This is a genomic window from Lysinibacillus sp. OL1 (genome assembly GCF_004332175.1).
Taxonomy (GTDB): domain Bacteria; phylum Bacillota; class Bacilli; order Bacillales_A; family Planococcaceae; genus Lysinibacillus; species Lysinibacillus capsici.
In genome coordinates this window covers 115343-173013 of record NZ_SJDS01000007.1, presented here as the reverse complement: position 1 = coordinate 173013, position 57671 = coordinate 115343, and the positions used below count along the sequence as shown (strand labels likewise).

The 57671-nt window shown below is 37.7% G+C and carries 50 protein-coding genes, 1 riboswitch and 1 other annotated feature (1 of these 52 cut by a window edge); of the genes, 14 read left to right on the top strand and 36 right to left on the bottom strand.

The features are described 5' to 3' along the window. Nucleotides 1-317: 317 nt before the first annotated feature. The 6 genes from pnpS to citZ all read right to left on the bottom strand — a co-directional run bounded on the left by pnpS (nucleotide 318) and on the right by citZ (nucleotide 6792). Complete coding sequence (gene pnpS, locus EW028_RS14230; RefSeq protein ID WP_131521347.1) at nucleotides 318-1853, bottom strand: two-component system histidine kinase PnpS; 1536 nt, start codon at nucleotides 1851-1853, stop codon at nucleotides 318-320. Further along, the gene (locus tag EW028_RS14225; RefSeq protein ID WP_131521346.1) at nucleotides 1850-2566 is read right to left on the bottom strand and encodes a response regulator transcription factor; all 717 of its coding nucleotides are present in this window, start codon (nucleotides 2564-2566) and stop codon (nucleotides 1850-1852) included. The genes pnpS and EW028_RS14225 overlap by 4 nt, the downstream gene beginning before the upstream one ends. Before the next feature lie 52 nt (nucleotides 2567-2618). After that, nucleotides 2619-3059, bottom strand: a complete 441-nt coding sequence (locus EW028_RS14220) for a MaoC/PaaZ C-terminal domain-containing protein (protein ID WP_004226245.1) — start codon at nucleotides 3057-3059, stop codon at nucleotides 2619-2621. Nucleotides 3060-3217: 158 nt separating this feature from the next. Continuing rightward, nucleotides 3218-4156: a malate dehydrogenase gene (gene mdh / locus EW028_RS14215; protein ID WP_004226243.1), complete on the bottom strand. Its 939-nt coding sequence runs from the start codon at nucleotides 4154-4156 to the stop codon at nucleotides 3218-3220. Between the two features lie 178 nt (nucleotides 4157-4334). After that, on the bottom strand, nucleotides 4335-5597 hold the full coding sequence (gene icd, locus EW028_RS14210) for an NADP-dependent isocitrate dehydrogenase (protein ID WP_048393581.1): 1263 nt from the start codon (nucleotides 5595-5597) through the stop codon (nucleotides 4335-4337). Between the two features lie 79 nt (nucleotides 5598-5676). After that, complete coding sequence (citZ, locus tag EW028_RS14205; RefSeq protein ID WP_004226238.1) at nucleotides 5677-6792, bottom strand: citrate synthase; 1116 nt, start codon at nucleotides 6790-6792, stop codon at nucleotides 5677-5679. A 250-nt stretch (nucleotides 6793-7042) separates the two neighbouring features. On the opposite strand from citZ, the gene EW028_RS14200 reads away from it, so the two are divergent. Then, nucleotides 7043-8008, top strand: coding sequence for an AI-2E family transporter (locus EW028_RS14200; RefSeq protein ID WP_048393721.1), 966 nt, complete (start codon nucleotides 7043-7045; stop codon nucleotides 8006-8008). On the opposite strand, the gene EW028_RS14195 is transcribed toward EW028_RS14200, so the two are convergent. The 8 genes from EW028_RS14195 to EW028_RS14160 all read right to left on the bottom strand — a co-directional run bounded on the left by EW028_RS14195 (nucleotide 7992) and on the right by EW028_RS14160 (nucleotide 18307). Continuing rightward, nucleotides 7992-8381: an FxsA family protein gene (locus EW028_RS14195; protein WP_131521345.1), complete on the bottom strand. Its 390-nt coding sequence runs from the start codon at nucleotides 8379-8381 to the stop codon at nucleotides 7992-7994. The two genes, EW028_RS14200 and EW028_RS14195, sit on opposite strands and share 17 nt — an antisense overlap. A 202-nt stretch (nucleotides 8382-8583) precedes the next feature. Next, nucleotides 8584-10344 (bottom strand): pyruvate kinase, encoded by a 1761-nt coding sequence (pyk, locus tag EW028_RS14190; RefSeq protein WP_048393575.1) that lies wholly within the window; start codon nucleotides 10342-10344, stop codon nucleotides 8584-8586. A gap of 26 nt (nucleotides 10345-10370) precedes the next feature. After that, a complete protein-coding gene (gene pfkA / locus EW028_RS14185) occupies nucleotides 10371-11330 on the bottom strand; it encodes a 6-phosphofructokinase (RefSeq protein WP_036078344.1) in 960 nt (319 codons plus the stop codon). Nucleotides 11331-11651: 321 nt separating this feature from the next. Continuing rightward, entirely contained in the window at nucleotides 11652-12608 is a 957-nt protein-coding gene (locus tag EW028_RS14180; protein ID WP_131521344.1) for an acetyl-CoA carboxylase carboxyltransferase subunit alpha, read from the bottom strand. Next, nucleotides 12601-13458 (bottom strand): acetyl-CoA carboxylase, carboxyltransferase subunit beta, encoded by an 858-nt coding sequence (gene accD, locus EW028_RS14175; protein WP_048393568.1) that lies wholly within the window; start codon nucleotides 13456-13458, stop codon nucleotides 12601-12603. Before accD ends, EW028_RS14180 begins: the two co-directional genes overlap by 8 nt. A 24-nt stretch (nucleotides 13459-13482) precedes the next feature. Beyond that, nucleotides 13483-14124: a FadR/GntR family transcriptional regulator gene (locus EW028_RS14170; protein WP_048393566.1), complete on the bottom strand. Its 642-nt coding sequence runs from the start codon at nucleotides 14122-14124 to the stop codon at nucleotides 13483-13485. A gap of 132 nt (nucleotides 14125-14256) precedes the next feature. Then, nucleotides 14257-17340: a DNA polymerase III subunit alpha gene (dnaE, locus tag EW028_RS14165; RefSeq protein WP_131521343.1), complete on the bottom strand. Its 3084-nt coding sequence runs from the start codon at nucleotides 17338-17340 to the stop codon at nucleotides 14257-14259. A gap of 22 nt (nucleotides 17341-17362) precedes the next feature. Beyond that, the gene (locus EW028_RS14160) at nucleotides 17363-18307 is read right to left on the bottom strand and encodes a DHH family phosphoesterase (RefSeq protein ID WP_131521342.1); all 945 of its coding nucleotides are present in this window, start codon (nucleotides 18305-18307) and stop codon (nucleotides 17363-17365) included. 90 nt (nucleotides 18308-18397) lie between these two features. Between EW028_RS14160 and EW028_RS14155 the strand changes: the two genes are divergently transcribed. Continuing rightward, complete coding sequence (locus EW028_RS14155) at nucleotides 18398-18703, top strand: YtpI family protein (protein WP_048393558.1); 306 nt, start codon at nucleotides 18398-18400, stop codon at nucleotides 18701-18703. 55 nt (nucleotides 18704-18758) lie between these two features. On the opposite strand, the gene EW028_RS14150 is transcribed toward EW028_RS14155, so the two are convergent. Together EW028_RS14150 and EW028_RS14145 are read right to left on the bottom strand one after the other, a co-directional pair. Beyond that, the gene (locus EW028_RS14150; protein WP_004226205.1) at nucleotides 18759-20066 is read right to left on the bottom strand and encodes a DRTGG domain-containing protein; all 1308 of its coding nucleotides are present in this window, start codon (nucleotides 20064-20066) and stop codon (nucleotides 18759-18761) included. Nucleotides 20067-20218: 152 nt separating this feature from the next. Further along, nucleotides 20219-20902, bottom strand: coding sequence for a metal-dependent hydrolase (locus EW028_RS14145; protein ID WP_131521341.1), 684 nt, complete (start codon nucleotides 20900-20902; stop codon nucleotides 20219-20221). Between the two features lie 233 nt (nucleotides 20903-21135). Between EW028_RS14145 and EW028_RS14140 the strand changes: the two genes are divergently transcribed. Further along, on the top strand, nucleotides 21136-22224 hold the full coding sequence (locus EW028_RS14140; RefSeq protein WP_131521340.1) for a M24 family metallopeptidase: 1089 nt from the start codon (nucleotides 21136-21138) through the stop codon (nucleotides 22222-22224). A gap of 52 nt (nucleotides 22225-22276) precedes the next feature. Here EW028_RS14140 and ald read toward each other — a convergent pair whose 3' ends face one another. Then, nucleotides 22277-23392: an alanine dehydrogenase gene (gene ald, locus EW028_RS14135; RefSeq protein WP_004226195.1), complete on the bottom strand. Its 1116-nt coding sequence runs from the start codon at nucleotides 23390-23392 to the stop codon at nucleotides 22277-22279. A gap of 421 nt (nucleotides 23393-23813) precedes the next feature. Here ald and EW028_RS14130 point away from each other — a divergent pair, with 421 nt between their 5' ends. Next, nucleotides 23814-24263 carry a universal stress protein gene (locus EW028_RS14130; RefSeq protein WP_004226191.1) on the top strand — a complete coding sequence of 150 codons (450 nt, stop codon included), beginning with the start codon at nucleotides 23814-23816 and terminating at the stop codon, nucleotides 24261-24263. Nucleotides 24264-24324: 61 nt separating this feature from the next. Here EW028_RS14130 and EW028_RS14125 read toward each other — a convergent pair whose 3' ends face one another. From EW028_RS14125 to mbcS, 5 genes are all read right to left on the bottom strand, one after another. Then, nucleotides 24325-25254: a class I SAM-dependent methyltransferase gene (locus EW028_RS14125; RefSeq protein ID WP_131521339.1), complete on the bottom strand. Its 930-nt coding sequence runs from the start codon at nucleotides 25252-25254 to the stop codon at nucleotides 24325-24327. Nucleotides 25255-25343: 89 nt separating this feature from the next. Continuing rightward, entirely contained in the window at nucleotides 25344-25847 is a 504-nt protein-coding gene (tpx, locus tag EW028_RS14120) for a thiol peroxidase (protein ID WP_131521338.1), read from the bottom strand. A gap of 124 nt (nucleotides 25848-25971) precedes the next feature. Continuing rightward, nucleotides 25972-26598, bottom strand: a complete 627-nt coding sequence (locus EW028_RS14115; protein ID WP_131521337.1) for an RDD family protein — start codon at nucleotides 26596-26598, stop codon at nucleotides 25972-25974. A gap of 11 nt (nucleotides 26599-26609) precedes the next feature. Continuing rightward, a complete protein-coding gene (gene sppA, locus EW028_RS14110) occupies nucleotides 26610-27623 on the bottom strand; it encodes a signal peptide peptidase SppA (protein ID WP_131521336.1) in 1014 nt (337 codons plus the stop codon). A 187-nt stretch (nucleotides 27624-27810) separates the two neighbouring features. Beyond that, a complete protein-coding gene (gene mbcS / locus EW028_RS14105) occupies nucleotides 27811-29394 on the bottom strand; it encodes an acyl-CoA synthetase MbcS (protein WP_131521335.1) in 1584 nt (527 codons plus the stop codon). A gap of 190 nt (nucleotides 29395-29584) precedes the next feature. Continuing rightward, a riboswitch (TPP riboswitch) is annotated at nucleotides 29585-29682 on the top strand. Nucleotides 29683-29765: 83 nt separating this feature from the next. Here mbcS and thiM point away from each other — a divergent pair. Genes thiM through thiE form a run of 3 tightly spaced genes read left to right on the top strand, consistent with a single transcriptional unit; the run spans nucleotide 29766 to nucleotide 31979 of the window. Further along, nucleotides 29766-30533, top strand: coding sequence for a hydroxyethylthiazole kinase (thiM, locus tag EW028_RS14100; RefSeq protein ID WP_131521334.1), 768 nt, complete (start codon nucleotides 29766-29768; stop codon nucleotides 30531-30533). After that, complete coding sequence (gene thiD / locus EW028_RS14095; RefSeq protein WP_131521333.1) at nucleotides 30521-31345, top strand: bifunctional hydroxymethylpyrimidine kinase/phosphomethylpyrimidine kinase; 825 nt, start codon at nucleotides 30521-30523, stop codon at nucleotides 31343-31345. Before thiM ends, thiD begins: the two co-directional genes overlap by 13 nt. Next, the gene (gene thiE / locus EW028_RS14090) at nucleotides 31335-31979 is read left to right on the top strand and encodes a thiamine phosphate synthase (protein WP_131521332.1); all 645 of its coding nucleotides are present in this window, start codon (nucleotides 31335-31337) and stop codon (nucleotides 31977-31979) included. Before thiD ends, thiE begins: the two co-directional genes overlap by 11 nt. A 70-nt stretch (nucleotides 31980-32049) precedes the next feature. On the opposite strand, the gene EW028_RS14085 is transcribed toward thiE, so the two are convergent. The 5 genes from EW028_RS14085 to ezrA form a co-directional block, all read right to left on the bottom strand. Continuing rightward, nucleotides 32050-32268 (bottom strand): alpha/beta-type small acid-soluble spore protein, encoded by a 219-nt coding sequence (locus tag EW028_RS14085; RefSeq protein ID WP_004226165.1) that lies wholly within the window; start codon nucleotides 32266-32268, stop codon nucleotides 32050-32052. A 145-nt stretch (nucleotides 32269-32413) separates the two neighbouring features. Further along, nucleotides 32414-33622, bottom strand: a complete 1209-nt coding sequence (thiI, locus tag EW028_RS14080) for a tRNA uracil 4-sulfurtransferase ThiI (RefSeq protein WP_131521331.1) — start codon at nucleotides 33620-33622, stop codon at nucleotides 32414-32416. Next, nucleotides 33623-34774, bottom strand: a complete 1152-nt coding sequence (locus tag EW028_RS14075) for a cysteine desulfurase family protein (protein ID WP_131521330.1) — start codon at nucleotides 34772-34774, stop codon at nucleotides 33623-33625. Nucleotides 34775-34879: 105 nt separating this feature from the next. After that, complete coding sequence (locus EW028_RS14070; protein ID WP_131521329.1) at nucleotides 34880-35347, bottom strand: GNAT family N-acetyltransferase; 468 nt, start codon at nucleotides 35345-35347, stop codon at nucleotides 34880-34882. Between the two features lie 90 nt (nucleotides 35348-35437). Continuing rightward, nucleotides 35438-37138, bottom strand: a complete 1701-nt coding sequence (gene ezrA, locus EW028_RS14065; RefSeq protein WP_131521328.1) for a septation ring formation regulator EzrA — start codon at nucleotides 37136-37138, stop codon at nucleotides 35438-35440. Between the two features lie 163 nt (nucleotides 37139-37301). On the opposite strand from ezrA, the gene hisJ reads away from it, so the two are divergent. Further along, nucleotides 37302-38096, top strand: coding sequence for a histidinol-phosphatase HisJ (gene hisJ / locus EW028_RS14060; RefSeq protein ID WP_131521327.1), 795 nt, complete (start codon nucleotides 37302-37304; stop codon nucleotides 38094-38096). Nucleotides 38097-38121: 25 nt separating this feature from the next. After that, nucleotides 38122-38601, top strand: a complete 480-nt coding sequence (locus EW028_RS14055; protein WP_131521326.1) for a GAF domain-containing protein — start codon at nucleotides 38122-38124, stop codon at nucleotides 38599-38601. Between the two features lie 89 nt (nucleotides 38602-38690). Here the strand turns inward: EW028_RS14055 and EW028_RS14050 are convergent, their stop codons facing one another. Further along, complete coding sequence (locus tag EW028_RS14050) at nucleotides 38691-40469, bottom strand: GGDEF domain-containing protein (protein WP_227744954.1); 1779 nt, start codon at nucleotides 40467-40469, stop codon at nucleotides 38691-38693. Nucleotides 40470-41042: 573 nt separating this feature from the next. On the opposite strand from EW028_RS14050, the gene rpsD reads away from it, so the two are divergent. Beyond that, complete coding sequence (rpsD, locus tag EW028_RS14045) at nucleotides 41043-41645, top strand: 30S ribosomal protein S4 (protein ID WP_016991579.1); 603 nt, start codon at nucleotides 41043-41045, stop codon at nucleotides 41643-41645. Between the two features lie 700 nt (nucleotides 41646-42345). Here rpsD and EW028_RS14040 read toward each other — a convergent pair. Both EW028_RS14040 and EW028_RS14035 read right to left on the bottom strand, forming a co-directional pair. Beyond that, nucleotides 42346-43206, bottom strand: coding sequence for a CPBP family intramembrane glutamic endopeptidase (locus EW028_RS14040; RefSeq protein WP_131521324.1), 861 nt, complete (start codon nucleotides 43204-43206; stop codon nucleotides 42346-42348). Nucleotides 43207-43208: 2 nt separating this feature from the next. Beyond that, nucleotides 43209-43673 carry a TetR/AcrR family transcriptional regulator gene (locus tag EW028_RS14035; protein ID WP_193767385.1) on the bottom strand — a complete coding sequence of 155 codons (465 nt, stop codon included), beginning with the start codon at nucleotides 43671-43673 and terminating at the stop codon, nucleotides 43209-43211. Nucleotides 43674-44555: 882 nt separating this feature from the next. Here EW028_RS14035 and EW028_RS14030 point away from each other — a divergent pair. Both EW028_RS14030 and EW028_RS14025 read left to right on the top strand, forming a co-directional pair. Next, nucleotides 44556-45761 (top strand): iron-containing alcohol dehydrogenase, encoded by a 1206-nt coding sequence (locus tag EW028_RS14030; RefSeq protein ID WP_004226138.1) that lies wholly within the window; start codon nucleotides 44556-44558, stop codon nucleotides 45759-45761. 139 nt (nucleotides 45762-45900) lie between these two features. Then, entirely contained in the window at nucleotides 45901-46704 is an 804-nt protein-coding gene (locus tag EW028_RS14025) for a cobalamin-binding protein (protein WP_131521322.1), read from the top strand. A 47-nt stretch (nucleotides 46705-46751) separates the two neighbouring features. Here EW028_RS14025 and tyrS read toward each other — a convergent pair whose 3' ends face one another. Continuing rightward, complete coding sequence (gene tyrS, locus EW028_RS14020) at nucleotides 46752-48020, bottom strand: tyrosine--tRNA ligase (protein WP_131521321.1); 1269 nt, start codon at nucleotides 48018-48020, stop codon at nucleotides 46752-46754. A gap of 83 nt (nucleotides 48021-48103) precedes the next feature. Next, nucleotides 48104-48312: a binding site (T-box leader), on the bottom strand. 102 nt (nucleotides 48313-48414) lie between these two features. Between tyrS and EW028_RS14015 the strand changes: the two genes are divergently transcribed. Both EW028_RS14015 and EW028_RS14010 read left to right on the top strand, forming a co-directional pair. After that, on the top strand, nucleotides 48415-51447 hold the full coding sequence (locus tag EW028_RS14015; protein ID WP_131521320.1) for a transglycosylase domain-containing protein: 3033 nt from the start codon (nucleotides 48415-48417) through the stop codon (nucleotides 51445-51447). A 135-nt stretch (nucleotides 51448-51582) separates the two neighbouring features. After that, nucleotides 51583-52464 carry an NAD-dependent epimerase/dehydratase family protein gene (locus EW028_RS14010; protein ID WP_066037564.1) on the top strand — a complete coding sequence of 294 codons (882 nt, stop codon included), beginning with the start codon at nucleotides 51583-51585 and terminating at the stop codon, nucleotides 52462-52464. A 109-nt stretch (nucleotides 52465-52573) separates the two neighbouring features. Here the strand turns inward: EW028_RS14010 and EW028_RS14005 are convergent, their stop codons facing one another. The 5 genes from EW028_RS14005 to acsA form a co-directional block, all read right to left on the bottom strand. Further along, on the bottom strand, nucleotides 52574-53704 hold the full coding sequence (locus tag EW028_RS14005) for an acetylornithine transaminase (protein WP_131521319.1): 1131 nt from the start codon (nucleotides 53702-53704) through the stop codon (nucleotides 52574-52576). A gap of 72 nt (nucleotides 53705-53776) precedes the next feature. Continuing rightward, nucleotides 53777-54562, bottom strand: coding sequence for an acetylglutamate kinase (gene argB / locus EW028_RS14000; protein WP_131521318.1), 786 nt, complete (start codon nucleotides 54560-54562; stop codon nucleotides 53777-53779). Further along, the gene (argJ, locus tag EW028_RS13995; RefSeq protein WP_131521317.1) at nucleotides 54525-55757 is read right to left on the bottom strand and encodes a bifunctional glutamate N-acetyltransferase/amino-acid acetyltransferase ArgJ; all 1233 of its coding nucleotides are present in this window, start codon (nucleotides 55755-55757) and stop codon (nucleotides 54525-54527) included. Before argJ ends, argB begins: the two co-directional genes overlap by 38 nt. Nucleotides 55758-55813: 56 nt before the next feature. Continuing rightward, nucleotides 55814-56848, bottom strand: coding sequence for an N-acetyl-gamma-glutamyl-phosphate reductase (gene argC / locus EW028_RS13990; protein WP_193767384.1), 1035 nt, complete (start codon nucleotides 56846-56848; stop codon nucleotides 55814-55816). A 237-nt stretch (nucleotides 56849-57085) separates the two neighbouring features. Then, nucleotides 57086-57671: the 3' end of an acetate--CoA ligase gene (gene acsA / locus EW028_RS13985; protein WP_371824157.1), read on the bottom strand. Its footprint extends 1142 nt past the window's final position; 586 of the gene's 1728 nt are visible here — the last part of the coding sequence; its start codon lies beyond the right edge, outside the window; its stop codon occupies nucleotides 57086-57088.

Genomic DNA, 57671 nt, shown 5'->3' with positions numbered 1-57671 from the left:
ACAGTCAGGAAAACACGATTCGAATGATAAGAAGGTTGATTCACTGACTGTCAAAGTGTTCGTCTAACAGACAATCGCGGGTAAGATGGTTGTTAAACGTTATGCTACTATACTTTACACCTATTTACCTTCCCTGTAAAACAGAAAAAGAACCTAGTGTTTAAAAAACACTAAATTCTTTCTGGGCGAATATAAAGCATTTAAAAATCTTCTATTAGATTTTTATGGTCATCGTCTTAACAATCATATTGGGGGTTTCTAGAGATAAGTATAGTGCCCAAATATGAATGTAACGTGTTGTTCATGTAAAGGATTTGTTAATTTTTCGGAATCATGACAATCATTTTAGTTCCTATGCCGACTTCACTCTCTACTTGAATTCGGCCATGATGCGCCTCGACTAAATGCTTAACAATCGCTAACCCTAAGCCTGTTCCACCAGAATTACGACTTCTCGCTCGATCCACTCGATAAAATCTTTCAAAAACGCGGGCGATTTCATGCTTTTCAATTCCAATCCCTTGATCCTCTATTTCGATAATGCCATGTGTTTCATTTTCCTTTAATCGAATAGAAACAGTTGTGTTTTCAGGTGAATATGTAATCGCATTGGTAATTAAATTCGTCACAATCTGAATGATACGATTGGCATCCCCCATAACCTGGACATCTCGTTCGATATCCACCTGGAAGCTCATATTTTTTTCATCCAAACGCGGAGCTGTCAATTCTGCTCCACGAATTAGAACATCCTGTAAGCCCATCGGCATAATATTGACAGTAAAACCATGCTGCTCGATCTTTGAGAGCTCTAGTAAATCTTGAATCAGCATTTGAAGTCGATTACTTTCTTTATATATAATCTCCAAAAAGGAAATCAGCATTTTTTCGTCTTTATAGGCCCCATCCAATAAAGTTTCTGAAAAGCCTTTAATAGATGTAATAGGTGTGCGTAATTCATGTGATACATTCGCAACAAAGTCTTTCCGAATTTGTTCTAATCGAACTAGTTCCGTTATATCATGCATAACGATAACAACGCCAAGCCATCGCCCATGATCCCCGATGACTGGTGCCCCATAAACTTCTTTGTTATAAAGCTCTTGCTGGACTTCCATTTTAATTTGTTGTCGATAAGGCATTTCTGTCAGAAAGACATGATCGATAAATTGTTCTAATGATTTAGGTAAGCCTATTGTACGAAAAACCTTTCCTTGGACATCATCAAGCTGCATTCCAAAGCGTTCTAGAAATACTCGATTTACAATGGAAATATTCCCCTCACGACCAATCATCATTAGGGAGCTTCCCATATTTTCAATTAAGGTTTTCAGTCTTTCTTCCTCTACTTCACGTATCGTTGTAATATCTTGCAAATTCCGTGCCAATATATTTATGGAATGACTCAGTGGGATCATCCGCTCATGTTCATTTTCTTGAGCACGCGCACGATAGTTACCCTTTGCAAGCTCAAGGGCCGTGTCGGTCACATTATCAATCGGTGCTGTAAAGTTACGTATCATATAACGACTTATAATTGCTATTAATATCAACGTGATGGTAAAGAGAATAGCCAGTACTCCGTAAAGGCGAGCACGGACATAGTTCAATAAGGATTCGTCTCGTTCCATAGCCTGAGCTGCGTACAAGGCTTCCTGATCTTCCTTTGTTAAATCCATTTTGCGTTCATCGATTACTTGGTCCATTGATGTCCTTATCTCAGTGGATGCTTGCTCGTTATATTGCTTTATATAAACAGGAAAAAGCTGACCTATAACAATCATTAGGACAGCTAGTATCGTTCCAAGTAAAAGCATGAATGTCAAGAATAAGCGGTTGCTCATCGATTTCATGTCGTTTTCGGCTCCTCAAATTTATAACCAAGACCTCTAATTGTTTTTATAAACATCGGCTTACGGCTATTTTCTTCAATTTTATCGCGAAGGTGGCTAATGTGTACATCCACAATTCGAGTATCGCCAGCAAAATCATATTTCCATACAGCACTTAATAGCTGATCACGTGTTAATACACGATTTTTATTTTCAAGTAAATAGATGAGTAGCTCAAACTCTTTTGGTGTAAATTCCAGTGCCTCATCCTGTAAAAATACTTCAAATCGCTCTGGGTACACGCGCAGTTGTCCAAACTCATACATTTTTTCCTGCGCCTCATCCTTATCATCTGCGACAACGTTTTGCGTGAAACGTCTTAATACAGCCTTGACACGCGCTAAAACTTCACGAGGACTAAAAGGCTTTGTCATGTAATCATCTGCTCCCAACTCAAGACCAAGAACTTTATCAAATTCGTCATCTTTCGCAGTTAGCATAATAATTGGCGTATTCATACGTTGCTGTCGTATTTGTTTACAGACCTCCATGCCATCTAGTTTTGGAAGCATCAAATCTAAAAGAATTAAATTTGGCTGTAAAGCGATTGCTTTTTCAAGCCCTTCCTGACCATCAGCAGCCGTCTCTACTTCATAGCCTGCCTGCTCTAAATTATATTTCAATAATGTTGCAATCGAAAATTCATCTTCAATTACTAAAATCGTTTTTGTCATGTCTAATGCCTCCGTTAGTGATTTGAAACCCCCATTTCAAATCTCAAGACGTCTATAGCGCAAGTGGTGGAGTCACAAGCAATAAACCTTCAATTACAAGCTGTTTCTGCTCATTATAGGAGTGGACAGAGACAGTGATGGTATTGTCATATTTATTGATTGCTGTAACCTCTAATAGCGTATCGAACAATTCATAATGATAGAGAGGTCCTAAATATTTCAAATGTTGCTCAATAATTCGTGCACCTGGTCCTGGAATATACTTTGACACAGCTGATGTAATAATACCATTTAACATAATTGTCGGCACAATTGGCTTTTGAAAAGGTGTCATAGCCGCATAATCATGTTGAATATAAAGCGGGTTACTATCGTTTGTAAGGCCTAAATAAAGCAATAGATCCCTATCTTCAATTTTTTCAGTGATATGGATTTTCTCGCCAACTGTAATTTCATCGATTGTGAGACCAAGTTTACTATTTTTTTGAAGCAAAGATACGCCAACCCCTTTTCTATCATACTACATTCATAGTATCAATTTTATGCTAAAAGTACAATGAAAAGCAGAAGAACCTTACCTTTCTCAACCCTGGGAACATAAAAAAACGAGCAGGAACATTCCCTACTCGCTTTAAGATTTAGACTGATATTCTACACTAAAATTTTCATCACATTACGAACTGCTTCTGCCGATTGATCTAAAGCTGCTTTTTCTTTGTCCGTTAATTCTAGCTCAAAGATTTTTTCAATACCGTTTTCGCCAAGTAATGTAGGAACACCTAAGTATAAATCATGATAGCCGTACTCGCCTTCTAAATAAGCAATAGATGGTAAAATACGTTTTTGGTCTTTTACAATAGCTTCAGCCATCTCTATTAGTGCCGCAGCAGGCGCATAATAGGCAGAGCCGTTACCAAGTAAGTTGACAATTTCTGCTCCACCATTACGCGTTCGGTCAACAATTTCTTCTAAACGTTCAGCAGAAATAAGAGTTTCTAACGGAATACCACCAGCAAATGAATAACGTGTTAACGGTACCATTGTGTCACCGTGACCACCTAATACAAAACCAGTAATATCCTTCACTGAAATTTTAAGTTCTTCTGCCACAAATGCACAGAAACGAGCCGTATCAAGAACACCTGATTGACCAATTACACGGTTTTTAGGGAAGCCAGTTTCTTTGTATACTGTGTATGTCATGGCATCAACTGGATTTGTCAGTACAAGGATTGTAGCATTTGGTGAATGCGTAGCAATCTCTTTTGAAACAGTTTTCATAACACTCTGATTGATTTGAACAAGGTCATCACGGCTCATACCTGGTTTACGTGCAACACCAGCGGTAATGATCACTACGTCAGAATTCGCCGTATCTGCATAATTGGAAGTACCTTGCACATAAGAGTCAAACCCTTGTATTGGTGCTGCCTCCCACATATCTAGCGCCTTACCCTTTGTTGGGTTTTCTGCTTGTGGAATATCCACTAATACGACGTCACCAAGTTCTTTCTGAGCTGCTAAAAATGCTGCAGTAGCGCCTGTAAAACCGCCACCGATAACTGAGATTTTTTTTCGTTTCAGAGACATTTGAATACGCTCCTTTAAAATTAGGTTATATATTTTAAAAGAGGGAGGAGACTTCCATCTCACTCCCTCAATTAAACAAGTTTATCGTAAATATTCAATTAAAATTTACTGTCACCCTAATTATATCGGCAGAAAAAAGCATCCGCTTTAGCGATAAATTCTATTGTAGAATAGAAAATTATAGGTTTTTGATTAACTCATTAGCGAATTCTGAACATTTCACTTCTGTAGCGCCGTCCATTAAACGTGCGAAGTCATAAGTAACAACTTTAGAAGAAATTGTTTTCTCAACAGATTGAGTGATCATGTCAGCAGCTTCTTGCCATCCTAAGTGTTCAAGCATTAATACACCTGAAAGTAATACTGAAGATGGGTTTACTTTATCTAAACCAGCATATTTTGGAGCTGTACCGTGAGTAGCTTCGAAGATCGCATGGCCAGTAACATAGTTAATGTTCGCGCCTGGAGCGATACCGATACCACCAACTTGTGCAGCTAAAGCATCAGAAATATAGTCACCATTTAAGTTCATTGTAGCTACTACATCGAACTCAGTTGGACGAGTTAAGATTTGTTGTAAGAAGATATCAGCGATAGAATCTTTCACTAAGATTTTGCCAGCTGCTAAAGCATCAGATTGAGCTTTGTTTGCTGCTTCTTCACCTTGTTCAGCTTTGATAGCATCGTATTGGTTCCAAGTGAAAGTTTGATCAGCAAATTCTTTTTCTGCTAATTCATAACCCCATTTTTTGAATCCACCTTCAGTGAATTTCATGATGTTACCTTTATGAACTAAAGTAACAGATGGGCGTTTATGTTTAATTGCGTATTCGATAGCAGAACGTACTAAACGCTCAGTACCTTCTTTAGATACAGGTTTAACACCGATACCAGAAGTTTCTGGGAAGCGGATTTGATTTACACCAAATTCAGATTGTAGGAAGTTGATGATTTTTTGAGCTTGTTCTGAACCAGATTCGAATTCAATACCAGCGTAGATGTCTTCAGTGTTCTCACGGAAGATAACCATATCAACGTCTTCTGGGCGTTTAACTGGAGAAGGCACTCCATCAAAGTGACGTACTGGGCGTAAGCATACATATAAGTCAAGTTGTTGACGTAATGCTACGTTAAGAGAGCGGATACCACCACCGATTGGTGTAGTAAGAGGACCTTTGATTGCAATTAAGTATTCATTAATTTTGTCTAAAGTTTCTTGTGGTAACCATTCACCAGTTTGGTTAAATGCTTTTTCACCAGCTAAAACTTCTAACCATTCAATTTTCTTTTCACCGTTATAAGCTTTTTCTACTGCTGCGTCAATTACGCGTGATGCTGCTGCCCAGATATCTGGACCAATTCCATCACCTTCGATGAAAGGAATTACTGGATTGTTTGGTACATTAAGTACGCCATTTTCAACTACAATTTTGTTTGACATTCTGTTGCCTCCTAAATTCATAATCATAGGACTGTGTTAGTGATAACACAGTCCCAAACATTCTAGCATATTTTCCAAATTAGCGCTCGCTGATTGGAACATATTTTTGCATGCCTGGTCCAACATACTCAGCACGTGGACGGATTAGGCGGTTATTAGCATATTGCTCAAGGATATGTGCCACCCAACCTGAAGTACGTGATACTGCGAAAATTGGTGTGAACAGGTCATGATCAATACCTAAAGAATCATACACTGACGCAGAGAAGAAATCTACGTTTGCAGGTAATTTCTTTTGTTCTACGATCATGTCATGGATTTTAACTGACATTTCGTAAAGCTCTGGTTTACCAGTTAGCTCAGTTAATTTTTTAGACATTACGCGTAAATGCGGAGCACGAGGGTCGCCTTTACGATATACACGGTGACCGAAGCCCATGATTTTTTCTTTGTTGTCTAATTTATTTTGAATATAAGATTCAACATTTTCAAGTGAGCCAATTTCAGTTAACATTTTCATAACTTGCTCATTCGCTCCACCATGAAGTGGTCCTTTTAATGCACCGATCGCTGCAGTTACACCTGAATAAACGTCAGATAATGTAGCTACACATACACGTGCTGTAAAGGTAGATGCATTCAATTCATGGTCAGCGTGTAACACTAATGCTTTGTCAAATGCTTCAATTTCAATAGCTTCTGGCTCTTCACCTTTTAGCATGTATAAGAAGTTTGCCGCATATCCTAATTCTGGTTTTGGCGCAACTGGCTCTAAACCTTTACGAACACGTGCAAATGCAGTTACTACTGTAGCAATTTTAGCTTGTAGACGAATTGCTTTACGGTAGTTTGCTTCTGGATCCATAACATCCGCTTCTTCATCGAATACACCAAGTAAAGATACTGCAGTACGCAATGCAGCCATTGGATGTACAGTTGAAAGTGGGTATGTTTTAAATTGGTCGACAATCGCTTGCGGAATTGACATGTTGTCTGCCAATTGTTGTTTTAATTCAGCTAGCTCGTCCTCTTTTGGTAAACGAGTATGCCATAACAGGTAAATTACCTCTTCGAATGACGCATTTTCTGCTAAATCATCAATGTTGTAACCAACATATGTAAGTGTGTCATCGATAATTGAACTGATTTTAGATTCCGCTGCTACGATACCTTCTAAACCTTTAGTTGCTGACATAAATTATCGCTCCCTCATACTTATTTTTTTGTTGCAAATGCGTTTTTTATGTTGCATTTACGAATTTTGCTCATATGAACCATTAAGTAAATCGCTTACATTGCTATTATAATCATTTTTGACAGCTTTGTGAATGAAAATCCTCCAAATAAAGAAAAAGACGTCCGAACGACTATATAATTGTCCTAAAGAGATTTTTTTGTATATTTTGACATTAATTTATCAATTGGTTTGGGGTGAATTTGTAAAAATGAGGAATTTAAAGTATTTTTCATACGAAAGAACTACGAGCGTTTTGCTATTTATTTTTTATTTAGTCATACTTTGGTTTGTATTACCTGTGTCACTCGCAATTTTTTTATCATTTTCGACGTATCCTATCATAAATTTTTTACACAAATATTGTAGGATTGCGTATTGGATTGCAGCAATTATTGTGGAGGTATTAATATTAACCTGTATTTTCCTACTTGTTGTCATATCTATTAACAGTATTATCGTCATTTTCCCAGAAATTCGAGAGACATTACAAAATTTCCCGCTTTTCAGTGAATATGAATCCATGTTTGTACAAGTTTTAAAAGAAAAATCACTGTCCATTTTCGATTCCATCATCGTATATACAGCAGATCTTTTTCAATTATTAATGAAGCATGTCATTGAGGTTTTCATCTTTTTGGTCGCTTATTACTTTGCGCTTTTAGAAACACGTAAATCACGCTATTGGTTCTTTCAATATGTGCCTAAAAAATATCGTCAAGAGTGGCAATCTCATTTTGCAAAAATCATGCAACTTTTTCATTATTTCTTATTTGTAGAGTTTCAATTATTTACGATTACCCTACTTATTCTTTGTGCTGGCTTTATGATCCTTCAATTTGAACAAGCCATTATTAAAGCATTTATTGTAGCATTTGCAGATGTACTACCGTTTTTCGGGATTGGCGTTTTTCTTGTGCCAATGAGCATTTATTTTTATTTTAATGGCAATACCTTTTTATGTGTGGCCATTTTACTACTGTATTTATTTGTACAATTAACAAGGCAGCTAGCCGATTCGATGCTTTGGTCTAATACGCTTCAGCTACGCACATTCCATACATTCTTTATCAGCGCTGCCTCTATTCTATTATTTGGCTTTTATGGTATATTACTGAGCCCTATCTTTTTATTTCTAGCTGTAAAACTGAAAGAAAACTCTATCTTTGAACGATGATGAATTGACCTTTTTTCATTTTTTTACGCATCCAGTAATAGACAATGGGTTGGAACATTTTTCGAGAAAATGGCATGAGTAGGAATAACCCTATGACATCTGTTAAAAATCCAGGTAACGCTAAAAGCAAACCACCACCAAAAGTTAAGAAAGTATCCACTAATGCAGCTCCTGGCGCTTCTCCGCGTGCCAATGTATTTTTCACATTTTGAACAGAGTTCATACCTTTATTTTTCATGACATAAATCCCAATTACACTCGTAGCAATAATGAGCAATAATGTACTTAAAACACCAATATTTTGTCCAATGACTATTAATAACGTCAATTCGGCTAATGTGTAGACAATGAAACCAAGAAAAATTTTTCGCATATTTTTCTCCTTTCTACTTGAAAAGCTATACCTTTTATACGTTATTATAGCCCGTTTAGTTTCATAAAAAAATGAATAGACCTATTCTATGAGAAAGCAACTTCTGTTAAAGGAAGGAATTAATAGTTTCCATAAAGTGTGTGTACAACCTTTATGGAAAAGCTCTAGTACAACAAACCGCACTAGAGCTTTTTGTTAATTATTAAAGAACGCTTGCATGTCCTTTGTAAATCACACCTGTTTCAGCGTCCATTGTAATTTCTTGACCATGACGGATTAATGTAGTTGCTTCTTTTACACCAACGATTACTGGAATACCTAGGCTTAACCCTACAACTGCTGCATGGCTAGTAAGTCCACCTTCTTCCGTAATTAGGCCAATACAATTTTCTAGAGCAGGCATCATATCACGATCTGAACCGACTGTAACAAGGATGCATCCATCTGTATCGTAGGCAAGTGCCTCAGCAGCATTTTTAGCAACTACTGTTTTACCAACAACTGATGCTTTTCCGATCCCTTGTCCACGTGCAAGTAAATCTCCAATAATGTGAACTTTCATTAAGTTTGTTGTACCCGCTTCACCTACAGGTACACCTGCTGTAATGACAACTGCGTCTCCATGTGTAACAAAACCATGCTTCAAGCTTTCATCCACAGCTAGTTCTAAAATTTCATCTGTTGTTGTCACGCGTTGACACACAATTGGGTATACGCCCCATACTAGTGTTAATGTATGAGCTGTATTTGTAGAGCCTGTTACGGCAACAATTGGCACTCCTGGTCGATATTTTGCAATCATTCTCGCTGTATTACCACTTTCTGTTGGAGCTAATACGGCTTTCACCCCTAAATTGATAGAAGTATAAGCTACAGCTTGTGAAATTGCCTCTGTCATATTTGCTTCTTTCTCACGACTACGTGTAGAAACAATTGATCGATAATCTAATGAATTTTCAGTGCGTTGTGCAATTTTATTCATCGTTTGTACCGATTCAACTGGATAAAGACCTGCGGCAGTTTCACCAGATAACATGATAGCATCTGTTCCATCAATAATTGCGTTGGCTACATCACTTGCTTCTGCACGTGTTGGTCGTGGGTTACGCTGCATGGAATCTAACATTTGAGTTGCCGTAATTACCGGTTTACCAACTTGATTACATTTTAAAATTAATTTCTTTTGTACAAGTGGTACTTCTTCTGCAGGAATTTCAACACCAAGATCTCCACGAGCAACCATTAAACCGTCAGATACTAGGATGATTTCATCGATGTTATCGACACCCTCTTGGTTTTCAATTTTTGGGATGATTTGAATATGACTACCACCATTTTGTTCAAGTAATTCACGAATTTCAAGAACATCTTTTGCACGACGAACAAATGAAGCAGCAATAAAATCAACACCTTGTTCGATACCAAATAAAATATCTTGTGCGTCTTTTTCTGTGATACCTGGTAGTTGTACAGAAACACCTGGTACGTTAACACCCTTTTTATTTTTTAGCACGCCAGCATTTTCAACAATTGTATGAATTAATCCTTTTTCCATATCCGTTGCTAATACACGTAGTTGAATTAGTCCATCATCAAGTAAAATAATTGAATTTTGCTCAACGTCTTCAATTAAGCGCTCATATGTGACAGAAAAGCTCGTCTCAGTACCTTCTACTTCTGTCATTGAAATATCAATTACTTGACCTGCTGACAAATGAAGCTCGCCATTTTTCATGTTATGTGTACGAATTTCCGGTCCCTTTGTATCAAGTAAAATTCCCACTGGTTTATTTAATTTTTGTGCCACTTCACGAATTAAATGGATACGCCCTGCATGTTCCTCATGTGATCCGTGTGAAAAATTCAAGCGGGCTACATTCATACCTGCTTCGATTAATTTTTCTAAAATTTCTGGTGACTCACTTGCAGGTCCAATTGTACATACGATTTTTGTTTTTCTCATTTTTGCCCACTCCGTTTTATAACAAATTATATTGATAGTTCTTTCATTAGTGTATATAGGCTTACATCAGCCTCATGATTCTTTTCAAAAGCCTCTGGCATATCATAATCAATGACTTGATGATTGCGAATACCTACTGCTCGACCAGCCTTGCCTTCCATAAGTAATTCAACTGCATGTGCGCCAAACTGACTCGCTAATACGCGATCTCTTGCTGTAGGTGATCCACCACGTTGGATATGACCTAATACTGAAACACGTGTTTCTTTTCCTGTTTTTTCTTTTAACAGTTTTGCCAGCTCACTTCCTGACATAACACCCTCTGCCACAATAATAATACTATGCTTTTTACCACGTGCAGCACCACGATCTAAGCGTGCGACAATATCATCTAAATTATAATCTTCTTCTGGAATTAAAACTGTTTCAGCACCAGCGGCAAGACCTGCCCATAAAGCGATATCTCCTGCATCACGTCCCATTACCTCTACAATGAAAGAATTTTCATGAGATGTAGCAGTATCTCGGATTTTATCAATGGATTCTACTACTGTATTTAGGGCTGTATCAAAGCCAATCGTATATTCCGTTCCTGGAATATCATTGTCAATTGTCCCAGGTACCCCTACAACAGGGAAGCCTTTTTTTACTAAATCCATGGCACCTCGATAAGACCCATCTCCACCAATGACAACAAGTCCTTCAATACCAGCAGCTCGTAAATTCTCAATACCGCGTTGCTGAACAGCATCCTCTTTAAATTCTGGGCATCTTGCCGAATTCAAATGCGTTCCACCGCGTTGGATAATACCACCAACTGCACCTAAATCAAGTTCTTCCATATATCCTTTTACTAAGCCTTCATAACCATGCTTAATTCCGACAACATCAATTCCATGAAATGCTGCCTTACGAACGACCGCTCGAATAGCAGCGTTCATTCCAGGCGCATCTCCACCACTAGTTAATACAGCAATTTTTTTCATTGTCGAACCTCCTGCAGTTACTATTATTATTCACATTAACATGAAAAAACAAACTATGTAAGGGTTCTGGGGATACAAAAACATAACTTTTACATAAAAAATGAAAAGAATGCGCTTTCACACACTCTTTCCACCTAAAAACATCCTAAATCTAACATTTTTTCAAGAAGTCTGGCGTTTATTATGCGCTATTATCTTCTTTCATTTTTATAGCTTTTTAATATGTTAAGAAACAAATTTTGTCTCTTAACGAGCAAATATATAGCTTTTAAATTTTATATCCTATTAAAGTAAACAACATTCATCTTTTTACAAACAGATTTACACTTCTGTATACTGTCCAATTTTTTTAAATTTTTCATAGCGATCTTCAACTAATTGTGCTCCATTTAAAGAATTTAATGCATGAAGTGTGTCACTAATGCATTCTTTAATAGAAAGGGCCTGTTTTGCTACATTGCGATGTGCTCCACCAATAATTTCAGGAATAATGCCATCAATTACACCAAGTTCTTTCAAATCAGGTGCTGTGATACGCATGGCTTCTGCTGCCTGCTTAGCCAGACTACCATCACGCCATAAAATAGATGCCGCTCCTTCTGGCGAAATAACAGAGTAAGTCGAGTTCTCAAGCATAAAGACACGGTTTGCTACACCTAATGCTAATGCACCACCACTTCCTCCTTCACCAATAACAATACTAATTACTGGCACAGTTAAGCCAGCCATTTCTACAAGGTTTCTAGCGATTGCTTCACTTTGACCACGTTCCTCAGCAGCTTTCCCTGGGTAAGCACCTTTTGTATCAATAAAACAAATAATTGGTCGTTTGAATTTTTCAGCTTGCTTCATCAAGCGTAGTGCTTTTCGATACCCCTCTGGATGAGGCATACCAAAATTACGACGGATATTTTCCTTAGTAGACTTACCACGTTGATGTCCAATTATTGTTACTGGTTGCCCTTCGAAAATGGCAATTCCACCAAGAATGGCTGCATCATCACCAAATGTACGATCACCATGTAATTCAATAAAATCTTCACACATTGCTTCAATATATTGAAGCGTTGTAGGTCTTTCTGGATGCCTTGCTACTTGCACACGATCCCACGGCTTCATATTGGCATAAATCGATTGCTCTAATTGTGATAAACGTGTTTCAAGCTTCTCGATTTCACCAGACATATCAACTTCTGCTTCAGCAGCAATTGTTTTTAATTCATCAATTTTCTCACGTAATTGTACGACAGGTTCTTCAAATGCTAAATTTTTAGACATGTTGTACGCCGCCTTTCGTATGCATTTTTACAAGTAAAGAAACTTGTTTACGTAAATCTTTGCGATGGAAAATGGCATCAAGCTGACCATGCTCTAATAAAAATTCTGCTGTTTGGAAATCACTTGGTAGTTTTTCTCGTACAGTTTCTTCAATTACACGTCGCCCTGCAAAGCCAATCAATGCCTGTGGCTCTGCAATATTTATATCACCAACAGAAGCAAAGCTTGCTGAAACTCCGCCTGTTGTTGGATGCGTTAAGATGGAGATGAACAATAAGCCTTGATCACTGTGGCGTTTTAATGCGACACTAGTTTTCGCCATTTGCATTAATGATAATACGCCCTCTTGCATACGAGCACCACCACTAGCGGTAAAGATAATAAATGGTACACCTAGTTCAGTTGCCTTCTCTACTGCTCGCGTAATTTTTTCACCGACTACAGAGCCCATTGACCCCATACGGAAGTGCGAATCCATAATCGCTACGACAATTTCTTCCCCATCTATTGTACCAACGCCTGTTAGGACAGCCTCATTCAAGCCTGTTTTCTCTTGGTCTGCTGCAATTTTTTCAACATACGCTGGGAAATTAAGGGGATTACTTGTTTGTAAATGATCATCCATGGATTCGAATGAGCCTTCATCTAAGAAATAGTCCACACGTTCTTGAGCAGTCATTTTGAAATGATGACTACATTTTGTACATACTTTATGATTTTTTTCTAATTCTTTTGTTAATTGAATGTGACGACATTCAGGACATTTTGTCATTAACCCTTCTGGAAATGCCTTTTCTTGCCCGTCCTCTTTCTTTTTTCGATTACCACTAAATAAGCTACGTATTGCCATGTTCGACTCCCCCTTTGTTGTTGTCTAAATGCTCTGTACAGTACTCATCCACTGCTCATAAGCTTTTAATGCTTCTTTTTCGTAACCCAGCTGCATCGATTTCAACATCGTTTGAATGATTAATTTTTCATCTTCTGTTGAGTTTCGATTTAAACGGTCGCCATCATAAGCTGCTAATTGAAACCAGATTTTTAATGAAAGACGATTACCTGTCGTAATTAATAGTTCTCTTAAAATATCTCGACAATTAATTGTACCTTCTATTTCTAGTTTCACAAAAAAACTATCCCACACAGGTAGTGTGCGAAGAATCTCTGTACAACTTATTACGCGGATTGCTTCCATTTCATGAATTTGTCGCGTTAATTCGACATCTTTTTTTGATTTTTCATCTTCTAATATAAACATCGACAGTATTTCTACGAGCTGATGCTTATGTGTGGACGCAAGAAAAGTACCACCACCATGTCTCGTTTCAATAAGCCCTAGCAACTCTAAGCTTCGCAAAGCCTCTCTCACAGAGGATCGCCCGACACCTAGACGCTCTGATAGAACTCGTTCGGAAGGTAGCTTCTCACCTGCTTGAATTTTTTCCATTTTAATGAGTTGACGTAGTTGTTGGACGATTTCTAAAAACACTTTTTTTTGTTCGGTTTTTTTATCCATACGACTAACTCCCCTTATCAAAAAAGTGGTCTGACCACTTTTTAACGTTGACTCTAGCTTACAAAATAACTGTGCAAAAGTAAAGAAAAAACTGCATAAAATTTAATGCAGTTTCTAATTTCTTGTTTCATTTTATATCTTTTTCGTCGTTTGCGCATGTTTTACTTTGATTTGCGGCTTGCCAAAACGTCTTTCTAAAACACCTTCAATCCATAACATTTCCTCCTCTACCAGCAGGTCTTGGACCAACTGAAAGGTTTGTGGAAAAAATGTAGTGGAAACTGTTCCAAACTCATCCTGTAGCTGAACAAAAGCCATTTGCTCACCTTTTTTCGTACGGATTTTCTTCACTTCTTCAATCAGACCAATCATTTTTATGGAGGTACCATCACGCTTCTGCTTCAACTCTCGACAGGTACTATTGATATCCGCCCAGAAGAGTCTTTCCTGTGCAACTGGATGGGTAGAAATATAAAAGCCCAAGCTCTCTTTTTCATGCATCAATTTTTCCTTCTGGGACATTGCTTCTGCCTGCATATATTTTGGTTTACCAAAACTAAATGCCATTGCTGATGCTAAATCAATATCTTCAGTTGGCCTTAAAAGTTCCGCGTGTTTCAAAGCTGCCTCAACTGTAATGATGAGGACGGCTCTATCTTTTTCTAGATAATCAAGCGCCCCAGCATATATCAATGATTCCAACACTTTTGGCTTAAAATGCTGCGCACTTAAGGCAACAGCTAGATCAAATAGGTTATTTAATACCTCTGGATTTGTTTGACGGAGTCCATGTATTTTTTCTATAAATGTATGAGGCACACCTTTAATTCCTGATAAGCTGTAGCGAATGCCTTCCTTTTCCACCATAAAATATTTCGTACTACTTTTTAATGAAGGTGGATAAAATGGGATGCCCTTATCTTTTGCCTCATGGACAAATTGTTGAATCTTTTCTACATTTCCCGTGGCATTTGATAATAACGCTGCATAAAAGTTTTGAGGGAAATGCGCCTTTAAATAAGCCATTTGATAGGAAATAACACTATAGGCCACAGCATGACTTTTAGGGAAACCATAATCCGCAAAGCGTACAATCAGTTCGTATACTTCTTCAGCTAAACGCTGCTCAAAGCCTTGGCGTAGCGCCCCCTGAACAAATGCTGTGCGTTGCTCCTCTAAAACTTGTCGATTTTTTTTACTCACTGCTCGGCGAAGCAAATCTGCCTGTCCCATTGTAAAGCCGGCCAGTACTGATGCAATTTTAATAATTTGTTCTTGATAAACGATCACACCAAAGGTCTCTTGTAAAATAGGCTCTAGCACTGGATGTGGCATCGTTACCATTTCTCTGCCAGCCTTCCGTTTTGCATAGACAGGAATAAAATCCATTGGACCTGGGCGATAAAGTGCATTTACAGCCACAATATCTAAAAAGGTTGTAGGGCAGATATCACGCAAGGCTTGCTTCATACCGTCTGATTCTAATTGAAAAATCCCCAGCGTATCCCCTCTTTGTAATAGTTGAAACGTCTTGTCATCATGCAGTGGGATTCGCTCAAATTCTATCCAAGGACCACCAGCTTTATAAATTGACCAACGTATTTGCTCTAAAATAGTAAGATTGCGCAAGCCTAAAAAATCCATTTTGACGAGACCACATGCTTCAATATCTCCCATTGGCCATTGGGTACTATAAATACCATCATGCCCTTCTTCAATCGGTACAGTATTCACTAAAGGCGATGGAGCGATGACAATACCAGCTGCATGTATAGACGAGTTTCTTGGTAGGCCCTCCAATTTTAACGCCACTTCGTACCAACGCAAATGCTTATCATTCTCCGCTAACCAGCCTTGAAAGTCCTGTGACTCTGCTACAGCTCTTTGTAATGTAATTCCCGGCTTATTTGGAATCATCTTCGAAATTTTTTCTAGTATTTCCGCATCAAAGCCAAATACTCGTGCAACATCCCTGGCAACTGCTTTTGCAGACAATGTACCAAATGTAATAATTTGTGCGACATTTGCTTTGCCATACTTTTGGGCAACATACTGAATGACTTGATGCCTTTTACTATCAACAAAATCGATATCAATATCAGGTAAGGTAATTCTTTCAGGATTTAAAAAACGTTCGAATAATAAACCATAGGCAAGTGGATCTACTTGGGTAATCGAAAGACTATATGCCACAAGCGAACCTGCTGAGGAACCACGTCCAGGTCCCGTCAAAATTCGATTTTCTTTTGCATATCGCATAAAATCCGCCACAACCAAAAAATAGTCAGCAAAGCCCATAGAGCAAATAATTTCTAGTTCATACTGTAATCGTTCATGGTAAGCACCGGGTATTGCCAGTTGCTTGAATCGCTCTTCTAATCCAGTAAATGCTTCTTTAACAAGCAAGCTTTCAGCTGTTTCACCTTCAGGTACAGGAAATTTAGGCATTTGCACAGGCATTTTTGGTAAATCAGCTTTACAGCAAGCAAGCATTTTCGTACTGGCATCAAGCCAATCTGGACGATCCGCAAACCAATTTTGCCATTCGAATGCTGTTGGGGCAAAATAGCCCTGTACATCAGCTGTTTGCATAGTATTACCAAGCTTTTCTCCTGTATCAATTGCTCTTGCTACTTCATAAGCAAAATGATCTTCTGGACGCAAGAAATAACAGCTTTGAGATGCTACAAGTGCAATAGCATGTTCTTCACACCAAGAAACGAAATCATCTTCTTGTTCAGCTTTTATCCCTCCAGGTCTAGCAATCCCCATATAGAGGTGATGGTTAAACAGTTGGACCAAAGCAGAAACCATTGCCTGCCAGTCATCTACATCTGTTAAATCGTCTGAAGAAAGTAGCGCTATACAACCTGCTGAATATCCCTCAAGCCATTTCCAAGGCAGCATATCATCTTGTCTAATTGAAATCGCACTACTAATCTTTAATAAATGTTGATAGCCCTCCTGTGTCTGCGCATACAGGACGAGGGGCAGCGTTTTATCATGCCACTGAACGTTAACCGAAAGCCCTATAACCGCATGGATATTTACTTGCTGCAATGCTTTACAAAAAGGCAAAAGCCCGTACAATTTCGTATTAACGATTGCACAGGCTTGTGTCTTTTGTTCTTGTAAAAAAGGAATCAATTGCTCAAGCCGAATTGTGCTTTTCAATAAATCCGCGCTCGTATGCATCTTTGTATATACATGTGTCAAATGAATCCCTTCCTTTTCTCTGTTAATGATACGCTTTACAAATCTCTTTTAATCTTGCAATTACGTGGTCTGCTTCTTCCCATGAATAGGCAGTAGCACCAGATGCAAGCGGATGTCCGCCACCGTTAAATTCTTTTGCTAATGTATTGATAACGGGACCCTTCGAACGTAATCGTACACGGATCTGATCCCCTTCTTCAATGAAAACAACCCATGAGCATATATCTTTAACACTGCCTAGGCAGCCTACTAATAAAGAAGCCTCAGATGGCACTGTGTCATGCTCTGCCAGTAATTCTTTTGTTAGCTTCACATACGCAGCTCCATGCTCATCCATTGTAAAGTTTTGATAAATATATCCCTGTAAATTAAGTAATTTTTGCTCCATTTCGTACATGCCATCAAATAGTTGGTTTCGATCAAAATCATATGTAATCAGATCCGCAGCAACTTTAAATGTTTTAGCTGTTGTACTTGGGAATTGGAATCTGCCTGTATCGCCCACTATTCCTGCAAATAATAAGCGTGCAGCAGCATCTGAAAGTTTCCAGTTTGCTACTTCCTTGCCTTCTTCATATAATTCATAGATCATTTCACTACAAGAGCTTGCTGTCGTGTCCACCCATAAAAGATCACCATAAGCATCATCATTTGGATGATGATCAATTTTTATCACCATTTTTCCTTTTGTGTAGCGTTGGTCGTCAACACGCTCTGTATTAGCCGTGTCAGTGACAATAACTAAAGCATTTTCATACACTTCATCCGCTATTTCATCAGGCTGTGCCATAAAAGATAAAGAAGCATCATGTTCCCCTACAGCAAAAACCTTTTTCTCAGGATAATTGGCTAAAATAATCTCTTTTAAGCCTTGCTGTGAGCCATAAGCATCAGGATCAGGACGTACATGACGATGGATAATAATGGTTTCATTGGCCTCAATTGTGTCGATGATTTGTCTTTTCACAATAATTTCCCCCAAAATGATAGTAAGAACCGTTAGCATTTTTACATAATTATCGTTACAATAATGTCTAGTTATGCTAGGAGGTTTACTATGCTCAATTTAATATTTGTGTTTGCGATTATCATATCTTTTGTTTTTTATTTTTATTTTAAAACAAAACAATTCCGTTCTCCATTACCTATTGCTAAAAACTGGTATAAAAGCAAAGCGAACATCGGCTTAGGTTCCTTAATATTGTCATTTGCTTTAAATCAAGCTTATTTATTCCCGAGCTTATTTACATTTATTATTGTAGCAATTCTTGCCGCGCTCGGCATCTTAGTTATTGTAGAAAATATAAAAAAAGCACGTCATTATGGACAATTTGTTGAGGAAGAATTCCGCATTAATCAATAATATATGTAACAAAGGGATGACCAAGCAATTGCGCTAGGCCATCCCTTTTCAATACTTAACGTTCTAATAGTTGGAACATCATCATTGCCTTACCAACAAGCATTTGTTGATTATACACTTCAAAATCCATCTTCACAAACTTACGACTCATATCTAAAATCCGAGGCTTAACAGTTAGCGTACTTTCCATTTGGACTGGTTTAATAAAGTAAATAGTCATATTCTCTGCCACTGCATCTCCACGTTTACGTCGTTTTAATGCGAATGAACCGACCTCAGCTAGTAAAGTTGTAAAAGCACCGTATGAAATTGCTCCATATTGATTAGTCATTTGTGGTGTGACTTTAAATTCAACGATGAGTTCTTCATCACCTAATACCTTCATTTCATTTTTCACTAAATCATCAATCGTTTCACCATGCTGTGGCTGTCTTTGTGCTAATTGCAACGCCTTCAGTACATCTTGACGGCTAATCACACCCTGTAAAATATTGTCGTCATCTACAATTGGTAAGAGATCAATCCCCTCCCAAATCATTCGATGCCCTGCCGAAGCGACACTCATTTTCATGGAGCCAGCAATTGGGTTTTTCGTCATTACTTTTTCAATAAGCTCGTTTTCTTCACGACCAATGACGTCTTTTACGGTAATCATACCGACCAATTTATTTTGGTGGGTAACTACAGGAAATGCACCATGGGTTGTACGTTCATTCAGCTTCTGGAAATGATGAATTGTTTCATCATTTTTTAATGCTGCAGTGTCAGTCATCGGTACATAAATGTCTTCGATAAAAAGAATATCTTTTTTAATCAATTGGTCATAGATTGCCCGGTTAATCATTGTTGCTACTGTAAACGTATCGTAGCTTGTTGAAATAATTGGTAAATCTAATGAATCTGCAAGCAACTTATTATCTTCCGTAGTATCAAAACCGCCGGTGATTAAAACAGCTGCCCCCGCTCGAAGGGCATTCTCATGTGCTTTAATACGGTTACCAACAATTAATAAGCTACCTGCATCAGTGTAACGCATCATGTCCTCTAATTGCATAGCCCCAATAACAAATTTTGTTAGTGTTTTATGTAGACCTGATTTACCACCTAAAACTTGGCCATCTACAATATTAACAATTTCTGCAAAAGTTAAGCGCTCAATATTTTCTTTCTTTTTTTTCTCAATACGAATTGTTCCAACACGTTCAATAGAACTTACTAAGCGACGATTTTCAGCTTCCTTAATTGCACGGTAAGCTGTTCCTTCACTCACTTGCATTTCCTTTGCTATTTGCCGTACTGAAATTTTATCGCCCACGGGTAGTGATTCGATGTATTGTAAAATTTTCTCATGTTTTGTAGACAAAATATCACCTATTTCCTAAGCTTCAATTCTGCTCTTAGTGTACCATATTTTTTATGAAAATATTTAATATAAAGTGATGAAATTGTTTAACTTTCCCCATCATTTCAACTACCAGCGTGGTGTCAATTCATATAGTACAGCATTACCAACGATTAGAAACAGTTTACTTTTTCGCCAGCTTTCAAAATTTGAACTTCTGTATTTTGTACTAAATCTGCAAAAATTTGTGGATCTTGCTCGATTGGTGGGAATGTATTGTAATGAATCGGTACGACAATTTTCGGCTTTAAAAACGAAACTGCACACGCTGCATCCTCTGGCCCCATTGTAAAATTATCACCAATTGGTAAGAATGCAATATCAATTGGATGTCGTTCACCAATTAGTTTCATATCACCAAAAAGAGCTGTATCGCCCGCATGATAAATTGTTAATCCTTCAATAAATAATAATAGTCCAGCAGGCATGCCCATATAAATTATTTCGTTATTTTCTGTTACATAAGAAGAGCCATGAAAGGCTTGTGTAAACTTTACTTTACCAAAGTCAAATTCCTTTGCACCACCTATATGCATCGGGTGTGTTTTTACACCTTGCCAAGAAATCCAATTAGCCAGCTCATTTGGCGCAATGACTAGCGCATCTTTTTTCTTCGCTAATTCTACTGTATCTCCAACATGATCATTATGGCCATGTGTAAGTAAAATAATATCTGGCGCTTCATCAGCCACTTTTAAGTCTGTTTGCCCATTGCCATTAATAAAAGGGTCAATTAATATCGTTTTTCCATTTGTTTGAATTTTGACAACTGAATGTCCATGATAACTTATTTTCATCTTAACATCCTCCTCGATTAACAAAGTACAGTTCAACATTTTAATTCGCTACCCATGCGCTTTTTCCCTTTTTTTGATATGCTTGTACAGAGAATAATGGTAGCATTCTCTAACAGCCTTATACCCTGTTAGAGCATAATTATTCAGTACTCGATAAGAAACCTCGCTACTTTTTTCAACAGTCGAAGCTTTCTTACGTAAAATTTCCCATGCACTAAAAGGAGGACATATTGATGTCAAAGGTTGAAGAAATCCAACGTTACTTGCAGCAAAATCATATCGATGCAGCATTCGTAACAACACCTGACAATGTTTTTTACGTTTCAGGCTTTAAAAGTAATCCACATGAAAGATTACTAGGAGTCATGATTTTTAAAGATGCGGAGCCTTTTCTAATTTGTCCACAAATGGAGATTCCAGATGCAAAGGCTGCTGGTTGGTCTTATGAGGTAATTGGTCATCAAGATACAGAAAATTCGATGGAAGTTCTTGCTCAAGCGATTGTAGCACGCCAAATCACCCCAGCTACATTTGCTATCGAAAAAGCACAACTCATTGTTGAGCGCTTGGAAGCTTTACAGCAATCTTTCCCTCAAGCTAGCTTTGTGCGTCTTGACGAAAAAATTAATGCGATGCGCGTAATCAAAGATAAAAGTGAATTAGAAAAATTACGTAAAGCTGCTGAATTGGCCGATTATGCAATTGAAATCGGTTGCAAGGAAATTGCTGAAGGTAAAACAGAAATGGAAATCCTAACAGCAATCGAAAGTGCCATTCAAGATAAAGGCTGTAAAATGTCTTTTGAAACAATGGTATTGAGTGGTCCAAAAACTGCCTCTCCTCATGGGAAGCCAGGTGCACGTAAAATTGAAAAAGGTGATATGGTACTATTTGACCTTGGCGTTATTTACGATGGCTATTGCTCAGATATTACACGTACTGTAGCTTTTGGGGAGCCTAGTGAAGCACAAAAGGAAATTTATCAAACTGTTTTAGCTGCCAATACAAATGCTGTCGCAGCAGTAAAACCAGGTGTTCGTGCGATGGACTTAGACAAAATTGCGCGTGATACAATTACAGAGGCTGGTTATGGTGAATATTTCACCCACCGCCTTGGACATGGTCTTGGTATTTCTGTGCATGAATTCCCATCTGTTACAGGTGCCAATGAGATGACGATGGAAGAAGGTATGGTCTTTACGATTGAGCCTGGCATTTATAAATCAGATGTAACAGGCGTACGTATTGAGGATGATGTTGTCGTTACAAAAGATGGCGTTGAAGTATTAACAAAATTCCCGAAAGATTTAATCATTCTATAATGCAAAAAAAGGAAGCAACTAGTGTGCTTCCTTTTTCTCTGTCTAGCAAAGTTTATTGAATTAATTCATCCACATTGACAAATGGTAGTCCTTGCGAATCTGCCACTGCTTTATAAACAAGTTGTCCATCTAATGTATTCACACCTTTTTTCAGTGCTGCATTATCAAGGCAAGCTTGTTTGTAGCCTTTGTTGGCAATTTGAAGTGCATATGGAATTGTATTATTTGTTAAAGCAATTGTAGAAGTACGTGGTACCGCACCAGGCATATTTGCAACTGCATAGTGTACAACGCCATGCTTCACATAGGTTGGATCATCATGTGTTGTCACACGGTCAGATGTTGCAAAGATACCACCTTGGTCAATTGCGATATCGACTACAACAGAGCCGGCTTGCATTGACTGAATCATTTCTTCCGATACAAGTTTCGGTGCTTTTGCGCCTGGGATTAATACCGCACCAATAACTAAATCTGAATCTTTCACTGATTCTGCAATATTATATGGATTAGACATTAATGTTTGAACATCACGTCCAAACATATCTTCTAATTGACGTAAACGTTCTGGGCTTAAATCGATAACTGTCACATCAGCACCCATACCAACAGCAATTTTTGCAGCATTTGTACCTGCAATACCACCGCCAATTACTGTCACTTTTCCACGTTGTACACCTGATACACCACCTAGTAAAATACCTTTACCAGCATGGTTTCTCTCTAAGAACTGTGCTCCAATTTGTGTAGCCATCTTACCAGCAACTTCACTCATTGGTGTTAACAAAGGTAATGAACCATTTGCTAATTGTACTGTTTCGTAGGCAATTCCTACAACTTTTTTATTTAAAAGTGCCTGAGTTAATTCAACCTCTGGCGCTAAATGTAAATAAGTGAATAAAATTTGACCTTCGTAGAAGTAATCATACTCAGAAGCTACAGGTTCTTTTACCTTCATAATCATTTCTTGTGACCAAGCTTCTTTAGCTGTTTGAACAATATGAGCACCTGCTGCAATGTAATCAGCATCCGTAAAGCTTGAACCTAGCCCCGCTCCTGTTTCAATGTACACTTCATGTCCTGCATGTGTTAAAGTGACAACTCCTGCTGGTGTCATTGCTACTCGGTTTTCATTGTTTTTAATTTCCTTTGGAATACCAATCTTCATTGTTTCCTATCCCCTTCCATAACGTAAGAAATAAGCATCATTTATGTAACTAAACTTGATGCACCCCTTGCACTTCCATATTACCAAACAATTGCAAAAAAAGCTTTAACTAATGCAAATACAGATAAAATTTATAAGATTTCCAAATTAACAAATATTCAAACGTTGTATATCATTATAAATTACTATATTTAAAAACTAAAAAGGAGTCTAAGTAACCGTTAATGGACCTGATTCATGTGTAGTTGAAATCAATCAAAAAACGTTTACACACTGCAAATAGTGGGAATTAGATATTTATAATTAATGAACATTTCTACATGAAATGCCTTCACATTTTCATAATTTTTCTTGCGGAAAGTATTTCCTTTAGAAAATCATTTGGTATAATCAACATATACAAATCAGGGAGGTTTTTCAAATGGCTAATCATTATAAAAGCATTGTTGTTGCAGTAGACGGTTCAAAAGAAGCTGAATACGCGTTTCGTAAATCAATTGATGTTGCAAAACGAAACGAAGGTGCAGTGTTAAATCTAGTAAATGTAATCGATACTCGTTCATTTGCTGCTATCGAAGCATATGACCGTTCCATTGCAGAGCGTGCTCAAGCATTTTCTGAAGAACTATTAAATGGTTACAAAAAGCAAGCTGAAGATGAAGGTTTAACGAATGTTAATCTTATCATCGAGTATGGCTCTCCAAAAAATATCATAACAAAAGAGCTTTCTAACATCGTAGACGCAGATTTAATCATTTGTGGTGCAACTGGTCTAAATGCAGTAGAACGCTTCCTAATCGGTTCTGTATCTGAGGCAATTGTACGTTCAGCTAAATGTGACGTACTAGTTATCCGTACGCCTGAAAACTAATTTGTAATACATAAAAAGGTATCCTTATATAGGATACCTTTTTACTTGCACTCAAGAGCAATTACTTGCCCTCTTTCCACATCTTCACTTTTTCAAAGAATAGCGCAAGTGCCTGTTTATTCTGCATATTTGGTACTTTAGCTAATAGTACTTCTTTAGGTGCTTTCAATTCCTTCGATTGTTTTTGTAAAATCACAATGCTCTTCTCTAATGATTTATTCGCAAACATAGAATCAGGTAATTGAATAATCGCTTGAATCCACGCATGTTTTTGAATGTATTTGTGTAATTGCTTAGACTGCTCTGACTCAAACAGATGAGATGGTGCAAGGAAAAATAAATAGCCGCCATCCTTTGTATAATTCATTGATTGCTCGATGAATAAATGATGGGCATAACTCATCCCCTCCGCTGGACATAATTCATAATTGAGCGCCACTTCTTCATTTGGATAATAACCTACAGGTAAATCACAAACAACGGCATCAACCGGATTGACCAATAAATCTTCTAAGGCATCTTGACGGTATAAAGAAATAGGTTGTTCTGTTAAGTCAGCAGTTGCAGCAGCAAGGCGAATAAGTAGCTCATCCACCTCTACACCTGTTGCTTCCACTTTTCCATCTAATAAATTCATAACCGTCAGTAATAAATTGCCCGTGCCTACTGCTGGGTCCATGATCGAGATCTTTTCATTTTCAAGACGCTCTGCAAAAATCTGCTCCACAAAGTAGCCCACTAATAGCCCTAACGTATCAGGAGTCATTTGATGATTCGGCTGTGAGCCTTTGCGCATCCCTTTTAAAATAGCAATTTGAATAGCTTTACGAATATCCTCTTTTGTTGCATCTTTTTGAGAAAAATCAACTTCGCCATCAAGCCATGCCTCTAACCCATCTAATAATCCTTCTAGTAACGTTATATTGTGTTCTTTTTCGATTTTTTCGGCATGCGCATTTAGCAAACCAAATAACTTTTCGATATTTTCCATATCTAACTTCCTTTCACGCAGAAAAGAGCCGTGACAAACACTTGTCACAGCCCCTTTGTCTAGTATTATCTTAGCCTAAAAGCAGCTTATTATGCTAGTGCTTTGACAGCTGCAATGGCCGCTTCATAGTTTGGATGATCTGTAGCTTCAGGTACATATTCAACATATGTTACTTTATTGTTTGCATCCACAACGAATACTGCACGTGTCAGAAGACGTAATTCTTGAATGTATACGCCATATGCCTCACCAAATGAAAGGTCGCGGTGATCTGATACAGTTTGGACTGCATCTATACCTGCTGCACCACACCAACGCTTTTGAGCGAATGGAAGATCCACAGATACTGTATAAATGACTACATTATCACCTAAGTTCGCTGCTTCCTCATTGAATCGACGTGTTTGCGCATCACATACACCAGTATCTAATGATGGTACAACACTAAATAAACGAACTTTTCCTTCTGAATCATTTAATGTTACAGGTGATAGGTCATTCGCTAATACCGTAAAATCTGGAGCCTGATCGCCCACCTTTACTTCATTTCCTACTAGTGTCACTGGACCATTTTTAAATGTTACTTGTGCCATCTAAACGCCTCCTAATCATCATATGTACATAATATTACTAAATGAAGGGAATTAATTGCAACTATGATAGCTTACATACTTAGAAATAGATAAGACTGTCTCCTAATTTGAGACAGTCTTATGTTTATTGTTCATTTTTTTCCTCTAGCTTGGCGAGGTCTATTTTTTCTTCTTGCACCGTAATTTCTACATGTTCTTCTTGTTTTGGTAATGTAGTCGGTGTTAAAGCCTTTTCAATAAAGATTTTTTCGTGCACCACTGTTGTATCGGCAAAATAATCATGTAAGCCTTGATTTTCTGGCAAAATCACTACCAAAATATACAGTGGCATAAAAATATTATTGATGATACGACCAATCCAATCACGGAATAACACATCTGACCAAGTTAACTGATCGTGCTTTAATGAAATGACACGTAATCCAAACACCATTTTCCCTAGCGTTTGTCCAAAGAACTTTGTCATCAGCACAAAATAACTATAGTAGAAAATTGCTGTAATAATAGAAATCGGCGCATACCAAACAGAATCAGATAAGGACCAATCCATTAAATAAAAGATAGGATTGACGAGTATTCCTCCTACAGCAGAAATAATGAATCCATCTAATAAAAATGCCCAAAATCGTACCCAAAAACCAGCAGTTTTTAATGCATAGTTTTTTTCATTTGCTGATTCTCCTGAAGTGTTTATATAGAAGCCATTTTCCAATGAGGGTGAACCTTGCATAACAATTTCATTGTTTGTCATTGTGCTCCCTCCTAGTATTCCCCATATAGATACATCATTTTCGGTGCGCTATAGTCCGTCATGATTTTCATTAGCATTTTTTCCTCGGCAGAGGGACCGAACATGGAGCCAATTTTCATACCTACGTATGATTGCCAGCCACCCATATCGTATGAATACTCAAATAAAGCCGCATCTTCAAGTCCATAATCCTCACGAAGAGCTGCAATGGCCGCTTCTTCATCACCAATTTCATCAATTAACCCTGCTTCAAGCGCTTTTGTACCGCCAAGAATACGACCATCTGCAACCTTCTTCACTTCTGCTTCAGACATATTACGTCCCTGCTCTACAATATCTACAAATTCTTCGTACGTTTCATTAATCATATCTTGCATCATTGCACGTTCCTCTTCTGTCACTTCACGCATTGGACTTAGCATATCTTTATGCTCTCCTGATTTAAACGTCTCAAATTTGACCCCTACTTTTTCAGCCAGCTCTTGATAGTTAATAGATTGCATGATGACACCAATAGAACCTGTTATTGTATCACGATGGGCAAATATTTTATCTGCTGGTGCCGAAATATAATAACCACCTGAAGCTGCCATAGAATCCATCGATACATAAATTGGTATTTGTCGTTCTTCTTTGATTTTTAGTAGCTTTTTATAGATATCTGCAGATTCCTTTACACCACCACCTGGTGAATTAACGCTTAAGACAACACCCTGTATGGACTCATCATATAAAATATTATCCAATTGTTCTAAGAAAAATTGATGATCATAGGCAACTGGTTGCCACAATGTACTTGAGCCGATATCTTGAATCGTTCCATCTACCTTTAAATAAGCAATTCGCTTATCAAAATTTTCCCCTTCAATGACATTTTCATATACATCTAAGCTATTACCTGCCATTAAGCTATCAAAATTACCTAGGAAATCTGCTTTAAATAGCGCAAAAATGGTATTAATTCCTAACGAAAATAGTAAGAGAACACCTGCCACTACTAAAGCAACCCACCTTTTTACATTCATGTCTTTCCGCCTCCTCAACACGTAATACGTATGACTTGCCAATTTGTTTCATTTTTTTGCAATAATTAAACACAAAAAGCTTTAAGCTATGTATTTCCTCATATTACCTTACCTAAAAAAAATAAAAAAATCAAAGTCCATACCTTTGATGAACTTTGATTTTCGACATTATTTCCTAGGAAATGAATTAGAATTGGAGGTGTTTAATTTCTTGTTGTCGTAATTCGACACGTCTAATTTTCCCAGAAGATGTTTTTGGTAGTTCCTCTACAAATTCAATAGCACGTGGATATTTATAAGGAGCAGTCAATGATTTAACATGACTTTGGAGTGTTTGAATAAGCGCTCCATCACCTTTTTCACCATCGCGCAGAACAATAAATGCCTTGACAATATTTCCTCTTACTTTATCAGGGCTCGCTATAACAGCAGCCTCTTTTACAGCTGGATGCTTCATTAAAGCATCCTCTACTTCAAAAGGGCCAATTGTATAGCCTGAGGAAATAATAACATCGTCTCCTCGTCCGTCAAACCAAAAGTAGCCATCTTCATCTTTATAGGCACGATCTCCTGTAATATACCAATCCCCACGAAATTGTAAATTTGTACGTTCAGGATCATTTAAATATTTTTTAAAGAGGGCTGGTGTTTCACGATGAACAGCAATATCACCAACTTCTCCGATTGCAACGGGTTTGCCCAAATCATTAATAATTTCAACAGTGTTGCCAGGAGTAGGTTTTCCCATCGACCCAACTCTTGCGTCCATTCCTACCATTGTGCCTACCAATAATGTATTTTCTGTTTGTCCATAGCCATCTCGCACTTGTAATTTGAATGTTTCCAAGAATACTCTAATGACCTCACTATTTAATGGCTCACCAGCTGATACAGCTTGGCGAATCGCACTTAAATCATATTCATATAAATCTTCAAGCGCTGCCATAAAACGATATTCAGTTGGTGTACAGCATAATACATTGATTTTGAATCGCTCAAGCAATGCTAAATAACAAGCTGCTTCAAATTTACCTTTGTAGACAAATGCAGTAGCACCACTACCTAAAGTAGCTAGAAACGGACTCCATATCCATTTTTGCCATCCTGGTGCTGCAGTCGCCCAAACAATATCATTTTCTTGTACCCCCAACCAATGTGGTGCTGTTGTTCGTAAATGAGCATAGCCCCAACTATGCGTATGCACTGCTGCTTTTGGATTTCCTGTTGTTCCGCTTGTATAGGCTAAAAATGCATGGTCTGTACTTTTTGTTGGGATAGGATTTATGTAGGTTGTAGGTTGATTATTCATTTTTTCAAGTATGTTCTGCCAAGGTTCATGTGCATTCCCTATGACAAATTGCAGTATGTCTTGTAAATTTCCAACTTTATCGAACTGTTCAATATAGGGTTCGAATGCAATAACTGCTTTAGCATTTGCATGATGAATTCGATACTCAATATCCTTTGTTCTTAACATCTCAGAACTTGGAATAATCGTTAAACCCGCTTTCAATGCAGCAATATACACTATATATGCTTCCACTGAACGTGGTACCATCACTAAAATGACATCACCTTTCTTTAAACCTTGCTTAGTGAATACATGTGCTGCTTGATTCGCTTTTTCCAATAAATGTGCATATGTAATACATTGGATGTCTTGGTTTTCCTCATAAATAATTAAAGCATTTTTGGTTGCATCCTGAGCATATTTTTCAATTTCCTCTACTATGTTATACCATTCTGGTGCAACTAAATCTTGTCTTTTCATGGCAATTGCCCCCTTTTGTTATGACACATTATAAGACTCTTTTTTCAGCATTTTCAATGGTTTGTGCTTAATTTCGGTAAAGTCATGACAACTATCATACTCTCCTATATGGCATCGGTCACATTTTATCTATAGGAAAACTTGCTATTGAATACAACTGAAAAGTATGGTACATTTTGGTCAACTAAAAGCAAGATTGCAGGGGGACTCGTAAGAGTTGAGAAGGTAAAACCTGACCCTTTGAACCTGTTAGTTAATACTGACGTAGGGAGCAATAAACATCGTTTTCAGATGAAAGGCTCTTTTCGTGCATTTTTACACAAAAAGAGCCTTTTTTGCATGCTTACGTCCATCCCTAAAGGAGGACTACAATGATTTTTCAAACAATTCGTCAACAGCAACCACTTATCCATTGTATTACCAATTATGTAGTGGCAAATTTTCAAGCAAATGGTTTATTGGCGATAGGTGCTTCACCAGTAATGGCCGATGACTGCCAAGAGGTAGAGGAGATGGTGGCCATTGCTCAAGCATTATTAATTAATATTGGAACACTTAATGATCGCACAAAAAGTGCCATGTTATTAGCAGGCGAAAAAGCCAATAAACTTGGTATTCCTGTTATTTTAGATCCTGTCGGAGTTGGAGCCACAACTTATCGTAAGGAAACCGTAAGATACTTACTGGAAAACATACAATTTGCGGTGATTCGCTGTAATCTCGGCGAGCTAGCAGCAATAGCTGGTGTAAATTGGCAACAAAAAGGTGTCGATAGTGGTCATGGCACTATCGCTATGGAATTAGAAGCCACATCATTGGCTCAACGCTATCAATGCATTGTTATTGTCACAGGAGAACACGATTTTATAACTGATGGCAAGCATAGCCAATGGATTGCTGGTGGTCATCCACAAATGACGGAAGTAACGGGTACAGGTTGTTTACTTAGCGCAATTTGTGGCGCAGCCTATAGTGTAAGCCATAATCCTTACCAACAATTAACAGAAACACTTACTTACTATAAAAAAGCAGGTGTACTGGCATCCGCATTTACTGCAGACATTGGTGATTTTCAAATAGCCTTACTCAATGCTATACATCGCTTATCAAAGGATGGTGCAGCTTCATGCATATTGTAACAACAATCGCTGGCTCAGATAGTGGTGGTGGCGCGGGTATACAGGCTGATTTAAAAACATTTCAGGAATTAGAAGTGTTTGGTACTTCTGTTATTACTGCTCTAACTGCTCAAAATACTTTGGGTGTAACAGGTGTTTGCCCGATTGACGTTTCCTTTATAAAAAAACAATTAGAAGCCTTAGTAGAAGATTTTCCAATCGCTGCGATTAAAACAGGAATGCTTTATTCCTCAGAAATTATCACAGCAATTGCACACAAGATCAGGGAGCTAAACATTCCACTGATTGTTGATCCAGTGATGATTGCAAAAGGTGGGGAAAGCCTATTACAGCCAGAAGCTATCGATGCCTTACGCTCAACTTTATTACCACTTGCTACGGTTGTTACGCCCAATATACCCGAGGCAGAGACACTTACTGGGAGATCTATTCATCATTTTGAAGATATGAAAGAAGTAGCTCAAAGCTTGTTACAGCTAGGTGTACAATGTGTCATCATTAAAGGTGGTCATTTAGCAGATCCACTTTATGCCATTGATTACGTATTTTTAAAAAATGGGCGTTCTTTTTCGATGCAGTCTCCTCGCATCCAAACAAAAAATACGCATGGTACTGGATGTACATTTTCCGCAGCACTTACTGCTTTTCTTGGACAAGGATTTGCTCTGGAAAATGCCATTATAGAAGCTAAAAAATTTATTCAATTAGCTATTATGTATAATTTATCGATTGGAAATGGTCATGGACCCACTAATCATTTTGCTTATCAACAGCATAAGGAAGCCTGTGAGGTGATTATTCATGAAACGTGAGGATTTGCAGCTTTATTTTATTATGGGTACGAGCAATGTTCCTTCTCAAGAAGAACCTATCTATATCCTCGAAAAAGCCTTGCAAGCAGGCATTACAATGTTTCAATTTCGTGAAAAAGGTCCTCACGCATTAACGGGACTTGCCTATGAACAGTTTGCACGCCAATGTCAACAACTATGTCATCACTATAATGTGCCCTTTATCATTAATGACGATGTTGATCTAGCGATACGACTCGGAGCTGATGGTGTTCATATCGGGCAAGATGATTTACCTGTAGGTGTAGCACGTAAAAGAATTGGGAACATGATTCTTGGTGTATCTGTCCATAGCGAGGAAGAATTGCAAATAGCTATGAACCATCAAGCTGATTATGTCGGCATCGGCCCAATCTTCCCAACGTCCTCTAAAAGCGATGCTCAACCACCATGTGGCACATCTTTTTTACAGGAGGCTCATTCTCTGCATCCTGAATTACCAATTGTAGCAATTGGCGGAATAAATTTCGCAAATGCACATTCTGTATTTCAAACGGGGGTTGATGGTGTTGCGGTTATTTCAGCTATTTGTCAAAGCAAAAATGTTGATTATACAGTAGCTACATTTAAATCCCTATCTTGTATAAATAAATGATCAATAAACAAACTAAAACCAGTGCCTTTTACGGTCACTGGTTTTAAGTTTATAAATGCTTAATCAGCATTTATTGGTTGTTGTTTGGCATACCTTTTAATTGAGATTCTGCCATTTGTACAAGACGTTTAGTGATTTCACCACCAACGGAACCGTTGGCACGAGCTGAAGCTTCAGCTCCTAATTGAACACCAAATTCTTGTGCAATTTCGTATTTCATTTGATCTAGTGCTTGTTGTACACCAGGTACTGCAAGCTGGTTTGAACTACGGTTGTTGTTTGAAGCCATGTTTCTCACCTCCTTGTGAATATAGAATGTGCGATATTAGATTTTTAATACAAAAAATTTAGAGGTAAATTGTACCTCTATTGGAATAACGCTATCCATACAAAAAAGCCGTCTCAAAATGGGCTTTGAGACGGCTTTTAAATCCTTATAGTAGATCTGCAAATTTATCTTGCTGTTCCTCTTTCTTAGGGAAAATATAGACCTCGCGATTCTTCACTGCTCGCTCGATCAATTCATCAAAGTCAGAGAAGCTTTCATAATGCTCAACCTTTTCAAGCTTCGGTTTTGTTTTTGGACTAGCTGGTGTAAAAATCGTGCAGCAATCTTCAAATGGCTGTATAGATGTTTCGTATGTGCCGATTTTTTCCGCAATATCAATAATTTCTAATTTATCTGTTGAAATCAGTGGACGAAGGATAGGTGTATTTGTTACTGCGTTTATTGCTGTTAAGCTTTCAAGCGTTTGACTCGCTACTTGTCCAAGACTTTCACCCGTTACAATAGCAAGTGCACCAATTTCCTCACGCACCTGATCAGCAACCTTCAACATCATTCGGCGAGTTGTCGTCATCGATACATTAGAAGGTACTTTTTCTTTAATAAGAACTTGTATTTCAGTAAAAGGAATGACATGCAAACGAATACTAGCACCAAATTTTGTTAATTCATTGGCAAGCACTTTAACCTTTTCCAATGAATTTTGGCTTGTATAAGGTGGACTAAAGAAGTGAATAGCCTCTAATCGCACACCACGCTTCATCATTAAATAACCAGCAACAGGGCTATCAATACCACCAGATAGCATTAATAAAGACTTGCCATTTGATCCTACTGGCATTCCACCTGCACCAGGTAAGACTTGTGCCATCATATAAGTTGCATCATGGCGAACTTCTACACGTAGCTCAATATCAGGCTGCTTCACTTTAACAGATAAATTTTGAAATTGCGGTAAAACATAGCCACCGATCTCACGTTGGATGGCATGAGATTCTAAAGGAAATGTTTTATCAGTACGTTTTACCTCTACTTTAAATGTATGGGGCTCGTCTTTAAATGTCTCCATAATCGTGATAGCGAGCTTTTTCATACTGTCCATATCTTTTTCGCATGCAGCGACAGGACTAAATGATTGAATACCAAAAATTTTAGGTAAACCTGTAATTAGCATTTGCATTTGTGCTTCGTCTTCTATGGCAATAAACATACGGTCACGTTCTGTGCGAATATGCAGTTGTCCTAAATCTGCAAAGGCATGACGAATATTTTCACGTAAACGGCGGATAAAATCCATTTTGTTGCGACCTTTTGTAGAAAGCTCACCATATCTAATTAAAATTTCTTTCCAAATCATTTACTTATTTTCTCCTTTGAGTTCCAACATTACTTCTGCTAGTACTTGTTTAAAGTTTTCTATATCTTCTATTGTGTTATGTGCGCCAAAGCTAAGGCGAATCACGCCTTTTTTATAATGCTCATCAAGGTGAAGCGCCTCGACGACATGACTTGTTTTCGTTTGCTTGGAAGAACATGCACTTGATGTCGACACAATGACACCACGTTTTTGCATAGCATTAATAATGACTTCCCCTTTTAAATCACGAACACTAAATGACACAATATGCGCAGCTCCCTGTGGGGTTGATAAAACATGGACTGCTTCGCCATAACTTTCTAGCTGAGTTCGGATTTCATCATGCCATTGACGGTATTTTTTTGTGCGTTCATTCATGGTTTCAACAGCAAGTCGAGCCGCTTTCGCTAAAGCAACAGCTTGCGGAACTGCTACAGTACCACTACGCATACCAAATTCCTGACCTCCACCAAGAGCAAAAGGCTGCCATCTTATGGGTTTACGGAATGCTAACACTCCTGAGCCTTTAAAGCCATGAATTTTATGGCCAGAGATAGAAATACAGTCAGGTCCTTCTTCTTTAAAGGATATTGCTAATTTTCCAAAGCTTTGCACAGCATCAACATGAAAGACAGCACGACTCATTTCATGAATCATTTTTGCTGCTTCCTTTATAGGCTGAATTGCACCCATTTCATTATTCACATGCATGATGCTAACTAAAATTGTTTCTTTTCGTATTTTAGTACGAAGCTCATCTAGAGAAATCACACCATTTCGATCGACATGAAGATATTCAACATTATAGCCTTCTTTTTCAAGTTGTTTCATTGTTTCTAACACTGATGGATGTTCGATTTCAGTCGTTAAAATATGCTTTCCTATATGCGTATTACTACGTGCTATGCCAAAAATAGCTGCATTATTTGATTCTGTACCACCTGAAGTAAATAGCACATTTTTTGCCTCTGTCTGCAAAATATCTGCTACTTGCTCACGCGCACGTATTAATAAATCATTTGCTTCAACACCCATAGCATGGATGGAAGCAGGGTTGGCATAATACTGCTCATTCACAACCATAAATGCTTGCATAACCTCTTTTAAAGGCTTAGTTGTTGCACTATTATCTAAATAAATTGTATTAACCATAACTTTTCACACACTTTCAAAACGTTGATTTAACGGTATTTATCATAACGCAATCTTTGGCGATTGACCACTAACTTTAACGATTATTTAATTTTTAATTGAATCCTACATTTTTTTCACCATCGTGACAAACTCTGTTGGTGTACTAAATTCAATTGCTTTAACAAAACCAAATTTTTCATAAAGATGGATTGCTCTCTTATTAAATAGGGCAACAGTTAAACGTAATGGCAGCTGATGTTCTTCCTGAACTGTTTGAACAATAAACGAAAAAAATGCCGTTCCTAATCCTTGACCCGTTAGATTTGGCTTCAACCCAATTCCAATATCTATACAGTATTCTTCATACGCACCAACACCTTTCCCTTTTGGCACTTGGGCTGCTTTACCTGTACAATAATAGCCAATTAATTCACTATGATTATTAAAGATCGCAAAGTAAGGATTATCAAGCATTTCTTGTATATTTTCACCCGATAATTCATTATTGTAAAAATCGTAAGGTGTTACATATTGCCATTGTAAAATTTCACTTACGAAATGTTCATTCATTTTTTTGATCGACAGTTTCATACTGAATCACATCCTAATCTAAGCAATAAATAGAAAGCTGTCTAAAAAGTAATCGCTATACTTTTTAGACAGCTCAAAAATTTTTTTGAATTATTTTGCTATGAAATCTTCGGCAACCATTTCTTGAATACGCTTTAAGGCACCCGGCTCCATTTCTTCCACTGCTGTACCTGCTTCTTCTAAAGCCTTTGCATAACGGAATTGATGGAAAGCCTCTTCTGCTTCTCTTAAACGTCCGTTCAATTTTGGGTTCGATGCGCGATGGCGATTACCGTATTGAATAATACGCTCAATGAGCATCACATTTTCGATTAACTCATGTGCCTTTACTCTAACATCCTCTACACAGAGTGTAGCTGCATTTAGATTATTATGAACAGTACCCATATTAAGTGGTACTTCTTGCAAGCTTTGCATGACAACATAGATGTGCTCTGCTGCCTCATCGAGTCGTGCATCCATCTCCTCAGGAATTCCTGGAATATTTGCCTTGTTCAATAAACGGTCAGTATCCTGTAATATTTTCTTTAAGTTTTCGACTTGAGCGCGTGCTTTATTTTCGTCTATTCGAAGTTTCTTCATTGTATTCGATAGATGACCTTGTTCTTCATGAATTCGTTCAAGCTCTTCACTAATTTCGATTAACTCTTCCTGTAAGCTAGAATAAGCCGATTTTTCTTCCCTGACACGCATAGCTAATAGATCATAGCGACGTTGCAGCGCTTCCAATTGTTTTAAAGCGGCTTTTGGAATTTCGGCATCCTTTTCATTTAAATGATAACTTTGCTGTACATAAGTTGCCTCGTCATTCACTAATTTTGTTGAAGAAATGACATTGGTAATAGAGCTTAATAAACGGTCACAATTTTGATCTACATAATTTTTAGCAATAACCTCTTTTTCAAGTAAATCATAAAAATGATCGATTTCTTCATTTATTTCTGTGACACGAGGTTTAACAACTTTTAAATTCAGCTCTGCAAGTTCGAGTTTTAATGCATCAAATTCTTTTTCATATTTATTCAGTGCATCTGTCAATTCTAAATGCTGTAAATAGTAAGATTGGTCTTCCATTTCACGCTGACCATTACGCAATTCCTGCACCGCACCTGGTAGCTTTACTTGAATTTCCGTTAAGATGGTTGGAACATCATTAATATATTCGAATGTCTGCTGTGATTCTTGATTTAAGCTAATGACAATTTCTCGCGCTTGCAAATAATTACCTTCATTTGTTAGGACATCGAACTCTTCAAATTTTTGAACAAATGTCTCTAGCTTCTTCTCTAATGCAGGTAATGCTACACCGAATGAATGCTGATGAGCCAGCAATGTCTTTCTTGCAGAGCGATAGTATTCTTTTAATTGTTCGATTTCAATTCGATTTTTTTCTTCGCTGCCAATTAATTCATTCAGTTCTTCTAAAATTTTATTTTTATCTTGGTCGCATTTCTCAATGTAATCTTCAATTTCACGTTCTATTAAAGTTGCCCTTTTAAAACGAAGTCGATTAATTTGATCCTCAGCATCAAATAGGAGAGAATCGATTTTAGTCATATGTACGTCGATGACTTCATCCCAAGTATTGCGCCATCGTTCAAACATTTCTTCCGTTTCACCGTTCATGTTTAAAGATTTTACTTTTGAAATTTCTTCATTTATAGGATTATGTTGTATTTGTAATTTTTCATTTTCTAGTTTTGCAATAATTGCAACATGTTTTCTTCGCATCATAAATCCTACTATGGCTAAAATTAATAGTAGGATAATCGGAATGATGATATACTCCATCGTAAGCCTCCTATTCTACAATAAACGAATTGGCTAGTTGTATTTATTATATACTATGTTTTCGCCTTTTGTACTAAAATTTAAGTGTTTTTCAGAAAACTGTATTTTCGCTATTGTGAAATATTTAAATAGCGTATCTATAGAGCTAAAGGAGTGGTAAATTATGAAACGTGATGGGCATATACATAGTCCTTTTTGTCCACATGGCACTACGGACTCATTCAAGCAATATATTGAAAAAGCAATTTCTCAACATTTCACAGATATAACATTTACAGAACACGCCCCATTGCCCAAAAGTTTTGTCGATCCAACCCCGCAACAAGATAGTGGCATGAATCCTGATGATCTCATGTCTTACATTGAAGAATTGCAACATCTGCAACAACAGTATGCACAAGATATTCGTATCCGCATCGGACTAGAAGTTGACTACATCCAAGGCTACGAACAAGAAACTCGTCAATTCCTTGATACCTATGGACATCTTTTAGATGACGCTATTTTATCAGTCCATTTTTTAAAATGGCAAGATACCTTTGTATGTATCGACTTTTCTTCTGAATGCTTTATTGATTTTTCTAAAAAAGTTGGCTCTGTTGAACAGGTATATGATTTATATTATGATACTGTCCTACAATCGATTAGAGCAGATCTTGGTCCATACAAACCAAAACGGATTGGGCACCCATCACTTATTCATAAATTCCAACTAGCGCACAACGAAAAAATCAATGACACCCCACGTATCAAAGAAGTATTAGACAGCATGAAATTCGCGGGCTATGAATTAGATTTAAATAGTGCTGGTTTAAGTAAACAATATTGTCAGGAGCCTTATCCACCATTTGCTCTTATCAATTATAGTCAAACTATTAAACTACCATATGTATTTGGTTCAGATGCACATTGCACAGAAGATTTACATCAACACTATAATGTTATATTACCAATATAAATAACTTTTAAACGAGGTGCTTAATATGTTTACACAAATTAATTACGAAGGATCAATTGCTGACCAATATCTGACATTATCAAAACAATTGGATGCACTATTAACTGGTGAAACCAACCAAATCGCCAATTTAAGTAATGCCTCTGCCCTGTTAAATCAATTTTTAACGAACATTAACTGGGTTGGTTTTTATCTCTTGCAGGATAATGAACTTGTGTTAGGGCCATTCCAGGGTCTTCCTGCCTGTGTTAGAATTCCTATTGGGCGTGGTGTTTGTGGTACAGCTGTGGCAACAAGAGAAACCGTTGTTGTAAAAGATGTACATGATTTTCCAGGGCATATTGCCTGTGATGCTGCATCGCAGTCTGAAATTGTTATACCGCTAATAAAGCAAGGTGAAATTATTGGTGTGTTAGATATCGATAGCCCTATCGTGAATCGATTTTCAGAGCAAGATCGTAATGGCCTAGAGGCTTTTGTTAAAACACTCCTTAATCATTTATAATACAATATTAAAAATTGCCCTGAAATGTTTTATATTGTCATTTCAGGGCAATTTATTTAAACAACCATTTACGTTTTGCTTTATCAATCCTATGAATTCGTTTGGAACGATCCATTGTGAGTACAAAAGCGATTTTTCCCGCTGTTTTTTGCTTCATACAACGCTGTATCTGCATGTAAAAACACAGATTGGAATGCTGGTCGATCTCGCTCATCCCATGTTATAAGACCCGCAGAAATGGTTACTTGTGGATCTGTGGCATTTGGGATGACTTCCACAATGGTTGATGCTAATTCCAAAGCTTCTTTTTCATCGATGTTGGGGACATAGACAGACATTTCTTCTCCACCCCATCTTGCACAAATCCCCCGGCTTCCAATAGTCTCTTTTAATTGAACCGCAATCTGAACAAGAATTTTATCTCCAACTTGGTGACCATACGTATCATTAATGCGTTTAAAATTATCAATATCAATTAACAAGAACATACCCGATTGATCATATTCAAGTGATTTTTCTACAAACTGATCGAGGTAACTGCGGGCATACAGTTTCGTTAAATGATCCAAATCGACCATTTCCTGAAGCTGTGTTCGTAAAATTGAGTTTGCAATGGCTAACGATGAATGGTGAATTAAAGATTGCATTAATTTGAAACTATCGAATGAAAAGAAATATGGCTCTTTATGTAAGACGATACTAAAACCATTAATCTTTTCCTCCATAAGTATAGGAATCGCCATAATAGAGCGATACTCAATTTGATTAGGAGTTAGACGGCTGAAATCGGCAACAAATAGTGGATCATTCGTTTGAGCAAAGTGTTGTTCAACATGTTTTATATAACTTTGACCGTTTTCTGAATGGAACAAGGAGGTACTTGCACCTGTTATTTCAAATGTCTCGTGTTTTTTAAATGCGAAACATACTTCCATTGGCTGAAAGGATTTCAGTAACTGCTTTTGTAGGAAAAGTAACATTTCATGAATGTCAATTCGCATATTTAAACGATGCGAAGTTTCATTGATGAGTTGTAAGTCACTTACGAGGCGATGCGATTGATGATATAATTTTGCATTTTCAAGTGCATTTCCTGAAGCTTGTGCCAGCATCCGTACAAAATCTTTTTCGGTTGTTGAAAAAAGATAAGTGGTGGGAGCACTTACTTGCAAGATGCCATAAATAGCTTGCCTGCCCTTAATCGGTGCATTTAACAACCGACAATTTAAATCGCTCGCTAACTCTGTCGTTAACTCTCCTGATACAAAGGCTTCAATTGTAGCAGGTCTTTCTGATAAATAATCAAAAAGCTTAATATCGATGGTCGTGTGTCGATCTTGATCATTCGATAAAATAAGCTCCACATTAAACTCTGGAAAATTATCCCGTATATTTTTTAATACATTTTCTAAAATTAAATCAATATCCATTGTTGAATGAAACAAATCAGTCATGTTATATAGTTTTCTATATTGGTCTTCATTTATTTTGACATCTAAATTGTCTCTAATCATTTGAAGAACCTTTGAAAGTATTTCTATACACTCTTCACCATACTCCGAGGTCATAAAGTCTGTCCAAGACTCTGTTGCCTCCACAAGTAATATACCAATGGGATTTTTGCCCTCTGCTTGGAAAAGCACCATATCTGTCATCATTGAATAGGCCTGTCTTGCTTTCAAAATATAAGGAATTTTCACTACTTTTTGTTGATAAAAACTAGCTTCGATCATCAGCCATGACACAGCATTTAGCTTTGTTTCTATTGTTAATGAAGCCATTTCTTCGATTGGGATTAAAGAATTACCTTCAAAACTAAGAAAAGCAGCATTATCAATTTTCAAGCGCTTCTTTAGAAACTGTTTCAATGAACAAAAATACCCATTAAAACTAGTTTGTTCTTCATAAGAACTCACCCAAAAGCTCAAAACATCAGATTTTATATATTTTAGCGTTTGTAAATGGTCTGTCATGAAATCACCTTTTCTATATAACGTCCAAATCAATTACTATTAACTTATAATATATTATACATAATTTGTGTCATTTTGACTATGTAATTATCCCTTACTTTTACAATTTACATAACACAGCGTATCATTAACTATTTCCATATTATTTAAAATAGGTAGTGAGGAATTTCCTACTATGTTCTTTTATATTTTTTTACTAGCTAATAATTGACGTCCTTGTCCTAAGCAGTTACAATGGAGGTTGTGTAAAATAAACGCAGCAGTGGTATAAGCTTATGATTGTATTTTATTCCTCTATTTTCTGATGTACAACTACTTAGATGATCAGTAATGAAAATTAGATGGTGTATTGTGTAACCTAACGGCTGCATAGGCGAAAGTACATGAAAATAAAATGCGTGTAAGAACGGGTACTACTGGTTTTTGTTTTACAACAAAAAAACCAAATTTAAAGGAGGAGACAACAATATGTCTCGTTATACAGGTCCATCTTGGAAATTATCACGTCGTCTTGGTATCTCACTAAGCGGTACAGGTAAAGAAATCGAAAAACGTCCTTACGCACCAGGACAACACGGTCCAAACCAACGTAAAAAATTATCAGAATACGGTTTACAACTTCAAGAAAAACAAAAACTTCGTCATATGTATGGTATGAACGAACGTCAATTCCGTACTCTATTTAACCGCGCTGGTAAAATGAAAGGTGTTCACGGTGAAAACTTCATGATCCTTCTTGAAACTCGCCTTGACAACTTAGTTTACCGTTTAGGTTTAGCTCGTACTCGTCGTGGAGCTCGTCAATTAGTTAACCATGGTCACATCTTAGTAGATGGCAAACGCGTTGATATCCCATCATACAGCGTAAAACCAGGTCAAACGATTTCTCTTCGTGAAAAATCTCAAAACCTTGCTGTAGTAGTAGAAGCAATTGAAGTAAACAACTTCGTACCTGACTACTTAACATTCGATGCTGACAAAAAAGAAGGTACATTCACTCGCCTTCCAGAGCGTTCTGAATTATCAGCTGAAATCAACGAAGCATTCATCGTAGAGTTCTACTCTCGTTAATTAAATTGCTCTGCAAAGAGTAGTTTAGAAAACCCTAGAATGCCTTTTATATCAAGGCTCTCTAGGGTTTTTGCTTTTTATCAACCATGCTCAATCATGTATTAATTATTATATTTGGGGCTAATTATTAATGTTTTTGGTGGGCATATTTGTAAAGATGTTCAAGTAGGTTAGGAATAATATCCTATTCCTTTTTTATTTTGCCTCCCCCAAAAAACACCTGCCGTAGCAAGTGTTAATTTTTATTACTTTTCTTTATTCGTATCTTGTTTTGAGATTCCATTTCTTTACGTTTTTGCTCTTCTTCTAGTTGTTTTTATAGATACGTGGAGCATACGTTTTCATAAAGAAAGCATGCATACGTTGTTGAGTTTCAATAGATGGTATGGTGTTTTCAATTCATTCCCTCTTTCCCCATCCATCAGGAGTGGTCCTTTTATTCAAAGAGCAACACTATATACAACTATTATTTTTAGAAATTACTCAACTAATTCTACACTAAGTGTAGTAATCGCAAGTGGTGCTGTATCTTGAACTGTACCATTATAACCAACTTTTACCTTTGAACTGCATCTTAGATGTAAAACTTTCGAGATGCAGTTCAAAAATTTATTTTGGGCTTTTATTGCTTATTTAGTTTTTTGCTCATCACAACATCAATGTGTATTATAAGTGATTTAATTAATTACTGTTTTGAAAATTAATCATTACCTATTACCGTAGATTTTACTCCATACCCGCTCCTCATTTTTTTCCGTTTCACCCGCAATAACCATCCAACTACGAGATATAGACAAGTAGTTAAAATCCCTGCAGATGGGGAAACGAGAAATTCTTTTCCCTGAGCAAGTTTGATATAGCCATCGAGAATAAGTGGATTAACAAGTGCATCCTCAGTCATATGCATAAGGACAAGCGGCCATATACTCCTTGTCATTAAGTAAATTTCTGTGTACATCACTGTCCAGCAAATCATCGTGACGATACCTATTATTGTAAATAGCCATCTATTGACAGGAAGTACACTGATGATATCACTCTCTGATAAAAACACAAGAAAGTACGGGATATGCCATGTACCCCAAACACCACCAACAATTAGATAGAGCCAAAAATCATCCAACTTTAAATTTGAAAGCTTACTTGTCAGATAACCTCTCCATACGGATTCCTCGAAAAAGTTTTTAACGAATTGAATAAGTAATCCACTAAAAAACACAGATAATACAGTGCTTAGATTAAAGGCTGAAAAGTCCATCCAGTTGAAAACATAGCTAATTAAAAGTACTAAAGTTGTGACTGCTGGATAAATGAAAAGTGCAATGACATACCATTTTAAATTGCCCTTAAAATTAGGCAATAAACCTATATCCCGCCAACCATCTCCTGCGAAGGAACGTAACAGGATGGTTGCAAGCAGCGGAGATATGAGCCAAATTCCCATACCAAGAGTATCTCCCTGAGGCTGCTCTGGAATCAATTTATCCACTAACACACCAAACCAACCACACAGTAACACAACAACAATAAAGATCATTATGTTTCTCCGGGATGTTTTCATCTTCAATTAACCTCCTTGTTTTCAAGTATCGAAAGAATCCACATAATATTAGGACAAGGTGTTTCTGGATGTAGCGCAATATATTGAGCAATTCCTTGTATAGAACACCAAAATGACACTGCAAGGGCTTCTGGATTCCCTTGCCTGATTTCACCTAGCAATTGTCCCTTTTCAATTAAAGGGATACTCCTTTTTATTAATTTGTCTGCTTCAGCAAGCATTTCTTTTAAATCCTCTGACAAATGTTCAAGATGCTGGGCATTTTCCATCAATACAAACATTTTTGCAGCAGATGGATTTGTACAAATCATATTAAATAACTCCTCAACAACTACCTTAAACGTGTCCAATGGTGATTCATCAGTAAAGTGAAAATCCATTTTAAGTCGTTCACAGCCTATTCGAATAAGCTCTTCATAAAGTTTTTCCTTTGAGTCGAAATAATGAAAAAGCAATCCCATACTCATAAATGAATATTTAAAAATCCCTGCAAAAATACCTACTAAACGTAAAATTTTTTAAGAAGCTAATGGAACTTTTCTGTTTGGAATAAGTCAAATGTAGGAAATATTCAAAGTAAGAGGAGGATAATATGAAGCTTGATGAATTAGTTATGCTGATCTTAATTTAAGTGGACTAATAACATTTTTCATTGTTCCATTTGATAGGAATAATCCTTTTGAACATCCCTGCACTTTTTCAACGCTTTTCAGAGAAAATCTAATGCGGCTCATTTTCCATAAAAAGACGCTATTTGCGGTTATATTATGGATTCTCCTATTAACAGGTATTTGGTTTGGCTTTAAACAACAGGAATACCATATCAACGCTCATAGTGGAAATCCCCCTATTCACACAAATACAACAGCAATTATATATATGTGGATTATTCCTCTATACAATTGTTCTTTATTTACTACTTGCATTGACTACAACTTTCAAAGCTCAAAAAATAACCATTAATTCATCTAAATAATGACAATTTTATGTACATTAAAATAGTAATTGCATAGGGAAAAACAACTTAAACACTATCATTATAATCAATATAAAATATCAGTTATTTACTATGTATTCCAGCTTGATTTTAGAACCAATTCCTAAAAAATATATTTTACTTTTATAAAAAAACATTTAAAAAGTGTATTAAAATCAATATTCCTAGGCAATCCAATCGTACAGCCATCAATAAAAAGGTTCATCTTTTTTGTAAAATAATAACTTGGTAAAAAGGGAATATTTTAACAAAAATATGAGTTGAACTTTCACAAAAAATAGAATACGATGAATTGCGAAAGGTGGTTCACCATCATTCAAGCAATAATAATTTTTTAAAAGGGGTTGGAAATATGTCAGACGTTCTAAAGCAATTTGTTATGCCGAAAACAAACTTATTTGGACCTGGAGCAATTCAAGAAGTTGGTAAACGCTTAAATGATTTAGAAGTGAAAAAGACATTAATCGTAACAGATGAGGGTCTACACAAATTAGGTCTCTCAGAACAAATTGCTAACATCATTACAGCTGCTGGAATTGATGTAGCAATTTTCCCGAAAGCAGAACCAAATCCAACAGATCAAAACATTGAAGATGGCATTTCCGTGTATCATGCGGAAAACTGCGATTCTATTGTTTCTCTTGGAGGAGGCAGCGCACACGATGCAGCAAAAGGTATCGGACTTATTGCTTCGAATGGTGGACGTATTCATGATTATGAAGGCGTTGATAAATCACAAAATCCACTTGTGCCATTAATTGCAATTAATACAACTGCTGGTACTGCCAGTGAAATGACTCGTTTCACTATTATCACGGATACAGCACGCAAAGTAAAAATGGCCATTGTTGATAAGCATGTGACACCGTTACTTTCTATAAACGATCCTGAATTAATGATTGGTTTACCTCCTGCTCTTACGGCGGCTACTGGGGTTGATGCATTAACACATGCTATTGAATCATTCGTTTCTACGAATGCTACACCAATCACGGACGCATGTGCTGAAAAGGTACTTCAACTAATCCCTGAATATCTACCACGTGCCTATGCAAATGGAGCTGATATAGAAGCCCGTGAACAAATGGTATATGCACAATTTTTAGCGGGAATGGCCTTTAATAATGCATCACTTGGTTATGTTCATGCAATTGCTCATCAATTGGGTGGTTTCTATAACCTACCACATGGCGTGTGCAACGCTATTTTATTGCCACATGTTTGTCGATTTAATGTCACAGCACGTACAGAGCGCTTTGCTCGTATCGCTGAATTATTAGGAGAAAATGTAGAAGGTTTAAGTAAGCGCGATGCCGCTGAAAAGGCTATTACAGCTATTGAGAAGTTATCTCAAGATTTAAATATCCCTAGTGGCTTCCGTGAATTAGGGGCAAAAGATGAGGATATCGAGATCTTAGCAAAAAATGCATTGTTAGATGTGTGTGCTGAGACGAACCCTCGTAAAGCAACACTAGAGGATATCAAACAAATCATCACAAATGCAATGGGTCCTATTGTGAAAAAAGAAGAGTCACTCGAGGCAGTTGCCCTTTCTTAATCGACGGTTTCCTATAAGCCTATACAAAGGGTGGAGAAAACAAATGTTTTCTCCACTTTTTTATGGGCTCGATACACACACATTGTCTATCGTGGGAACTCTCGCTATACTTTTCTTAAAAAGAATAGGAGAAAACAATATGCGTTTAATTTCAATTTGTCCTAGCAATACAGAATTAGTCGCCTATTTAGGGCTGACAGACCAGCTCGTTGGAGTAGATGATTATTCCGATTGGCCAGCCTCAGTTAAAAATCTACCACAGCTTGGGCCTGATTTATCAATTAACATGGAGGCATTAGAGGCATTACAGCCTGATCTTGTTCTGGCTTCCTTGAGTGTACCGGGTATGGAAAAAAACATTGAGGCACTAAAAGAAAGAAATATTCCTCATATTATTTTTAATGCAAACTCCTTAGAAGAAATTGCGCAAGATCTTCTGACACTTGGGAAAGCTTGTCAAGTGGAGGAACAAGCAAAGACAATCGCTGAAGAGTACATGCATTCCATCGAAAAAATGTATTCCATTGCACGAACAATTCCAAAGAAACCTACCCTTTATTGGGAATGGTGGCCAAACCCTATTTTCACTCCTGGGAAAATAAATTGGCTAACAGAAATTAGCGCTCTTGCTGGTGGCATTAATCTTTTTCAAGATGTTGAGCTTGCTAGTGTTCAAACAGATTGGACAGATGTTGTTAAACGACAGCCTGACTATATCATGATGGCTTGGGTTGGTGTCGCATTTGAGCGTATCCAGCCTGCTAATTTATTAAAACGTCCATATGCCAAAGAGCTACATGCCGTTCAATCGGAACAGCTTCATGTAATGGAAGAATGGCTGTATTGTCGCCCTTCTCCACGACTTGTTGAGGGTGCTATAAAGCTTGCAAAAATACTGCATCCTAAAGAATATGAACAAATAAAACCTCCAAGTTTCTTATGATTAAAAAACCACATCCAGTGTTTTGGATGTGGTTTTGCAAATAGAAATTATATAAATTTCACCATATGATATTTTTTCTTACCTCGACGGACAATACTAAATGCATCCTCTAAACGATCCTTCGCATCGACTACATATTCTAAATCTGTTACCTTTTCACCGTTTACACTAATAGCACCATTTGATACATCTTCACGTGCTTGACGTTTGGAAGAGGAAATGCCAGCCTCCACAAGTAGATCCACAATGTTTTTATCATCTTTAGTCATTTCAATAGAAGGAACATCTTTAAAAGCGTCCTTCATTTCTTCAGCTGAAAGTGCTTTTAGATCTCCTGAGAACAAAGCAGCTGTAATACGGATGGCTTGCTCTAATGCCTCTTGACCATGTATTAAACGAGTCATTTCTTCAGCTAGCGCCTTTTGTGCCTTACGTAAATGTGGCTCCTCCTCTACAGAAACGGCTAAAGCTTCAATTTCTTCACGAGATAGGAACGTAAAGATTTTTAAGTATTTTATGACATCTGCATCAGCTGCATTGATCCAGAATTGGTAGAACTCATATGGAGAGGTTTTCTTACCATCTAGCCAAACAGCACCACCTGCTGTTTTACCAAACTTCGTGCCATCTGCCTTTGTTACTAATGGAATCGTAATTCCAAAGGCTTTCGTTTCTTCCTCGTGTGTTTTACGAATAACCTCTAACCCGGTTGTAATATTACCCCATTGGTCAGAGCCACCTACTTGAATACGGCAATTGTAGTGATTGTATAAATGATTGTAATCAATACCTTGAATTAACGTATAGGCAAACTCTGTAAATGAGATTCCTGTGTCAAGACGAGAAGCAATCGTATCCTTTGCTAACATGTAGTTTACGTTAATTAGTTTCCCATAATCACGTAAAAATTCAATTGTATTGATATTACCAATCCAGTCACGATTGTTCACAAGCTGAGCACCATTGCCATCTTCCGCAAATTCGAAAATACGTTCTAATTGACGACGGATTCCTTGAACGTTTTTATCGATCTGCTCTACTGTTTGTAATTGGCGCTCTTCTGAACGGCCAGATGGGTCACCGATCATCCCTGTCGCACCACCAACAAGTAAAATTGGACGGTGGCCCGCTTTTTGGAATCGACGAAGTGTTAACAATGGAACAATATGTCCAATATGCATGGAGTCAGCTGTTGGATCTACCCCACAGTATAAAGATACGGATTGTTCTTCTAATAATTTTGCCATGCCATCAGCATCTGTTTGTTGGTATAGCAAACCACGCCATTCTAAATCTTGTAATAATTCGTTTGTCATGTTCATTCCTCCTAAAATGGTTAAATTCGTTACGTGCATGGACATGTTTAAATAAAAAAAGTCCCTACACGCAAACAATTGCATGCAGGGACGTTAAGTTACAAACTAACGCGGTACCACCCAGCTTGAAGATGTCATCCACCTTCCACTTCATTCAGCCGCCTTTATCGCAGGCGCGCACGTCTAAGCTCCAAGCACGTAATTCGTCTCTACATTATGACCAGCTTTCACCAACCACTGGCTCTCTAAACAGGGAATATAGACACTACTGCAAACTCTTCATCACCAGAAAACTATAAACATAATTCTATACGATTCTTTTTCAAAGTCAATAACTATGTTCGTGCTAAAACAATATGTGCTATAATAGACAAGATTTTAGGAGGTCGATACATTGAAAGATTGGATTGAAAAAATCAATGCAAAGATCGATGAATTACTTGAACAAAAATGGATGAAGAAATTACGTATTTCAGGTAGTGTTACCTGGAACTTATTTTTACTATTTTTAGTCTTTGCATTGGTTGGCACTGTATTTGTCGGTTCAGTTGGTGCTGGTTATTTTGCTTCTCTTGTAAAAGAAGAACCGTTACGCTCAAAACAAGAGTTAAGGGATCAGATTTTTAGCTATGAAGAAACCAGTGAGATTTATTTTGCCAACGAGATTTATATTGGGAAATTAAGAACAGATTTAGATCGACGTGAAACTTCGCTTAGCAATGTTGCACCAGAGGTCGTGAATGCTGTTCTGGCAACAGAAGATGAATATTTCCGAGAGCATAACGGAATTGTTCCTAAAGCGGTTATTCGTGGGTTATTACAAGATGTCACAAACTCTGCAACGCAGACAGGTGGTTCTACACTTACCCAGCAACTTATTAAAAACCAAGTACTAACTAATGAAGTATCATACGAGCGTAAAGCTAAGGAAATTTTACTGGCGATGCGTTTAGAACATTTTATGACGAAGGAAGAAATATTAGAGGCTTATTTAAATATCATTCCCTATGGTCGTAACTCTTCAGGACGAAATATTGCAGGTGTTGAAACAGCTGCGGAAGGAATTTTTGGCGTAAAAGCAAAAGAATTGTCTCTTCCTCAAGCTGCGTACATAGCTGGTATACCACAGGCACCATTTGCTTATACACCATTTACAAATACAGGTGAACTGAAAAGTGAAGAAGCTTTGAAACCTGGTATTGATCGTATGAAAACAGTACTTTATCGTATGAAAGAAGCTGGTTATATTGATGATGCACAGTATAATGAAGCGTTAAACTATAATATTGCTGCCGATTTCCGTGGACCAGAAATGCGCGCGGAAGATCGTTATCCTTGGTTGACTTATGAGCTTGAAGCTCGTGCAAAAGATATTATTGCTGAAAAACTAGCAAAAGATGATGGGGTTGACCCAGAGCGCTTAAAGTCAGAAAAAAAATTAAAGGATAAATATACAATTTTAGCAGATCGTGATGTTCGTTCAAAAGGCTATCGTATTTATTCAACCATTAATAAAGATATGTATGATGCGATGCAAAAAGCAGCAAAAGACTTCCAGTATTATGGTCATACGTATACTGGTAAAGGGAAAGACCCTGTTACTGGTGAAGAAATTGATATTGAGATGCCAGTACAAGTAGGTAGTATTTTAATAGAAAATACGACAGGTCGCATTTTAAGCTTTGTCGGAGGTCGAGACTTTAAAACCACTCAAGTAAACCATGCAACACAAGCTTATCGTTCTAACGGTTCTACAATGAAACCATTACTTGTTTATGGACCTGCCATTGAGTATGGCGTAATCGGTGCGGGTAGCCCCTTAGTTGACGTGAAATTCTCAATCGGTTCTTGGAGTCCAAGTAACTATATTACGAGTGATGAGCGAGGTCTTATCCCAGCACGTGAAGCTTTAGCAGATTCTCAAAACATTTCAGCACTACGTTTATATAATGATATTATTAGTAGACGCCCTGCAGATTTATTAGTAAAAATGGGATTCTCAAAATTACATCCTGATGATTTTACTAACCTAGCAACTGGGATCGGTGCTTTAAGCGAAGGAACTACTGTTGAAGAAAATACAAATGCCTTTGCTACCTTTGCAAATGGTGGCCAATTCATTGACGCTTATATGATTGATCGAATTGAAGACCAAGAAGGAAATATTGTTTACCAACATGAAGTAGAACCTGTTCAAGTATTTAGCCCTGAAACATCTTATATCGTGACAGATATGTTACGTGATGTTCTCACTAAAGGAACAGGGACAATGGCACGAAATACATTAAAATTCTCTTCTGATTTCGCTGCAAAAACAGGGACTTCTCAAGAATATAAAGATGTTTGGTTAGTTGGTTATAACCCTAATGTATCTCTTGGTGTTTGGATGGGTTACGATCAACCTCGTACACTTTATGCATTTAACAACACCTATTTACAGCCAAGCGTTCGGGTGAATAAGCTATGGGGTACTTTAATGAATGCCGTTTACGATGCGGATCCTCAGCTAATCGACCCACCAACAAGTTTTAAGGCGCCTAAAAATGTTGTGACTGCGTCATTCTGTGGCATTTCCGGCATGGCCCCTTCTGCAGCTTGTGCTAGCGCAGGTCTTGTACGCTCAGATTTATTTAATGCGAAAGTATTTTTACCATCACAACCTGATGATAGCTTAGCCTCTTCAAGTGTTGTGACGATTAAAGGAAAAACTTATAATGCGTTGCCAAATACACCAGCAGAGTTTGTAAAAGCAGGTGGCGCAGGCATTAATCAAGACTTTATTAAACGAATGTTAGGTAGACTTGGCGGGAATCCTGCTAGTCTGTTACCAAAGAATTCTACATTGTCGAATTCATCTGTATCAGCAGTTGATTTCCCAGCGGATGGTAGCCCTCCAGCAGCTGTTTCAGCTTCAGTAAATGGCTCTACATTATCATGGTCAGAGTCATCGAATGATGTTGTTGGTTATCGTATCTACAACGTTACGAATGGCGGTAATACACTTGTAACGTCCGTACTAGAGTCAACACAAAGCATTACGGTTGCTAGTGGACAAGCTTATGTAGTGGTCGCTGTAGATATTACAGGTTTAACATCACCGCACTCCAATGTTGTGTCTACTGGCGGTAGTGAAAATGAACCTGACCCTGAGGAAAACGACCAAGAACCAATACCACCTACAACGCCACCTACTAATGGCAATGGTAATGGTTCGGGTAGTAACGGCAATGGCTCCAATAACGGGAACGGGTCTGGTAATAACGGCAATGGCTCCAATAACGGGGATGGTTCTGGTAACAATGGCAATGGCTCCAATAACGGGGATGGCGATGGAAGCAATGGCGATGGAACTGATAACCCCGGAGATGGCACAAACGGAGGAGACAATGGTAATACCACTACTCCAACTGAAACGTCAAGGCGCTAATCCATTTTGCCTTAGCAAAAGCATTTGTATTAGATAATCAATTAAACAGACTTACTGCATATTCCTTATGAATTGTAGTAAGTCTGTTTTTTTGTCATTATTAAGAGGACTACTATTTTGAAGGGGTGAAAATATATGAACATATTGATTTTAGGAGGCACACGTTTTTTTGGAAAAAAGCTAGTTGATCTTTGTATTCAAAATGGACATAATGTAACGATTTTAACACGTGGTCAAAGTGGCAATCCCTTTGGTACACATGTTAAGCAATTAGTAGTAAATCGTAATGATCGTGATGCTTTAGAGCAGGCACTAGCCAATACAACATGGGACATTGTCTATGATAATATTTGCTATTCGCCCAACGAGGCACAAGCGATTTGCGAGATATTAAAGGGAAAAACGAAAAAGCTCGTCTTTACTTCTACTCTTTCAACATATGAGGTAGATGGTAAGATGAAAAAGGAAGAAGACTTTGATCCATACCAGTATCAAATTCGTATGGGACATCAAGAGGAATTTTCTTATGGAGAAGGAAAACGACAAGCGGAGGCAGTCTTATTCAAAGAAGCTTCATTCCCAGTCGTAGCTGTACGTTTCCCAATTGTGATGGGCGAAGATGATTATACTCGACGTTTACATTTTCACGTTGAACATATTTTACAGAATCAGCCGATTACTTTACCGAACATTGATGCAAAGATGAGTTATATTACAGATGAGGAAGCTGCTGAATTTTTATACTTTGCGGGTGTTACTCCTATTGAGGGACCATACAACGCTACCGCATCAGGGGCCATATCTCTCAAAGATCTAATTGCTCTAATTGAAGAAGCAAGTGGTCAGCGCGCAAAAATTTCCCTCATTGGTGGTGATGAGGAATCACAGTCTCCTTATGGAGTGCCTGCTGATTGGTATATGTCCAATGCTAAGGCTGAGAAGGCAGGATTTACGTTTAGTCAGCTTGAAGATTGGTTACCAAAATTAGTGACAACATTAGTAAAACAACTACAATAGCATTTATAGCGCAAAGAATCTGCTCATATCTAGCAGATTCTTTGTTCATCCTAATGTCTAGTCATTTTTGCCGCTAATGCCTCACTTTCTGCTGAACGAAAGTGTATTTTCACGGTAATATGTTCTTTAAAATAGCTACTGCTTTGTCAATCTCTTCCTTTGTGACCGTTAATGGAGGCAAAAGACGAATAACTGTTGGCCCTGCCCCTACTAATAAAAGACCACTTTCTTCCGCTGCCGCGATATAAGGCGCAACTTCCGTGTCCCCACAGCCAATCCCTAACAAGAGACCCTGACCTTGAACCGTATAGCTAGAAGGTAAATGAGCCCTTAGTTGTGCCACAAAATAGGCAGATATTTCTCGTACCTGCTGTAAAAAATCCGGCTCAAACACATGATTTAAAACAGCTTGTGCCACATTCATCGCAAGAGGGTTTCCACCGAATGTTGTACCATGTGTTCCTGGACTAAATGTAGCATGAAGCTCAGCAGTTCCGAGCATTGCACCAACAGGGAAACCACCACCTAAGCCTTTTGCCAAAGTTACGATATGTGGCTTTAATACCGTTTGTTCAAATGCATAGCGTGTTCCTGTTCGTCCAATGCCCGTTTGCACTTCATCAACAATTAGTAGTACACCTTGCTCCTCACAGACTTTTGCAATAGCTGCGGCAAATTCTGCTGATACACTATTGACGCCACCCTCTCCCTGAATCATTTCTAGCATTATAGCTGCAACTGAATCATCAACGGTTGCTTCAAGTGTAGCAGCATCATTAAATGGCAAAATCGAAAATTTTTCTACGAGTGGTCCAAAGCCATTATGTACTTTGCCTTGACCTGTTGCAGACATTGCTCCAAAAGTACGACCGTGGAATGATTTTTCAAATGTAATAATATGATGTTTGCCTGTATGCTTACGAGCTAATTTAATGGCCGCTTCATTAGCCTCAGCGCCGCTATTACAAAAAAAGGCATGTGAAAAGTGTGTATTAGCAATTAATTTTTCTGCCACCTTTTCCTGACCTGGTATTTCAAAAAGATTTGAAATATGCCATAGCTTTTGGCTTTGCTCTTGAAGTGCCTGTACAACGGCTGGATGGGCATGACCAAGACTCACTACAGCAATGCCACTAGTAAAATCCAAGTATTGCTTCCCTGTTGAATCCTCAACAATTGTCCCCTGACCTTTAACAATTTGTGCACGACGCTTGCCGTAATTCTCAAATAAAACACTCATGTTATCATCTCCACTATATTTAAAATAGTTTCTTTCAACAACTATACTTCTCAAGCTATCCTATTTAGAACACTAGGAAGAAAGAAGTTCACTTGTGGCTACAATTGTTGTACCAATTAAAGTTGCGCCTACGATTTGTACAGAAGGAATCCCTGCCCGTAAACAGTCAATCGCTCCCTGCACTTTCGGAATCATTCCACCATAAATATGGCCCTGCTCTGTCCATTGATCTATAAGACTAGGTGTAGCTATTGCTTGATATTCATCTTCAATACGGATACCACTCACATCTGTCACGAGTAGTAAGCTATCTGCTCCGATGGCTAAAGCAATTTCACTTGCTACCGTATCGCCATTAATATTAAGAGCCTGACCTGCTTCGGTCGTACCTACGCAGGCAATAACAGGTACAATCCCTACACCCATTAAAGCTTCCAATAAGGATGTATTGATATTTTTAATAGCTCCGACATAGCCATAAGCCTCTTGATCTAAAAAGTCTACGACCATCAACTGTCCATCAAAGCCATTTAATCCGATGGCTGTTATACCAGCCGTTGTTAACTCATGAACTAATGCAGTGTTTACTTGTCCTATTAGAGTGGATTGGACAACTTTAATTGCAGAATCATTCGTGACGCGTATTCCATTTAATGTATGTGATTGTATGCCTTGAGCAGCTAGTTCTCGATTTATGGCTGGCCCACCTCCGTGGGTAATAATCAGCTCTACCCCACTCTCTTGTAATCTTTTAAAATTATCAAAGAAAGTATCATTTAAACCTTCCAGTGTACTGCCCCCAAGCTTAATGACCACACGTTTATGAGCGGTATGATGCATTGATTTGGACATAGTCATATGTTAAGTCACATCCCCAAGCATGCCCCTTACCATCACCCACACCAAGAGACACATAGATTTTTACTTCATGCATTTTTAATATTTGAATTAACTCATTCTCAGAAAAGGGAATTGGTTCACCGTTTTCTACCATAGTAGCACCACCGATTTGGATGGTAATTTTATCTGGATCAACTGTTGCGCCACTATACCCTACTGCTGCAATAATACGCCCCCAGTTAGCATCACAGCCGAAAACAGCAGTCTTTACAAGTGGTGAACCAACGACTGTTTTTGCAATTTTACGTGCCTCCTCGTCTGAAATTGCACCAACAACTTCTACTTCGATAAGCTTCGTTGCTCCTTCACCATCTTTGGCAATCATTTTTGCTAAATCTTCCGCTACTGTTTGCAAAGTGTAAAAGAAATTTTGCCAATCTGGATGCTCTGGTGTTAATGAATCATTCCCTGCCAAGCCATTAGCCAATATTACCACTGTGTCATTAGTAGACGTATCCCCATCAACTGTAATAGCATTAAATGTTAAATTAGTAATAGTTGTTAATGCTGCTTGCAACACCTCAGATTCAATGTTGGCATCTGTTGTAATAAAGCCTAGCATTGTTGCCATATTAGGTTCGATCATACCTGAACCTTTTGCTACACCTGCAATAATAACTTCCTTGCCATCCACAGTTGTACTATAGCTTGTGTTTTTCATGACAGTATCTGTTGTCAAAATAGCCTGTGCAAAGTCAATCGCACTTTCTAAATTGTCCTTTGGCTCTAACTGTAGAATACCGTTTGCTACTGGCTCTAATTTCATCATTTCTCCAATAACACCCGTCGAGCAAACTCCCACCAAATTTGGTGCAATCCCTAATTTTTCAGCAGCTAGCGCTTGCATTGTTTGGGCATCTTTTACACCTTGTTTACCTGTACAAGCATTCGCATTGCCTGAATTGACGATCATCGCTTGCATTTTCTTAGTTGCATAAACAACTTCCTTCGTGACTTTTAATGGTGCTGCTTGCACAGCGTTTGTAGTAAAAACACCTGCAACACTTGCTGGGACTTCACTTACTAAAAGGGCTAAATCTTTTTTCTTATGTTTTAAACCACAGTGTAATCCGGCTGCCTTAAAGCCTTTTGGTGAAACAATATTTTTACTTGATAATTTTTTCATTACATTCGTTGAAGTGGTAACTGTCATCCGAAATTCCTCCTTAGATTAATAAATAAGAGAAGCATACAGTTTCCTGCATGCTGTTAAATAAAGAATGGTACGACATCTAGCCCTGTCGTTTGTGGTAAGTCAAATTGCACATTCATATTTTGGATTGCTTGCCCCGCTGCTCCTTTGACAAGGTTATCAATTACACTAACAATTGTGGCGCGATTTGTACGGGAATCTACTTTCACTAGAATGTCACAATAATTTGATCCCTTGACACGATTTGTCCCTAAACTAGATGCATCTGTAACGATTCGAACAAATGGATGATTCTCATAGGTTGCCTGTAAGCAAGTGATCAATTGCGACTCTGTAATTCCCTGCATTACTGGTGCATAGGATGTCGCCAAAATTCCCCTGGTCATTGGAACCAGATGCGTATTAAAAGTAACCTTTGTATCTGCTTGAGCAAACATGGAAAGTGCCTGTTCAATTTCGGGAATATGTTGATGTGTATTTACTTTATAGATTGAAAAATTCTCATTTGTCTCACTAAAATGGGTAGTTTGTGAGGGCTTATTGCCTGCTCCTGAAATACCACTCTTTGCATCAATAACTAGAAAACTAGGATCAATTAAACGTTCTTTTACAAGTGGTAGTAAGGATAATAAAACTGCTGTTGGGTAGCAACCCGGATTAGCAACAAGTGTTGCTTGACGTATAAGCTCTTCATTCCATTCTGTTAAACCATATACACTTTGTTGAACACTATGGAACGGTGCAGCTTTTTTGCCATACCAGGTTTCATAGCTTGCTAGATCTTTTAACCGAAAATCACCAGATAAATCGATTAGCTTTGGTCCTTTCCCAACCAAAGGCGGTAATAGCTCACTTGTCACCCCAGATGGTGTACTCGTAAAAATAACATCGAATTTTTCTAAAGTGTCATACGCAATCTTTTGTAACGGTGTATCAGCTATCCTAACAAGATGGCCAAATTTGGAAGAAAATTGGACACCCTCTTCTGAAGAAGTAAATAAATCAATTCGTTCCACAGCTGGATGATTATGTAAAAATCGAATAAGTTCTAGACCGCCATATCCAGTTGCTCCAACAATACCTACTTTCACTGCACTCACCTCTGAAATAAGTTAAAAATAGTATACGTCTGCATATTTATTAAGTCAACTGAATTTTTATTTAATTCATTGTTTTTTTGAAATAGATAATATTTCACTTACTCTCACCTCTATACTATTGTAAATCCAGAAAAAAGAAGGCAAGAATCCTTTCGCCCATCGAATGAATCCTTGCCTTCTTTTTATGCACATGTTGTATAAATATCAATTGATGTTTTAGATAATTAATTAATCTTCCATGGTTGATAAATCACCAGTCGGTAAATTCAATTCCCAAGCTTTCAAAACGCGACGCATAATTTTACCACTACGTGTTTTTGGCAATTTATCTTTAAATTCTATTTCACGTGGTGCTGCATGTGCAGATAAACCTTTTTTAACAAAATCACGTATATCTTCAATTAATGCATCAGAAGGTTCTACCCCTTCTCGTAAGGATACAAAGGCTTTAATGATTTCACCTCGCACTGGATCTGGTTTGCCGATAACACCTGCTTCAATTACATCTGGATGCTCAAGTAGCTTACTTTCTACTTCAAAAGGTCCTACACGTTCACCAGCCGTCATAATAACATCATCCACACGCCCCTGGAACCAGAAGTAACCCTCATCATCCATATAGGCTGAATCTCCAGAAACGTACCATTCTCCTTTTAGGAAATAAGATTCATAGCGCTCTGGATTGCCCCAAATTTGGCGCATCATGGCAGGCCAACCACGACGAATAGCTAGATTCCCCATTGTAAATGGTGGAACCTCATTGCCTGCATCATCTACAATCGTCGCATGAATACCAGGAAGAGGTTTCCCCATT

Bases quoted from the DNA above. Each gene is read 5' to 3' on its own strand.
- pnpS (WP_131521347.1), bottom strand. From the start codon at position 1,853: ATGAAATCGATGAGCAACCGCTTATTCTTGACATTCATGCTTTTACTT.
- EW028_RS14225 (WP_131521346.1), bottom strand. From the start codon at position 2,566: ATGACAAAAACGATTTTAGTAATTGAAGATGAATTTTCGATTGCAACA.
- mdh (WP_004226243.1), bottom strand. From the start codon at position 4,156: ATGTCTCTGAAACGAAAAAAAATCTCAGTTATCGGTGGCGGTTTTACA.
- icd (WP_048393581.1), bottom strand. From the start codon at position 5,597: ATGTCAAACAAAATTGTAGTTGAAAATGGCGTACTTAATGTACCAAAC.
- citZ (WP_004226238.1), bottom strand. From the start codon at position 6,792: ATGTCAGCAACTAAAGGTTTAGAAGGTATCGTAGCAGCGGAATCTAAA.
- EW028_RS14200 (WP_048393721.1), top strand. From the start codon at position 7,043: ATGAGGAATTTAAAGTATTTTTCATACGAAAGAACTACGAGCGTTTTG.
- EW028_RS14195 (WP_131521345.1), bottom strand. From the start codon at position 8,381: ATGCGAAAAATTTTTCTTGGTTTCATTGTCTACACATTAGCCGAATTG.
- pyk (WP_048393575.1), bottom strand. From the start codon at position 10,344: ATGAGAAAAACAAAAATCGTATGTACAATTGGACCTGCAAGTGAGTCA.
- pfkA (WP_036078344.1), bottom strand. From the start codon at position 11,330: ATGAAAAAAATTGCTGTATTAACTAGTGGTGGAGATGCGCCTGGAATG.
- EW028_RS14180 (WP_131521344.1), bottom strand. From the start codon at position 12,608: ATGTCTAAAAATTTAGCATTTGAAGAACCTGTCGTACAATTACGTGAG.
- accD (WP_048393568.1), bottom strand. From the start codon at position 13,458: ATGGCAATACGTAGCTTATTTAGTGGTAATCGAAAAAAGAAAGAGGAC.
- EW028_RS14170 (WP_048393566.1), bottom strand. From the start codon at position 14,124: ATGGATAAAAAAACCGAACAAAAAAAAGTGTTTTTAGAAATCGTCCAA.
- EW028_RS14155 (WP_048393558.1), top strand. From the start codon at position 18,398: ATGCTCAATTTAATATTTGTGTTTGCGATTATCATATCTTTTGTTTTT.
- EW028_RS14145 (WP_131521341.1), bottom strand. From the start codon at position 20,902: ATGAAAATAAGTTATCATGGACATTCAGTTGTCAAAATTCAAACAAAT.
- EW028_RS14140 (WP_131521340.1), top strand. From the start codon at position 21,136: ATGTCAAAGGTTGAAGAAATCCAACGTTACTTGCAGCAAAATCATATC.
- ald (WP_004226195.1), bottom strand. From the start codon at position 23,392: ATGAAGATTGGTATTCCAAAGGAAATTAAAAACAATGAAAACCGAGTA.
- EW028_RS14130 (WP_004226191.1), top strand. From the start codon at position 23,814: ATGGCTAATCATTATAAAAGCATTGTTGTTGCAGTAGACGGTTCAAAA.
- EW028_RS14125 (WP_131521339.1), bottom strand. From the start codon at position 25,254: ATGGAAAATATCGAAAAGTTATTTGGTTTGCTAAATGCGCATGCCGAA.
- tpx (WP_131521338.1), bottom strand. From the start codon at position 25,847: ATGGCACAAGTAACATTTAAAAATGGTCCAGTGACACTAGTAGGAAAT.
- EW028_RS14115 (WP_131521337.1), bottom strand. From the start codon at position 26,598: ATGACAAACAATGAAATTGTTATGCAAGGTTCACCCTCATTGGAAAAT.
- sppA (WP_131521336.1), bottom strand. From the start codon at position 27,623: ATGAATGTAAAAAGGTGGGTTGCTTTAGTAGTGGCAGGTGTTCTCTTA.
- mbcS (WP_131521335.1), bottom strand. From the start codon at position 29,394: ATGAAAAGACAAGATTTAGTTGCACCAGAATGGTATAACATAGTAGAG.
- thiM (WP_131521334.1), top strand. From the start codon at position 29,766: ATGATTTTTCAAACAATTCGTCAACAGCAACCACTTATCCATTGTATT.
- thiD (WP_131521333.1), top strand. From the start codon at position 30,521: ATGCATATTGTAACAACAATCGCTGGCTCAGATAGTGGTGGTGGCGCG.
- thiE (WP_131521332.1), top strand. From the start codon at position 31,335: ATGAAACGTGAGGATTTGCAGCTTTATTTTATTATGGGTACGAGCAAT.
- EW028_RS14085 (WP_004226165.1), bottom strand. From the start codon at position 32,268: ATGGCTTCAAACAACAACCGTAGTTCAAACCAGCTTGCAGTACCTGGT.
- thiI (WP_131521331.1), bottom strand. From the start codon at position 33,622: ATGATTTGGAAAGAAATTTTAATTAGATATGGTGAGCTTTCTACAAAA.
- EW028_RS14075 (WP_131521330.1), bottom strand. From the start codon at position 34,774: ATGGTTAATACAATTTATTTAGATAATAGTGCAACAACTAAGCCTTTA.
- EW028_RS14070 (WP_131521329.1), bottom strand. From the start codon at position 35,347: ATGAAACTGTCGATCAAAAAAATGAATGAACATTTCGTAAGTGAAATT.
- ezrA (WP_131521328.1), bottom strand. From the start codon at position 37,138: ATGGAGTATATCATCATTCCGATTATCCTACTATTAATTTTAGCCATA.
- hisJ (WP_131521327.1), top strand. From the start codon at position 37,302: ATGAAACGTGATGGGCATATACATAGTCCTTTTTGTCCACATGGCACT.
- EW028_RS14055 (WP_131521326.1), top strand. From the start codon at position 38,122: ATGTTTACACAAATTAATTACGAAGGATCAATTGCTGACCAATATCTG.
- rpsD (WP_016991579.1), top strand. From the start codon at position 41,043: ATGTCTCGTTATACAGGTCCATCTTGGAAATTATCACGTCGTCTTGGT.
- EW028_RS14040 (WP_131521324.1), bottom strand. From the start codon at position 43,206: ATGAAAACATCCCGGAGAAACATAATGATCTTTATTGTTGTTGTGTTA.
- EW028_RS14035 (WP_193767385.1), bottom strand. From the start codon at position 43,673: ATGAGTATGGGATTGCTTTTTCATTATTTCGACTCAAAGGAAAAACTT.
- EW028_RS14030 (WP_004226138.1), top strand. From the start codon at position 44,556: ATGTCAGACGTTCTAAAGCAATTTGTTATGCCGAAAACAAACTTATTT.
- EW028_RS14025 (WP_131521322.1), top strand. From the start codon at position 45,901: ATGCGTTTAATTTCAATTTGTCCTAGCAATACAGAATTAGTCGCCTAT.
- tyrS (WP_131521321.1), bottom strand. From the start codon at position 48,020: ATGACAAACGAATTATTACAAGATTTAGAATGGCGTGGTTTGCTATAC.
- EW028_RS14010 (WP_066037564.1), top strand. From the start codon at position 51,583: ATGAACATATTGATTTTAGGAGGCACACGTTTTTTTGGAAAAAAGCTA.
- EW028_RS14005 (WP_131521319.1), bottom strand. From the start codon at position 53,704: ATGAGTGTTTTATTTGAGAATTACGGCAAGCGTCGTGCACAAATTGTT.
- argB (WP_131521318.1), bottom strand. From the start codon at position 54,562: ATGACTATGTCCAAATCAATGCATCATACCGCTCATAAACGTGTGGTC.
- argJ (WP_131521317.1), bottom strand. From the start codon at position 55,757: ATGACAGTTACCACTTCAACGAATGTAATGAAAAAATTATCAAGTAAA.